The organism is Sediminimonas qiaohouensis DSM 21189 (assembly GCF_000423645.1).
GTDB lineage: Bacteria > Pseudomonadota > Alphaproteobacteria > Rhodobacterales > Rhodobacteraceae > Sediminimonas > Sediminimonas qiaohouensis.
Window position 1 is genome coordinate 2671 of the sequence record NZ_KE384068.1, and the last position, 41180, is coordinate 43850.

Annotated in this window: 32 protein-coding genes; 12 read left to right on the plus strand and 20 right to left on the minus strand. The window is 59.1% G+C overall.

What is annotated here, in order from left to right; all coding sequences use genetic code 11:
- Positions 1-48 precede the first annotated feature (48 nt).
- The 5 genes from cas2 to G568_RS0117740 form a co-directional block, all read right to left on the minus strand.
- Positions 49-393 carry a CRISPR-associated endonuclease Cas2 gene (gene cas2 / locus G568_RS0117720; protein WP_051203159.1) on the minus strand — a complete coding sequence of 115 codons (345 nt, stop codon included), beginning with the start codon at positions 391-393 and terminating at the stop codon, positions 49-51.
- Positions 390-1301 carry a type II CRISPR-associated endonuclease Cas1 gene (gene cas1 / locus G568_RS0117725; protein ID WP_026759189.1) on the minus strand — a complete coding sequence of 304 codons (912 nt, stop codon included), beginning with the start codon at positions 1299-1301 and terminating at the stop codon, positions 390-392. Before cas1 ends, cas2 begins: the two co-directional genes overlap by 4 nt.
- A gap of 63 nt (positions 1302-1364) precedes the next feature.
- Entirely contained in the window at positions 1365-4613 is a 3249-nt protein-coding gene (cas9, locus tag G568_RS0117730) for a type II CRISPR RNA-guided endonuclease Cas9 (protein WP_245582983.1), read from the minus strand.
- Positions 4614-5315: 702 nt separating this feature from the next.
- Positions 5316-5714 (minus strand): hypothetical protein, encoded by a 399-nt coding sequence (locus tag G568_RS0117735; protein WP_026759191.1) that lies wholly within the window; start codon positions 5712-5714, stop codon positions 5316-5318.
- Positions 5711-7477 (minus strand): DUF262 domain-containing protein, encoded by a 1767-nt coding sequence (locus G568_RS0117740; protein ID WP_026759192.1) that lies wholly within the window; start codon positions 7475-7477, stop codon positions 5711-5713. Before G568_RS0117740 ends, G568_RS0117735 begins: the two co-directional genes overlap by 4 nt.
- A gap of 227 nt (positions 7478-7704) precedes the next feature.
- On the opposite strand from G568_RS0117740, the gene G568_RS19505 reads away from it, so the two are divergent.
- From G568_RS19505 to G568_RS19520, 4 genes are all read left to right on the plus strand, one after another.
- Entirely contained in the window at positions 7705-7995 is a 291-nt protein-coding gene (locus G568_RS19505) for a helix-turn-helix domain-containing protein (protein ID WP_051203160.1), read from the plus strand.
- Positions 7996-8408: 413 nt separating this feature from the next.
- Positions 8409-8933: a BLUF domain-containing protein gene (locus G568_RS19835; RefSeq protein ID WP_051203161.1), complete on the plus strand. Its 525-nt coding sequence runs from the start codon at positions 8409-8411 to the stop codon at positions 8931-8933.
- A gap of 267 nt (positions 8934-9200) precedes the next feature.
- The gene (locus G568_RS19515) at positions 9201-10154 is read left to right on the plus strand and encodes a DMT family transporter (RefSeq protein ID WP_051203162.1); all 954 of its coding nucleotides are present in this window, start codon (positions 9201-9203) and stop codon (positions 10152-10154) included.
- 234 nt (positions 10155-10388) lie between these two features.
- The gene (locus G568_RS19520) at positions 10389-12410 is read left to right on the plus strand and encodes a hypothetical protein (protein ID WP_037374552.1); all 2022 of its coding nucleotides are present in this window, start codon (positions 10389-10391) and stop codon (positions 12408-12410) included.
- A 627-nt stretch (positions 12411-13037) separates the two neighbouring features.
- On the opposite strand, the gene G568_RS20130 is transcribed toward G568_RS19520, so the two are convergent.
- The 3 genes from G568_RS20130 to G568_RS0117785 form a co-directional block, all read right to left on the minus strand.
- Positions 13038-13382: a GFA family protein gene (locus G568_RS20130; protein ID WP_084627493.1), complete on the minus strand. Its 345-nt coding sequence runs from the start codon at positions 13380-13382 to the stop codon at positions 13038-13040.
- A gap of 237 nt (positions 13383-13619) precedes the next feature.
- Positions 13620-14276, minus strand: a complete 657-nt coding sequence (locus G568_RS0117780) for a hypothetical protein (RefSeq protein WP_026759193.1) — start codon at positions 14274-14276, stop codon at positions 13620-13622.
- 554 nt (positions 14277-14830) lie between these two features.
- Positions 14831-15616 carry a recombinase family protein gene (locus tag G568_RS0117785; RefSeq protein WP_169576981.1) on the minus strand — a complete coding sequence of 262 codons (786 nt, stop codon included), beginning with the start codon at positions 15614-15616 and terminating at the stop codon, positions 14831-14833.
- Positions 15617-16019: 403 nt separating this feature from the next.
- Between G568_RS0117785 and G568_RS0117790 the strand changes: the two genes are divergently transcribed.
- On the plus strand, positions 16020-16931 hold the full coding sequence (locus G568_RS0117790) for a DMT family transporter (protein ID WP_245582984.1): 912 nt from the start codon (positions 16020-16022) through the stop codon (positions 16929-16931).
- A gap of 243 nt (positions 16932-17174) precedes the next feature.
- Here the strand turns inward: G568_RS0117790 and G568_RS19840 are convergent, their stop codons facing one another.
- Positions 17175-19601, minus strand: a complete 2427-nt coding sequence (locus G568_RS19840; protein WP_084627495.1) for an ATP-binding protein — start codon at positions 19599-19601, stop codon at positions 17175-17177.
- A gap of 1271 nt (positions 19602-20872) precedes the next feature.
- On the opposite strand from G568_RS19840, the gene G568_RS19845 reads away from it, so the two are divergent.
- Positions 20873-21460, plus strand: a complete 588-nt coding sequence (locus tag G568_RS19845) for a BLUF domain-containing protein (protein WP_084627497.1) — start codon at positions 20873-20875, stop codon at positions 21458-21460.
- A gap of 242 nt (positions 21461-21702) precedes the next feature.
- On the opposite strand, the gene G568_RS0117805 is transcribed toward G568_RS19845, so the two are convergent.
- The 3 genes from G568_RS0117805 to G568_RS0117820 all read right to left on the minus strand — a co-directional run bounded on the left by G568_RS0117805 (position 21703) and on the right by G568_RS0117820 (position 25583).
- Positions 21703-22872, minus strand: coding sequence for a YbfB/YjiJ family MFS transporter (locus G568_RS0117805; protein ID WP_026759196.1), 1170 nt, complete (start codon positions 22870-22872; stop codon positions 21703-21705).
- Between the two features lie 316 nt (positions 22873-23188).
- Positions 23189-24544, minus strand: coding sequence for an SUMF1/EgtB/PvdO family nonheme iron enzyme (locus tag G568_RS19850; RefSeq protein WP_051203165.1), 1356 nt, complete (start codon positions 24542-24544; stop codon positions 23189-23191).
- 172 nt (positions 24545-24716) lie between these two features.
- The gene (locus G568_RS0117820; RefSeq protein WP_026759197.1) at positions 24717-25583 is read right to left on the minus strand and encodes an IS5 family transposase; all 867 of its coding nucleotides are present in this window, start codon (positions 25581-25583) and stop codon (positions 24717-24719) included.
- 527 nt (positions 25584-26110) lie between these two features.
- Here G568_RS0117820 and G568_RS19855 point away from each other — a divergent pair.
- Positions 26111-28525, plus strand: a complete 2415-nt coding sequence (locus tag G568_RS19855) for a sensor histidine kinase (RefSeq protein WP_245582987.1) — start codon at positions 26111-26113, stop codon at positions 28523-28525.
- A 399-nt stretch (positions 28526-28924) separates the two neighbouring features.
- Here the strand turns inward: G568_RS19855 and G568_RS0117830 are convergent, their stop codons facing one another.
- On the minus strand, positions 28925-29326 hold the full coding sequence (locus G568_RS0117830; RefSeq protein WP_026759199.1) for a helix-turn-helix domain-containing protein: 402 nt from the start codon (positions 29324-29326) through the stop codon (positions 28925-28927).
- A gap of 733 nt (positions 29327-30059) precedes the next feature.
- On the minus strand, positions 30060-31061 hold the full coding sequence (locus tag G568_RS0117835) for a GlxA family transcriptional regulator (protein ID WP_026759200.1): 1002 nt from the start codon (positions 31059-31061) through the stop codon (positions 30060-30062).
- Positions 31062-31212: 151 nt separating this feature from the next.
- Here G568_RS0117835 and G568_RS0117840 point away from each other — a divergent pair, with 151 nt between their 5' ends.
- A complete protein-coding gene (locus G568_RS0117840; protein ID WP_026759201.1) occupies positions 31213-31509 on the plus strand; it encodes a nickel-binding protein in 297 nt (98 codons plus the stop codon).
- 148 nt (positions 31510-31657) lie between these two features.
- Here the strand turns inward: G568_RS0117840 and G568_RS20445 are convergent, their stop codons facing one another.
- From G568_RS20445 to G568_RS19555, 5 genes are all read right to left on the minus strand, one after another.
- Positions 31658-31840: a hypothetical protein gene (locus G568_RS20445; RefSeq protein WP_157084472.1), complete on the minus strand. Its 183-nt coding sequence runs from the start codon at positions 31838-31840 to the stop codon at positions 31658-31660.
- A gap of 1170 nt (positions 31841-33010) precedes the next feature.
- Complete coding sequence (locus G568_RS20780) at positions 33011-33433, minus strand: hypothetical protein (RefSeq protein WP_245582985.1); 423 nt, start codon at positions 33431-33433, stop codon at positions 33011-33013.
- 32 nt (positions 33434-33465) lie between these two features.
- On the minus strand, positions 33466-34692 hold the full coding sequence (locus G568_RS19550; protein ID WP_245582986.1) for a recombinase family protein: 1227 nt from the start codon (positions 34690-34692) through the stop codon (positions 33466-33468).
- Entirely contained in the window at positions 34692-35096 is a 405-nt protein-coding gene (locus G568_RS0117850) for a DUF2924 domain-containing protein (protein WP_026759202.1), read from the minus strand. Before G568_RS0117850 ends, G568_RS19550 begins: the two co-directional genes overlap by 1 nt.
- On the minus strand, positions 35096-35395 hold the full coding sequence (locus tag G568_RS19555; protein ID WP_211222287.1) for a DUF3489 domain-containing protein: 300 nt from the start codon (positions 35393-35395) through the stop codon (positions 35096-35098). The genes G568_RS0117850 and G568_RS19555 overlap by 1 nt, the downstream gene beginning before the upstream one ends.
- A 440-nt stretch (positions 35396-35835) precedes the next feature.
- Between G568_RS19555 and G568_RS19560 the strand changes: the two genes are divergently transcribed.
- Genes G568_RS19560 through terL form a run of 3 tightly spaced genes read left to right on the plus strand, consistent with a single transcriptional unit; the run spans position 35836 to position 39114 of the window.
- On the plus strand, positions 35836-37215 hold the full coding sequence (locus G568_RS19560; protein ID WP_084627501.1) for a site-specific DNA-methyltransferase: 1380 nt from the start codon (positions 35836-35838) through the stop codon (positions 37213-37215).
- Positions 37202-37639, plus strand: a complete 438-nt coding sequence (locus G568_RS19860) for a DUF5681 domain-containing protein (RefSeq protein ID WP_051203167.1) — start codon at positions 37202-37204, stop codon at positions 37637-37639. Before G568_RS19560 ends, G568_RS19860 begins: the two co-directional genes overlap by 14 nt.
- On the plus strand, positions 37636-39114 hold the full coding sequence (terL, locus tag G568_RS19570) for a phage terminase large subunit (RefSeq protein ID WP_037374553.1): 1479 nt from the start codon (positions 37636-37638) through the stop codon (positions 39112-39114). Before G568_RS19860 ends, terL begins: the two co-directional genes overlap by 4 nt.
- A gap of 37 nt (positions 39115-39151) precedes the next feature.
- On the opposite strand, the gene G568_RS0117875 is transcribed toward terL, so the two are convergent.
- Positions 39152-40813 (minus strand): recombinase family protein, encoded by a 1662-nt coding sequence (locus G568_RS0117875; RefSeq protein ID WP_026759203.1) that lies wholly within the window; start codon positions 40811-40813, stop codon positions 39152-39154.
- A gap of 117 nt (positions 40814-40930) precedes the next feature.
- On the opposite strand from G568_RS0117875, the gene G568_RS0117880 reads away from it, so the two are divergent.
- On the plus strand, positions 40931-41180 hold a 250-nt coding region (locus G568_RS0117880; RefSeq protein ID WP_026758692.1), incomplete at its 3' end, for an IS5/IS1182 family transposase.

Here is a 41180-nt window from a genome sequence, read left to right on the forward strand (position 1 = left end):
TGCAGAGATATTCCCGGCTATCGGGTGCGTATAACAAGCACGAATCGCTCAAAACATCACCAGTTGCTGCGGATTCTTGCGGGCCTCACGGCGACCCTGATCAGAGAAATGCACAATATCACGATACTGCCGGTCAGTGAAGTTAAGGATCTGGATGTCCCCGGACTCGGGTAACTTCCTTTCGATTCGGGCCACTCGCGCCTGAAAGGCCTCTTTGCCATTTACGAACCGGGCATAGACGGAAAACTGGCTGCGTTCGAAGCCTTCGTCGAGCAGGAAACTTCGGAAACGCGTTGCCGCCTTGCGCTGAGGTTTGGTGTCGGTCGGAAGATCGAACATTACAAGTATCCACATGAGACGGTATCCTGAAAGCATTTCCGGGTGCTGTGTCATCGGCCGAGTCCCCTGAATATCAGGCCGTCAGGCGGGCGCGGCAATGCGAGGGCAAGTTTGCCAGACTCGAAGCTCTGCCCCAGTGACGTTGCCAGTTTGGTGAGAGAAACGGAAACAGGCGTAAGGCCATCGCCCAGAGGCAAATCCGCGGCGATTAGCCTGGCAAGCGCCTGTTTCGCGGCGAGATCGACTTGAGGACTGTTATAGGTGACAAGGTGGCGCGCGGCACAATCTACAAGGGCGCGGTAAGGCTCCATCAGATCGTCAGCCAGGGCGAAGGCGTTGCCGCGGTTGGAGTGATGCAAGCCTATTGAAGGGTGCAGCCCGGAAGCGACCACAGCACGGGCAGTGGCCGCGCGCAGGACAGTGTAGCCATAGTTCAGCAGAGAATTGACACCTTCGGCGTCTGTGTCTCTGCGAAATCCCTCGCCCATCATGCGAGGCCAATAATAACGCGCGGCCTGGGCCTCGATATTGGTGCCGTCACCGGAGGTGATCCGGCGAAGCATCATGCGCAGGGGCGCATCGGATTCGCCCATTGCAGCGAGGGCTGACGCCTGCATCGCAACCTTTGTGCGAATGACCTGTTTCCATGCCTGTTTGATCAGTGGCTGTTTAGCCTGCCATTGAGCGCGCAGGCGACCACCTTGCGCATGATGGCCTTCGAGAGGCAAGAGCACGGAACGCGGCGCGTGATTGGCACCACAGAGAACAACTGCCGCGCCACGCTCAGCCAATTCGACCAGAAGCGAGGAGGACCAGGTGGTGCCATGAGCGTGGACAATGACGCCGGCGATCTGATCGAGCGGCGTGCGACCGATTTCCGTTCCGTTCTCGGAAACCTTCAGAAAGCCCCGATCCCGCGATAGATGCCGACCTTCGGTGGCGATGTCAATGATCTGATCCACGCGCCGCTCTCCCAAACCCTTGGGAGACTGACACATTTTTCCGATTCGTGCGAATCCTGAGGTTCAGGCGACGGGACCGGGATCGCGTAGACGACCCATTTCATCGACGTAGACGCGGCGGATATGGGCTTTCACAAGTGTGTTGATGGACATTCTGAATAGCGAAAACGGATCACCTGCTGTTCGGTCGCGCGCGTCGCCGTTGCTTTCTGTGTGAGGTGCGAGAAACAAGATTCCGGCTTGGTTGAACTTCTGCACGTAGCAAATCACGGTCTCACCCTCGCGCTCGATTGCCACCATGTCGCGCTTGAACAAGCGCAGAAGGCGTTTGGCGGCCGGGTGGGGGCGGCGAGCGCTGCCGGCATGGGCCTCAAAGGTTGTGGTGACCTGCGCCTTGGTCTTTCCGTCCGGCAGGCGCCAGATTTCGTAACAATGGTTGCTATCGCCCTTGTAGGCCTTCATCGGCTTGCCGTTCGGACCATCAATCTCGACCCGGGCCGAGGATTGGAGGCTTTCGATCAGGCGCACGTGACGTATGCCTCGGTATTTGTCGTCACTGGCGGCGAAATTGCGTAAGGCTTCCTCGAAGGCCTTGCCATCTTTGCCCTTGGTGACAAGCGCGAGTTTGCTCTGGAGATAGGAATCGCGGATATTCTTTCCCTTGGTCGTAATCTCTATATCGCCGGGTTTGAGCGCAAGAAGAGGTGAGCGGCTGACGACAGTTTGCTCATCAACGATGCCATAGGCGGTGTCGTTGTGAAGCTGGCCCGTGGTGGTGTCACGGCCCTGCCTGCGGGATGCCGGATCAATGCAGCCATGATCGGCGCGGTGGGAGACTATGATTCTTTCAAGTTGCCCACTAATATCATTTCGGAAATCCTCCCACGGATGAGGAATGGAGCGGGCAATATCTTCGGCGGATTTTCCGTCTTGTTCGTCGTGCTTGGCAGAGTCGGCGATCTGTTTGATCAGACTGCGACTTGTGGCCGCCACTACGGCGGCGTCGATGGCGTGGTGGCGGTGATCAGTGCGGTTCTTGGCTTTACTTGCGCCCTCCTTGTCAGAAAGGAGAGAGTTGAGACCCCAGTGACGGCGCAGCATTTCGGTAAGCCGACCAGGAACAACCCAGACATGCCCGCCCCTAGTATAAAGCGCATCGAGATATGTGCGCGCGAGGCGCGACAAGTATTTCGTATCGACTAAGGCGCGATCGAGAAAACTGTTTTCTCCCTCAAACCGTTCCATCGCGTCAGGGGCAAAACGCCATTTCTTGTTGCCGGGAAGGCTGTTGAGGTTCGCACTGATCGCCTCCCATTGTGGCGTGTCACCCCATGCTTCCCATGGTGTCTTGTTCCCCTTCTCGCGATTGGCTTCGCGCAGGCAGATCGTGCGGTTGGCGAAGCTGTCGTCAAGCGTGCGGGAATAGGGAAGAATATGGTCGACGTCGCATTCGCCATTGAGAACCATGGTGGCTGTGATCGGCTTACCGGTATATGGGCACTTGCGTGGGCCGATAGCGGGGCCGAGGTCTTCATAGAGGCGCAGGAGCATCCGGTTGGCGCCAGTATCAGGCTTGCCACATTCTGCTAGCTGGGCGCTACGCCGCATGGCGGCGGCACGGTTTTCGCGGTTCTTGCGGTTGATCTCTGCCTTCTGTTGTTCGGACTGTTTCAATTCGCGCGCCAGTTCAACGACAATTTGGTCTGGCTTGCCATATACGGTGATGATCAGGTTCACTAGGCGCCGCAGCTGGTTCAGCCCTATATGCACCGTGGGATTGGTTATACGGCCATAATATTCGGCGGCTTGCTTCACGGGGTCGTGCCTTGAATGGTCGAACGAGCCCGGGATTACGTGACGTTCAAGGATTTCGCCGTAGTAGGGCAGTTGTTCCAACACTTCCCCCGTGCGGTGGTCGGAATGATGCCAGCCGCAGGCTGTGACTGCCTCGCTGTAGGTCAGGACATCAGATTCGAGAGCATCAAGGATGCGGCGCGTAGCAGTTTCGCCAATGCGTCCGTATCCTTCGGGTAGTGGAGCGTTGGCGGTGGCCACGGCGTGATCTCGGTCTAGCCCGTAGGTCTGCATCAGCCAATCGATCAGCTCTGCGAAGTCTGCATCGCTTTGGACCGCGCGAATGCGAGAAATCACTTGCCACTGAGCTTGCGCATCGAGGATTGACCAAGTCGGACCAAAGCGGTCGTCGTGGCGCAGACTAGAGCGGACAGGATCACAAGCGATTGAGTCTCGGTTGGCAGTTTCCAACGTGAATTTTTCCCCCGGTGCAAGTTTGATGACTTTTCCGATCGCATCAAGGGAGAGCCTCATTGAGGCCAGTGTTTTCGTGGCCTTCTTGTTGTCTAGCGCATGGATGATGGCGTCGCGCTCCTCCAGCACCAGAGGACGGCTTTGCCGGCCATCGGCCGTAATGCGTAGGCTGTTAACCGTCTCGTAAAGCACTCGGCGCTGAGCGAGCGGATGGGCCTTGGGGAGGCGCCGTTCATCCGAAGAAACATCTCCATACCCCGAAAAAAGACAAAGGCCGACCTCTGGTTCCTTTAAAGGGCGCTGGTAGAAGATCGTCTCGTAGAGTGCGGCGCGCAAGTCGTCTGTGAGCACATCGGGATGGTGGTGGCGCTGGACCTCCCAGATCTGCGTGAATTCGTCTTCAAGATGGCGGCGATCAGGATAGAAATCATAGCCAGCCTCCTCCTTGGCATCCGGCCCGCCACGCTGGGCCACGGTGAGCCGAGTGCGAACTGATGGCTCCCGCCGCGGATCGGGGGCGGTCATACGGCGCATGTGAAGGAACTCACCGTAGCTCCGGGCACCCTTTAGCGCCATTTCTAAGTCAAGTCTTTGGGTCGCATCCTTGATTGTGCCACTTTCGTTGTCACCCCGATCAGCCTTTCGGTTGGATTTAAAGCCACGCCGCTGGTTCACGTGAAAGAGAGCGCGGCCGAGTTGATGCAGGGGTAAGGCATCGTCGAGAGCTGTCGCGCGAAGAGCATATGGGTCAAGCAACTCCAAGGCCTTGGCTTGAGCGGGGTCGGCAGGCATCAAGCCGGAATCAGCGAGCTTTCGCATTAGCGACGCGCGGCGGCGCACATAGCGATCACGCCTCCGACGCATTGCACGGGCTGCGCGACGTTCGACGGCAAGCGAAGCTTTGGATTTGGGATCACGCCCGTCCGAAAAGATGCGCACGCCGCCGTCAATTACTTCGGTGATGTTCTCGCCATCAGTCGCATAGAGCCACCAGCCAATGGAGTTTGTGCCTATATCGAGACCTAAACGCATGAACTCTCCCATCAGCCCGCGAACAATGCGGCAACGATGTGTCATCCTCTACGCAACCGCAAGATGATAATTGCAGACGCGTTCCAATCATGATACACAGTTGTCATTCAGAATTCGTGGTCGAGCCGTTAACAAGCACTCGATTGCACCAAATCGAAAGGCGGGCTACGGCCCGCCTTTCCTTTTATTGCTCTATCAGACCGGAACTGTTGTATTGATTGGGTCCTGAATTCGCACCATCCATGAACAACCAAACGAAGAGACAATGATGAAATAGTTGCTCCTTCTTGGCTGATGCTTTTCCATGAACTCAATCCGCGCGTAGGGCCGCCGGAACAGGTTGTTGAGACTACCCTGGCTATAAACTCCTGGTGGTTCCGTTCGCAGGCTTTGCTTGGCGCCGACCATCTGGCCACGAATATGGGAGCTTCCGATCGCAGTAGCTGTGCGGCGCCAGAACGCATCCCCATCACAGATACTCGCCCCTTCTAGGACATCGCACCGTGCCATGGGATTCGGCGATCAAGCAGTATACCGGTTTGCAGCCATTCCTCGCCCGGCGCAGGCGAAGCCACAAAACTAATGGCAAATCCGCGACGTCACCGTGTTGTCGATCTACGCCATACGACATCGTCGTCCATCAAGCATTGCCAATGGCTCGTCCAACCAATCGTCACGGCACGAGAGGATGGAAGAAATCGACTCCTGCGGACTTTATCTTGCCAGGGCTTCAAGGATCCGATCCAGCTCGCCGAGCGTTTTGATCCGGAAACAGATCAAATCCGCATGTGCGAGCTGTTTCATGGGCTTGAGCGCTGAATGACGACCGTAGCGCGGTGTTCCGTTCGATGCCCTTGAAGCAAACAGCGTCGATGCCGGGGAATGCCGAAACTCCAGCCCCGGCTGTTCGAGCAAATCGGCGACGCGCTGCTCCAAGACCCACAGGTTCGGCGGCGAACCAGGCCCCTTTTCGAACATCAGTTCCGCGGCGTTTCCCGTCTTGGAACGCATGACATATCGCGCCACCTTGTTACCCTGATGCCCCAACGGATGCTCCATCGCGCATTCGTCCAGTCGCATCAGGCAGGCGCGTCTCAGCTCTTCACGGGTCATGCCGCCAGCGCGCTCGTCGCCAGTTTTGCCAAGCGTTCGCGAATAAGTCGTTCCCTATCCGCGACGAACTCAGGCAACTGCCGCGCAGTCCAGAGATCCGGCTTGTAACTGATCATGTGCCGCTCCCTATAGGTATCACTGCGACTGGTAATCCAAGCGTCAAATGGAATATCTCCTTTCTCCAGATTCTCATGGCCAGGAAGCAATTGAAGGTTGCCCAAGCGATCCTTGACTGCTGTGATCTCCTGAATTCGATGCTCAGGCAAGTTCATTCCCATAAGGACGCGGCGGGTGGCTTGCGCCTGAGGAATGATATGGTCAATGTGATAGGCCGTGCCGCCCCAGTCGAGATCGTCATAGAGAAGCGACAGGGCGAGAAATGTCTTTGCTTTTCCATACTTGAGCTCAAGCAGTTCTTCGATTGCTCTCTCGTCGAGACGTGTCTGCCGTCCACCGATGGCCAGGGCATGGTAGAGTTGCCTCTCGGGAAAGTCCCGGCCATGTTGTTGCGCTTCTTTCAGAGTGACGCGTGCAACCGAGATCGTGCGATCAGACGTGCCGGCGAAGACCCCCATGAGAAGGCTGTTCAACAGCCAGCGCTGAATCGCCCTTGCGTTGTGGCGGTCGAAGATCGAGGATCCACGCAACGTCACCCCCGGCGCTTGGAACATATACCAGGCAATCGGCAGAACGGCGTTAAGCGAAGTCAGGTTCTCCTGCGATATACCCAGTCCATTTAGGAAGCGGAAGGTGCGCTCGATCGCATCCTTTATCGCTGGCCAGTTGCGCTCGATATCCGCGACCGCCTCCGACGTAAAATTCGACACGTTGTATTTGACGTCGAAATCGCACAGCACCAAGCACGATTTCAGGACAAAATCCTTGTTGATCGCGTTGTGTTGGCCAAGCCCCTTGTTGATGTGATCCACAAAGCCGAACACCTCATCGCGGGCCGAACCGCTCTCCCATTTCGAGGTAATCATGGACATCATGAGATCGGATTTGGACAGCTTGACCCCACCGTCATTGGCGCGCACGAAAATATCCAGCACCCGATCAACCGAAGAGCTGGTTTCGGTGTAATAGTTTATCGCCTCCTCGACCCATATGACCTGGTGAAGGCGGCGTAGCGTCCGAGCTGCGAGATCGCGCTGATAGGGCGTAACTCCGTGATGCAGCCCCGAGAGGGTCTCTTCGATCAGCATTTCCAGGTCCGACTGCGTCTCGTAGTTGAGGATGTTGCCCAGCCGGAACCAGTAATGCCGGTAGTCATTGCGCGGGGGACGTGCGTGAAACCGAAGACCATAGCTTATCCCCAGATCGCCCTCTTCATGCTCGTCACGCGAGGCCGGGTCATTCAAGAGATCAAGGTAGAGCGTCTTCTGGGTCCAGGCATCCGGGTTCGAGCGCCGCTTGTATTTTACCTTTTCCGCGAAGGTGCCACGCAGCGCCACCTGCAGCGATGTCATGCGTTGCTGCCCATCAAGCACCAGCGTGATATCGCGGCCATCGGCGGAGGCAGGCGGATTCTGCATTCCCGGCTGCCAGTTGTCGATGAACTTGTAGATTTTCAACTCGTGCTTGATCTGCTCGTCGACGGACCAGAACATGAACGAGCTGATCGGATACCCCTTCATGAGCGAGTCGATCAGCATGACCACCTGGTCCGAATTCCAGACATATGGGCGTTGGATCGCTGGCAGGAAGTAGCGTCGGTTCACGTCGGAGAGAAGGGTTCCTATCGTCACGGTTGAATAGCTCATTGGTCACCTGGGTCGATTTCGCGCGCCCTTCCCGGCACATGTGCCAGGCTTGGTCGACGCCGTTGTCTGGAAATGTGTTTTGTCTCGGAGGGAAGGAGCAGCAGGGCTGGAACATCCCCGTCGCTGCCATCATTTCCGATTATCTGCTCGTCTTGGTTGATGTGTTTATCTCATTCATGCACCGCAACTAGAACAACTGTTCGTGGTGGCTTGTCAACCCATGCGGGATGGCTATCCGCATGGAGCGACGGAACGAACATTTGGTGGCCGCCTTTGCCACAACGCTGTCAACGGAACGTGAGCGTGCGGGCTTGACACAGGAAGAGCTCGCCGCCCGTGCTGACGTCTCAGCGCGCTTCGTCTCACTGCTCGAGACAGCGCGGCGACAACCTTCACTGACTGCGATGCATGCCCTCAGCATCGGGCTTGGGATGCAGTTGCGAGATCTGGCTGCCGAGTTGGAGGGGCATTATGAGGCAGTGATAGCCAGTAAATCCGACGAAGTGGAAGACGGTTAAGCTCTCCGACTGAGCCAGAAGACGAGTCATAGGTCATCGGCGCGTCCGTGACCCAGGAAAAACGAACGTATTGCGAATGGCTGGATTTGCCGGGACCAGGCGCACGCATAGAGATGCACTCATGGGACTTCGCACTGCGCCAAGGGATCCGCCGATCAGGCTCAATATATACCGGTTTGCAGCCATTCCTCGCGCCGGAGACTGAATCGTTGGCTCACCATGTCTATCACAAGATCGACGCGACAACAGAAAGCCCCGCAAAACATTCTGCCCGCGCCACGACACTTTCGCATGGTCGAGTTCGCTGGAAGGCGGAAGCGTGGCATGCTACTCGCAGATCGTAATCAGCGATGGCGGCCGCCCCGCCGACACACCGTGACGTGACGGTCACTCACTTGGGAGAGGTGTTCAGAATGACAGAAATCGTTGCACTCGCCTATTGCTCCCGTCCGGTTGATTTTTCCTTTGAACAGACCGAGCAGATACTCACGGCCTCGCGGCGCAACAATGCGAAGGCCGGACTCACGGGGGCGCTGATCTACGACAACCACACGTTCCTGCAGTGGATCGAAGGCGAAGCAACGGAAATCAGGGAGGTATTCGAGCGTATCTCTAACGATCCGCGGCACACCGATATCAAGCTCATGTTGGTGCGCAAGCTCGACGACCGCTGGTTTCCCGATTGGTCGATGACGGCCGCAGTAACGCAAGATCAGACCCTGCGTAGCCTCAAGCTGGTGCCGCATCTGTCACTGAGCCGGTTCGACCCCTATGGCTGGTCCGAAGCGGATGCGATCTCGTTCATGGACGCGCTCAGCGATTACCTAAACCGCCGTCCGACGCCGAAGTCCAAAGGGGCGGAGGAACCCGTGACCCCGCGTGCGGTGGAAAGCAACCCGATGACCCGCCTTGATCGGCACTTGGACAAGTTGCTCTGAATAGCCGTTCAGGCAGGTCAGCATTCCCTCGAAGGTCAGTCTACAGGCATTCATCCTGCTTGCTGAAAGCGGTAGCCCGGAGGCCCTTTGCAGACGTGGTCCGGCAGAACACGTTGACAGACGCAGCCGGCTCCACTAACCCGCCCTTGTTGCCCATGTGATGGCGTCACGTCGGCACCAACCTCTTCATTTCCTGATCCCCGTCCTGAACGCCCGGACGTGCCCCCCTGTATCGCACTGCAGGGGCCAACGTTGTGAGGTGACGTCATGACCCACGCTCTGACTGTGAACCGTGTTGCTGCACCCGCCGGGCTGACGGCGCATATCGGCATGATCTCCATGGTCGCCGCCATGCTGCTTCTCCCGGTCAGCGACACCTTCGCCAAGGTTCTGACTGGCGTCCTCGGTCCCGTCGAAGTGACCATGTGGCGTTTGCTTGCGCAGGGGCTTTGCCTCGCGCCGGTCGTGTTCCTGATGCGCCGGCGTCTGCACGGGGCGATGTTCTCGCCGATCATCGCTCTGTCCGGCATGCTTATCATGATCACACTGTCCTGCCTCGTGACGGCGTTCGCGGTGATGCCGATCGCGACCGCCATCGCGATCTTCTTTGTCGAGCCGCTGATCTTGACATTGCTGGCCGGCCCTCTGCTCGGCGAGGTCGCAGGACCACGTCGCTACGCGGCCGTGGCGATCGGCCTCGTCGGGGCGCTGATCGTGATCCGGCCCGGCTTTTCCGAGTTCGGCCTGGCGACACTGCTTCCGCTGGTGGCGGCGACGGCCTACGCGCTCAACATGATCATCCTGCGCCGCGCCTGCAGGACACGCTCGGGGCTGACGGTGCAATGTGGCGCGACCATCTATGCCGCACTCGGGCTGAGTGCCGTCGTGGGCGTTCTGGGCGCGACCGAGATCATCGACGTGGCGCCACTCGATCGTCCCGCCTGGATCTGGGGGACGATCCTTGGTAGCGGCGCCTTCGCGGCCGCCAGCTTCGTGTTGATCGCCGAGGCGTTCCGCAATGCCGAGGTGACGACACTGGCACCGTTCCAGTATCTCGAAATCGTCGGCGCAACAGCGGCCGGATTCCTGGTCTTTTCCGAGTTCCCGGATGGTCTCACCTGGCTGGGCATCGCGATCATCCTCGGATCGGGCGCCTACATCTTCCAGCGCGAAAATCGGCGCGGTGCGCGTGTCCCACGCCGCCGCCGTGCTGGGCGCTAAGACGTTGTCGTCGAGTAGCCGCGGGCAGCCCGTTCCGCATGTTGCCTGCAGGCCGCCTCCGTGCATGATGACCAACGACTTCGAACCGATCCGGTCACCTAAGCGATTCCTCCAAGATCACTGCTTTCCCGCCCAACCCCCCATTGACCTCTCCGCGTGAGGCCTTATCCGCTGTGCGCAACCAGAAGAGCAAAGGCAGCGCGATCACACAGCGCACGAGGACGGGAGGGGCATGTGGCATCTGCGAAACGGACACGCGCGCAAATCGCGCGGGAAGATACCGCTCGGAAACTCGCCGCCGCATCAGCCCTGTTCGAGCACGGCGAAATCACCGGGGAGATGACGGATCAAAGCTTCATCCTGCGCCTCAATACGTTGGTGCACGCGAGGCGGCACAAAGGGGCGCATAAAGTGCCCAAGGATCTTGCGGATGCCATCCAGTCTGACAAGAAAGCGAAGCCGGAAGCCGAGTTGGTTCTGTTCGGTCACTGGCTGCTCCGCGACGGCCGCCCCGGGATGGGAAAGTCACCCGGGCAACCGCCGGACTATCGCGAGATCATGAAATGTGTCGCCGCGTGCCTGGTGGAGATCCCGAAACGTGAGGATCGCAAAAAGCACCCGCTGAAGGCCAGGCGCACCCCACGCAAAAGCCGCAAGGCTGATATCACCAAGCACGATCTGTCTGACTGTTGGCCGGATATCTTCAACGAAGCGAGACCGCCTCGGTTATTCGATTCCCGGCTGAAGTCGGTGCGGCGCCTGTTACCCGCCTACCTGGCCCACCTGAAAACGCGCAAGGTGATGCACGGCGGCAAGGCCGTCACGAAATCCCCGGAGATACAGGCCGTGCTCGAGGCCATCACCGGCAAGCCCGAAGCGCATCCGTCACAACCGCAGGCCACAGCACCGGTCACATCCACCCCCGCGACACCAGCCCCCTTCACGATCCCGCTTGGTTACTTCTCATCCGCGCAGAAAAGCGAACATCGTGGACCGGCCGGGCACAACATGCCGCTATCAACCCTGAGATACGCGTGCGTTTCCCCATCCTCCACATCCTCGAGCGGCAAGATTCACCCGGGCCGGGACGGCAAGATCGTGCTGGCGCCAGACGTCACCATTCGCGGCACCTACAAGGTCGATGCCCTGATCGACCGGATCGCGATCCTGTTCAGCACGGTCCGCAAGATAGATGACACCACGCTCAACAAGCAGATCAAAAAGGAGACCGGCAGGTCTTACCTGGTCCGGGATCTGACAAAGCAGAGGGACGAGAATGCCTGGGGCAAACCGCTGCGCGAGCCTGACCCCGGCAAGCGCACCGGGTTTCACTTCGCACTCCTGATACAGGATCCCGCGCCGGAGATGTTATCTGCGATCCTGGACGTGATCCGGGATGGTCCTGGCATTGATGGCGCCGTCACAGTTCACATGATCGAGGTATCCGTCGACTTCTATCCGACAACCGGTGATCCGCAGGAGGCCATTCAGCAACGCGAACAGATGGTCGGCCTGCTACAGCGGCATCACTGGGCGCCGCAATCTTGCTTTCTCGATCCCGACATCCGCACACCACGCCACATCGATGCCCGGCAGATCTACGACGATCCCAACCGGCCTGCAGGGAAACAGAAGAGAACCCGATACCTGTTCGCCGACACGTCCAATACATGGGCCGCGGATGGCACGCTCGACTTACCCGAGATCCGGGATCGCATTCTGACACAGAGAGCCGGCGAAGATCTGTATCTGAACGCCACGTTCGCAAAAGGTGGCAAGCACGCCGCCCATCATGTCACGATCCAGCACAAGATCGCCGACCAGCGTAACCCGGATAATGACACCATGACGGTGCTACCGGATCATGACCGCAGAGCACGCGTGGAAGTGACGATATCCGGCAGTGCCTCGTTGCAAGAGCGCGGCCTTAACACCATCGACGATCTGGGAAAGAAATCGTTCAGACGGCTCACCAGGCCATACCTGACGTTCAAGCTGGGCACCACAGAGCCATGGCAGCATCTACTGGAGGACGCACAGGCGCAGATGCGCACACGCGGCGTCTACGGCCTGGCACTCAGACACCGGGCACGCGCACTGGAAGAACGGGAGCAACTGCGCGCATCAGGTCAGAAGCTGCCGCGCAACCAGGACCGGGAAGGGCTTGGGCTGAAAGCCTGGGAGGAGATGAACGTCGTGACCGGCAAGGCGCTGGACGAGCTGACGCGGCGCTGGCGCGGCTTCTCCTGGAGCTAACTGGTGCCGGTTCGGCCTGAGCATGGGGAGGTATGGGGGTCTGAGGCGGCGGCGTCGCGCTGGCCGGAGGCTTTTCCCGGTCCCTGAGGCTATCAGGTGTTCTCCTGAGTGTGGGAGGGAGAGGGGAGAGGTGGTGTAGGAGGGAGTATGGTGTATGTATAGAGGGTTCCCCAGTGAATAGGCCGCGCCACCGCCTGACCCACGCGGATCGCCGGGGAATAGGCACTTAGTCAGCGCTTACTGACCATCCGGCACACGCAGTTCACGACTTCCGGGTCCGCCTCGACCGCTTGAGCCGACAAATTGGTGTAGCGATATACGACATAGGAGCTAATTGAATCCGCCGCTCCGGATATCGCAGGATCGACGCGCCGACATCCTGTTCTCGCGACACTCGTCCGCCCATTCACCGACGCCATCTCGCCGGAACCGCTCTAGATCCCCCGCCCTGTCGACCGCTGATAGCCGCCAGAGTCGATGAGAGACTCACAGGATTCGACGAGCACGTTTCGCGGCCCTGACCAGCGCGCAGACCATGTCGCGATTCCTGAGCGCTCTCAGCGACTCTGGCTCTCGTCTCGACACATGACAACGCCGCCCGGGGGCACCAGGCTGCCGGCCCTCCAATCAGTCGTGGTCCGGATGCTGGCGGCTGGCGAGCGAAACGTCGATCCGCGCCGATCCCACGTAGCGAAAGTGAAGCGACGTGCCGCACGCAGCGCAGAAGCCACGCTCAACAGCTTCCGAGGACCGGAACCACGATGGCTCTCCCCGGGTCCAGGCGAAGTTCTCGAGGCCGACTTCCCCCAATGCCAGGAAGGCGGAACCAGAGGCTTTCTGGCACATGCGGCAATGGCAGACATGCGGCATCGTGAGAGGCGCGGAGATCCGAAAGCGGATCGCACCACACTGACAACCGCCCCTCAGCGGCTCACGCTCGAAATCTCGCTCACCCGGGTTTCGTGTGGTCATCTGTCGTTCTCCTCTTGCCACACATCCTCCGCGGACCGGATCGTTATGCTATCAGGCGGCCGGTTCCCAGACTGAAATCGCTGCCTGGCGTCACCGACTTCGCAGACGAGACCGTCGGATGTGCCTGGGGCTGGCTGGGGTGCGCACAGGATTCGATGAGCGCGATTTCTGATCCCATGTGCGCGCAGATCAAGTCGTGCGCCCTGGGCGCTCTCAGCCGCTCTGGTGCACGCCTCATCACTTCAGCATGCGACCCACGTTTTGCGGGGTCCACTCCTTTCCACGCGAGGTCCGCATGCCGCGCGCGTTGGCACCATCAGCGATCATCTGCAGAGTCACGCGGCTTTCGGTGCCTTTGAGTTCTTCTTCCACTTGCCTGAGCAGGTGCGCATTCTTCTTTGAAGTCTCGGCCCGTGATTTCGCAGATGACAACCGCGCGCTCGTCGTGTCACGGCTGCGATCTTGCCTTGCGAGACGCTTCGATTTCTCGGGGAAAAGGATCAGATTACGGATTTCATCAGATGAGAATTCCGAAAGCCTCTTTTGATGCCCTATCGAGAATATATACTTTCCAAATTCTTGTAGTTCTTCAATCAAGTTCTGCCGTTGCTGCAAGTTCGTGATCCGGAACACGCGCGAAAGGTCGTCGATGCAAATTGAGGGCCCATCTATGTCACTCAGCGCTACGAGCATACGCTGAAGCTTCGGCAACGACCCGAGGCCTTCGATACGTCGCGCGTAGTCGACAACGAACTTGGCCTTTACTTGCGGGAAACGCTCAAGAGACTTCTGGAACAATCCTATCTGTGCCTTGGCAGCCGGATGCGTGCGGATCGAACCGGAGGGATTCGCGCCGTATGTGATCAGGACGTAACAGATGACTTTGCCGGACATATCCACCTTGCATACTTCACATTTGTGTAGGCCTACACTAATGTGAAGAAACGCCTACTTCAACCCAAAATGCAAACTGACTGAGACAGTGGCACCGCTGCAGACGACACCTGGTCACGGGATGTTACCTTTTCCGGCAGCTACAAGTTTTCCGGATGCGCACAGCGCCAAGATCTGTCGAAGCATACTCGCGACCCACATCGACATCTGCGCATTCGTAGCGCTGCTGCTTCGAACAGCATGACACTCTGCTGCCGATCGTGCCCATGTAACCATGCATATCACCAGGCTGGCTGGGGCGCTCACTGGCAGCAATCGCCATCAGATCTAAGGCGTGTGCAGCAATCACAAAGAGATTCGCACCCTGAGCGTTTACAGTGCGTCGCTCGCAAGTTCTTGCAGCCCAGCCGGAAAGGGGAGGTTCCAGTGGCCCGGACAAGGTGGCGCCAGAAGGCATCCCCAATCGAGATCACGCAGATACCCTAGGACTTCACTTACCCTGCGAGCAGCTGACCTGCCACCGTGCCGGCAAGTCACACATACCTTGCAGCAGATCAGAACAACCCGTAGTCGGGACGAGACTGCAGCGCATCCTCCTCCTCCTTTCTGAGAAGTTCACGGGCTTTCGTCACCGGCTTGCGCGCCCGGGAGGCTGTCCATTTCCTTCCCTGCAACGTCCGGCTGCCCCTGTCATTCAGGATTTCCGCAACCTGTGCATACGTGCCCCCATAAGGATCGTCCAACTCACGCAGCACATCCGCGATCGCGCGCACACGGTGATCGGCTGCATGGGACCAGGTAGCGGTGCCCAAAGGCTGGACATCCGTGCGTATAGCGGGGTTCCCGAATACGACGCCCTCGGCACGCATCTTGTCCATGCTCTTTTTCGTGGTCCGGGAAATTTCCGCCGCAACCTTCTCAGCGTGAACAAAGGTGGCCGCACGTGATGCGTCGCGCAGCTTGGTGCCCTCTCTAACGCAGATGACCTGGTTGTCATCCTTGAGAGCCCGCCTGATCTGTTTCTCGAAACCGGCATGGCGTGACAAGCGATCCCAGTCCCACACCAGCAGATCTGCATTGCTACGAGACGCAAGATCGAGTGCTGACGTCAGACCCGGACGCTTGTCAAAGCTCTTCGCGCCCACCCCGGATGAGACATCTTCAAAGACCTGGATCAACTTGTAGCCTGCTGCCTCGGCGAATTCCTCGATCACATGCCGCTGCGCATCCAGACTGATACCACTGTCGCCCTGGCCGGCGGTGGAGACACGGGCATAGCCGACCGCCAGTCGCTTAAGATCCTGCATCCTGCCGTCGCCGCCGGCCTTGCTCCTGCTCATCTCTGTTCTCATCCTTCTGTAGCTCTGTGCGTGTATTGCTGCATACCTATATAGATATGAAGCTGAGTCGGGACTGTTGTTTCCTATCCGATGCCCCCAAGGAAGCGCGAACTATCCGGCACTGAGTCATTTCCTAGGAACCGTTCACAGTCGATGACACGCCATCCAGGCAGATATGGGTCCAAGACAGCGATGCGGTGGCAGCCCGTCGGGGGCTCACCCTATCGACCAAGGCAGTGCCTGGGGCTGGCTGGGGTGCGCACAGGATTCGATGAGCACGCTTCGCAGCACCTGACAGCGGTCAGAGCAAGTCGCGCGCCACGGACGCTCTCAGCGGCTCTGGCGGTCACCGGCACACAAGCCTGCATGACGCCTGCCCGAGACCTTTGACAGCGCGCGACAGATGGACGAAGACATGGAGCGCGCCGCAAGAAGGTGCGATTATGCTGGAACCGATAAATTGAGCATCACTGTCTTTTTTGCCGTTCTTCTCGCTGCGCTGCTTCACGCGACTTGGAATGCACTCGTCAAAGGGGGCGGGGATAAGCATGCCTCCATGGCCGTCGTGGTGATCGGTCACCTACCGATCGCGCTTGTGGTGCTCCCCTTCGTGCCGATGCCGGATGCCGCGGCGCTGCGATGGCTCTTTGCTGGCATTGCGTTGCACCTTGGCTACCAGTTGTTCCTGATTTCAGGCTACCGAGTGGGCGACCTGACACAAGTCTACCCCATCGCACGCGGCTCAGCGCCACTGATCGTGGCGGCAGTCTCCATGGGTTTGCTCGGCATCACCCTGACACGGCTCGAGCTGTTGGCCATCGGCCTGATCGCGGCGGGCATCCTATCGCTCGCGCTGGTGCGCCGCGCGGATGGCACGCGCAACTCCCGAGCGGTGGCGGTGGCGCTCGGAACCGGTGGCTTCATAGCCGCATACTCGCTCGTGGACGGAATCGGCGCCCGTGAAGCCGGCACGGCGCTCGGATACTGGACCTGGTCCGTAATCGGCAATGCGATACTGTTCTGTGTCTGGACCGCCGCAGCCAAACCCGGCTTGCTGCGCCGGCTTCCGGGCGACATGCGTCTGGTTCGCACCGGGTTGATCGGCGGCACGGCGTCATATGTCGCCTACGGGGTCGTCATATGGGCTTTCACGCTCGCCCCCATAGCACTCGTTACCGCGCTGCGCGAAACCTCCATCGTGTTCGCCCTGCTGATCGGTGTGGGGGTCATGGGTGAGCGGTTGGATCTGGCGAAGGTCGCCTCCACGATGATTACAATCGTCGGGGCCGGGCTGCTACGCTTCGCCCGGGGCTGACCGCGTTACCAGGGTCGAGTAGCGCGCCTTCGTCCTGGGGCATCCCTTCCCTATCTCCCCGGATGCCCGCCAGAGTCGCTGAGAGACTCACAGGATTCGACGAGCACGTTTTGCAACGCCTGACAGCGGCCAGATCAAGTCGCGCGCCAGGGACGCTCTCAGCGGCTCTGGCGCACCCCGGCACCAACGCGAGGAAGGCATCTCTGACAGGGATCAGACTAGCTTCACGGGATTGGCTGCAGCCTACTGCCTGGCATCTCGCGGCGCGACCTCCAGCATGACCGACAGGATCTGCGCCAGATCCTCGCGGCTGAAGGGCTTGCTCAGGTGACTGTCGAAGCCGGCGACGACATATTCCGCGATCTGATGCGCCATCACATTCGCCGTCACCGCGACAATGGGCACCTGCTCGCCGCTGTTTGCCGCATTTTCCTCCGCCCGGATCTCGGCAAGCGCGGTCATGCCATCCTTACGCGGCATCGAGATATCCATCAAGATCAGGTCGAACTTGCCGTCGCGCGCGGCCTGCACCGCCTCAACACCGTCATTCACCAACTTGAAGTCGGCCCCCATCGACTGAAGCATCGCTGCCATCAAATCTCGGTTGGTTTGATTGTCGTCGGCAACCAGAACACGGCACCCCTCAAAGGTCTGCGGCGCGCTCACCGCCTGCTCGGTCTCGCTGATCTTTTTCGCACCAATCGGTAGTGGCAGCGTCACCGTGATGGTCGTGCCCAGGCCAAACGTGCTGCTGACATCGATCTGTCCATCCATCATGGTCACCATCTTGTGCACGATCGGCATGCCCAAGCCGGTGCCCCCGAACCGCCGCGAGATCGAGCTGTCGGCCTGCACGAAATCATCGAACACCTGCGCGATCTGCTCGGGCGTCATACCGATGCCGGTGTCCTCGATCGTTATCGTCACCGGTTGATCCTTGCGCGCCAGAACGGTCAGGTTGACCGCCCCCTCTTCAGTAAACTTGATCGCGTTGCTCAGAAGGTTGTGCAGAACCTGTTGCACACGGTGACCATCGCCCATGCGTGGCTGTTCGCAGCCTGACCCGAGCATCACCTCGAAGGACAGGCCCTTTTCCTCGGCCCTGAGTTGGTGGACGTCTTCCAGGCGCCGCAGGATCTCGTCGATGCGGAATGGCGCGTTTTCCAGCTCCATACGCCCCGCTTCGATCTTCGACATGTCCAGAAGGTCGTTGATGATGTTCAACAGGTTCTCGCCCGAGGTGCGGATCGTCTGGATCATCCGAAGCAATTCCGGATCATCGATACGGGATTCAACCAACTCTGCCATGCCCAGCACCCCGTTAAGCGGTGTGCGGATTTCATGGCTCATATTGGCCAGGAACTGTGACTTGCTGCGACTGGCGGCCTTTGCGTGCTCTATTGCCTCGACGAGTTCGGTCACATCGGCGCCAATGCCTCGATACCCGGCGAACTGTCCCTCGCGGTCATAGAATGGCGCGCCCGAGGTTCTGGACCAAACGTCCGGTTGCCCGTCGCCGCCGGGCAACAGGTAGGTGAAATCGCGAAAGGGCTCATGTGCGGCGATCTTGCGCGCCAACTCGTCCCAATCGGCGGCGTCCCGGGCGGCCATGTTGTCGCCCAGCAACTCGGTGCGCGTCTTGCCGAGCAGCTTCTCCGGGGTCAGGTTCGAGACCTGCCCAAGGTTGTCGGAGACATAGGTGAAGCGCTGATCGGCGTCCTGCTCCCAATACCAGATGTTGGAGACGTTGGTGACATCGAAAAACCGCTGCTCTGCATCGTCGCGTTCGGCGGTCGTGTCCTCCAGCCGCTTCATCGCCACGCGAAGGGCCTCTTCACGCGCTTTCTGTTCGCTGATATCCAGATGTATCCCCGAGATCAGAAGCGGAGTGCCATCCTGGTCCCGCCGCGTGACGCGCCCACGGCTGAAAATCCACACGTAATGCCCGTTCTTGTGGCGCATCCGCATGTCCCGCTCGAACACCTCCACGCCGCTTTCGAACGCGGCAACCTGTTCGTCGAAAGTGGCGCGGTCATCAGGGTGCAGCATCTCCCGAAAGTCTTCGATGTAGAGCGGTTCGAGTTCAGCGCGCTGGTAGCCCAACATTTCTGCCCAGCGATCATTGATGTGATCCACGCGGGTTTCGACATCTATCTCGAAAGTGCCCAGTAGCGCCGCGTCTATGATGTCGGCCAGCCGTCCTTGCGCCTCCTGCATCTCCGCCCAGTAGTCGGCTTTTTTCTCACCGTTATCACGGAGATCGCACACGAAGCACCACAAAAACTGCCGCCCATGGGCATCCGGCCAAACCCTACCGCGCACATCAACTGGAACGGGCGCGCCCAGAGAGTCTAGAAACGTCATTTCAAATGGTCCGAAGACTTGTTCCGGTATGATGTTTGATATCATGCCATCAAATGACATTCCCTCTGCGCTCGCATCCACAAGATCGTCAAACCGCATGGCAAGCAGATCGGGCAGTGCGTAGCCGCTGAGCTCCTGCATTGCCGCGTTGGCATGCGTGATCCTCCCGCTGTCGAATGCGACTTGAAAAACACCGATTGGCGCGAGATCGAACGTGTCGCGGAATGCGTTTTCGTGATCGTGGCTTCGACGGGAAACCATTTCGTCGCTTTGGTTGCCGCCACTCCTACTAGTCATTCTAGTCATTGGCAGCCTTTCTTGCACAAGCTGATGAGCCTGCCGCACAGATAATAAGTATTAGATATACATCAATTCATCAATCCCATCGCTCCACCCGGTTAAGCAAGAATTGGCCGACGGTTGGACCACCATTTGCGGCAGATGCACCCGATGTGGAAACAATTGAACCGCTGCAGGCACAATGTTTCGATGCTCTCGCGCCTGCCGGCCTACAGCTTCGATGGTATCGCCGACACGAGGACCAAGCGTGCCTGTGACGCGAAACCCGGCTGGGGTCTCTGAGCATGGCGCACCGCACGCGGCAGCGCGGCACTTAGGTTGGCCCACTCCGGTCGCATGCCAGGGCCCCGCCTATCTCGATCATGATGTGAGGATCACCAGGCTTTGGGACGATTCACTCTTGGCACGCAGAACAAGATCAGCGGCGCCGCGCGACCAATCCTCCTTTGCCGACCTCAGCCTCGACGCCTCTCACACCAACCAGGCTTCCCTGATCCAATCGACCACGCCTGGCGCTCATCACGCCGCGCCATCTGGCACGCGCTTTCGGTGTGGCATTGGATTTGCGATCATCATGGCGCCTATCACGCACTTGCGCTGCGCATACGCCATCCCTCGCACGACCGCGCTCCGGCTCCTTCCAGTCGCCCTTCCCTCTGCAAGACGAGAGCATCTCACGAGCCTACTCCGGGGCCTGGATCGCAATCGTTACAGGTAAAAACGCCGATTTCGGCATTCCATGTAAACCAAATCGAGCGCAAATCCCATATTTTACTGACTCGACGAGTTTACATAGGGAAACAGATCCGTCTGGATTTTCCACTGATGTAAACCAAAAACCGGGGTTTCCGTGGCACTTTTCACCGCCATGTAAACCAAAAGGGAAACAAAATCCGGCCGAATGTAAACCAGATGTAAACCACCACGACCGCGTTCGGCGAGGTCGCAAACCCCACATGAGATCGCCCGGGCATCGTGCAATATGGGAGGGTTCGGCCCGTGGGGTGCTGGTGGCGCCAGAAGGCATCCCCATGTCGTGATCTCGATTTTCCTAGGACTTCGCGTATTCCATGGGACCCGGCGGTGTGTTTGTGGAGGTCACTCGAGCCATCCCTAACCTGCCCGAACGGTAGCAAGCTCAGGTTATGGTTCTCTCAAGATCAACGCCATGACAAAAAAGCATCGATAAATCTATCTGCTGCGCGACGACACTTTCGCATGGTCGAGTTCGCTGGAAGGCGGAAGCGTGGCATGCTACTCGCAGATCGTAATCAGCGATGGCGGCCGCCCCGCCGACACACCGTGACGTGACGGTCACTCACTTGGGAGAGGTGTTCAGAATGACAGAAATCGTTGCACTCGCCTATTGCTCCCGTCCGGTTGATTTTTCTTTTGAACAGACCGAGCAGATACTCACGGCCTCGCGGCGCAACAATGCGAAGGCCGGACTCACGGGGGCGCTGATCTACGACAACCACACGTTCCTGCAGTGGATCGAAGGCGAAGAAACGGAAATCAGGGCGGTATTCGAGCGTATCTCGAGCGATCATCGGCACAGCGATATCAAGCTGTTGCTGGTGCGCAAGCTGGACGGTCGCTGGTTTCCCGATTGGTCAATGACCGCCGCGGTAACGCAGGATCAGACCTTGCGCAGCCTCAAGCTGGTGTCGCACCTGTCGCTGAGCCAGTTCGACCCCTTTGGCTGGTCCGAGGCGAATGCACTTTCGTTCATGGATACGCTGAGTGATTACCTCACCCACCGCGCAACGCCGAAGTCCAAAGCGGCGGAGGAACCCGTGACCCCGCGCGCGGTGGGAAGCAACCCGATGGCCCGGCTCGATAGGCATCTGAACAAATTGCTCTGAATGGTCGCTCAACGAACGGTCGCTTCCCGCACCTGTGTCGGTTGCGGCGTTCGCGAAGGACGCGCCAACAACTGTTCACAAAGGTCCGAGACCGATCATGCGCAGAGGGTGACTTGAATGGCGTCCCTTGCCGAAGGCGCCTCGGCCAAACATGCATGGAACAGGAACACGCATTGAAACCTCCGGTCGACGCACCCGCCTTGAGACGGTCATTCAGCGCCGCTGTTCACTTGCCAGGCCCCTCAAAGCGGCTTTTGCAGCAAGGCAAAGACCGCACCTACCAGCAACAAGCCGGCGGCGGCGACAAGACTGACACCAATATTGCCGAACAGATCCCCGACCAACCCCGCCCCATAGGGACCCAACGTCTGCGCGACGGCAAAGACCACGGTAAACAGACCGATCGCGCGCCCCCAGCTTTCAGGGGGAAGGTTCTGACGGGTAAAGCTTGTGATCGCCCCCGGCGCCATGAACACCGACAGACCGAACACAACCGCAGAAGCCAGCAGCGCAGCGTTGTTGGGCAATACCACGGGCAAGGCTGATCCGATGGCGATGCTGGCCAGGATCAGCGCCAGCGGAACACCCGACGCGTGGCGCGCCAGGATCGGGCGCCAAACCAGCGGCGAGATACAGATGCACAGACCCAGGATCACCCAGACCAGCGCAACAAACCCCGCGCTCGCGGCCTGTTCTGTCATCCAGGCCGACAGGAACGTGAGGTAGACGATATAACCCAGCCCGAATCCAGCATAGCCTACGATTTCCGGCAGCATGCGGCGCAGCGGCAACCCGATGGCAGCGGGCTGCAATTGCGTGGGCGGACGCAGTTGCACGGCGGACCAAAGGCCCAGTGGCAGAAACATGGCGCTGACGATGCCAATCGCGACCCAGCCGAGCGGCCACGCACCAGGCCCATGCGCGTCCAGCATCAGCGGCAGCGCCGCGCCCGCCAGCACGATTCCCAGTCCCCCGCCAGAGCCGAACAAGATAGCGATCGCCAGCGCGTTGCGGCGCAGATCGTCCCGAAACAACCCGGCAGTCAGCGCGCCGGCGGTGGAAAACGACATCGCGCCAAAGATGCCAGCCAGAATGCGCCACACCGTCTGCCACCACAGCGCAGCATTCAGCCCCGTGGCCAGCAGCGCCAGCGTGGTGGTGATTAGCCCGAAGGCAAACAGGCGGGAGGGCGGAACGCGCCGGATCAGCAGTATGGTCAGGACCGCACCGGCGATGTAACCAAGCGCGTTGGCTGTGTTCAGCCACCCGGCTTGCGCGAAATTCCACCCCATCTCCGATCTCATCGCAGGCAGCAACAGACCATATGCAAACCGTGCGAACCCGTTCGTCACGGTCACCCCCAGAGCCAGCCCCGCCAGCACCAGCCACGGACGAGCCGGGGTGGCGCTCATTGGTGGCTATCCGGAAATGCGGGCGGCAGGGGCATGCGGGCCTCGTGATGTCCGACATTCTCTAAACAGAATGCCAATCCGGACAAGCTGCCAACCGCGCTCCCAGCAATCAAGCCATTTTCGCCCAGTAGGTGCTGTCAGACGAATTGGAACTCGTCATCACCGCCAGGCGGATTAAATCGGAGCTGGTCTTGAAGTATTTGAAAGGGTCGCTTTTTTCATCTGGGCAGGATATGAAGGCGTTCGTCCCGCTTCAACCCGAATTACTCTGACAATGCCCTGCATTATAGTCGAAAAGACAGGGAAATCTTTTCCCTCAGCGGTCCTGGACTAATCGAAACCCGACATGACTGTTGCTGAACGACATTTTAAACCGGTGACGCGCATCAGAGCGTATGTTGACTGCAGCATCGCTCCAAGAGCCGCCGCGGATCACGCGCTCTTTGCATTTACCGCTCAACCAAGCCTGACCATTGCCGGGCGCACCCTCGTAAGTGTCATTCCAGCAATCCTGCACCCTTTCCGATACATTGCCATGCATATCATACAGACCCCAGGCATTGGGGGCATAGGATTTCACAGGCATGGTCTTGCCGTGTGCCTTTTCATAATTGGCTTTTGAGGTGCTTGCGCTATTACCCCAATGGTAATTTGTGGCTTCACCGGCACGAGCTGCGTATTCCCACTCTGCTTCTGAGGGCAAGCGGAATGTCCCCACGCCTTGTGTATTCAGCCATTCAATATACTTCTGGATATCATTCCAAGTAATCTCGATAACCGGTCGATCACCTTCACCCCAACCACGGTCTCCGCCCCAGGGACTAGAGCATTCACCTGCATCAACACAGAGCTGATACTGGTCCCACGTCACCTCATGTGCCTGCATTTTGAAGGCCTCAAGAGTGACACGGTGGACGGGCTTATCGTTGCGAAACCGGCTACACCCTCTCGCTCCGACATCACCGAGACCGTGGCATCCCATCTTAAAGCTGCCTGCCGGGATAGCCACCAAATCACCTGTCAATTTGGTCTCTTTCGAACTGCCGGTCGCTTCGCTCGTTTTAGCGTTCTCTTCTTTTCGTGCCGCGGAAATGAGCTTGCGGATATTGTCCAGAAGGTCAGGGGAAACGTTCTCGGATTCGGCTATGGCAAGAAGGTCGCGCGCCCTCTCGATATCTCTCGGAATAACCTCGCCTTTCGAATACGCGTGCGCAAGATGCACAGCCGCCTTGCCAAAGCCGGCTTCAATGGCTCTCTCGAGCAAGGCCACGCCGGTTGACGTATCGCGTTCAACGCCGCGATCTCCGTAAATCAAACGCACCCCGTAATTATCCATGGCGACCGGGTATCCCAGGAGTGCGGATTTCATCTGATAGCCTATCACCTCATCGCTAGACAAATCCGAAAAAGGCTTGCAATTAGTCTTAAGCCAGGCCGCATTGTTCATCATGGCCGGGTCACTATCGCCCAACCGGATGAACACCTCGGATATGTAATGGTCATGACCGTTGCACGCCCTGTCCGATATCTCGATGGATTCTTCACGTTGTGATTGCCATGGCTCGGGCAGCTGATCGGCTTGCACCGGGGCCGCAATGGTGAACGCCAAGACCAGGTAGGAAATGATGCGGGGAAATCGTTCCTTGGAATCTTTATCCGTAAAAATCAGCATTAACGCACTCACCAAGCAAGTATATTCGTTTGATACGACATTTCCCAAATGGCATGCCGTTCGACGGCAGCATTGCCTGACGAGGCTCCTGGATCAAGTATTTTTGGCCCCCGAGCGGGCATTGATGCAGAACGTCGCGCTTGAGACGTGACTACCCCTTTCCCCAACTAGGTCATTCCAAGCGGACGACCTCGGCGGTGCCGAGGATCGAGAAGCGGTTCATGAGGGCGATGCGGATGTGGATTGCGGCGGTCTGACAGTTCGGGCATGGTATTCCGGTCCGGCGTTTCCAGAACGCTCGACCATAATGCCGTGTGGCACACAGGGTCTCGTTTCTGGCGCATGCCACCGGGCAGTCCTCTTTCCAGAGGCGTCCGTTCTGTCGGATCGGAATGATCGGAATTGCGTCGCGCTCGATGATAGCCTTGTGGTGGCGGCGCGTGTCGTAGGCACCATCGGCGGTCACCGTGCCGATCGGCTCATCCTCGGCGATCTGGCCGAGCAGGTCCGGCAGGACGGAACTGTCGCCGTCGCGGCCGGTTGTGAACTCTACGGCGCGGATGTCGGTGGTCGTCGGGTCCATAGTCAGCTGGACCTTGCGCCACTGGCGCCGCCACTGTGTCCCATGCTTGCGGGCCTGCCATTCGCCATCGCCGAGTAACTTGATCCCGGTGCTATCCACCAGCAGAGTGAGCGCACCGTCGGCTCGGCGATACGGGTTCTTGACCGCCAGCGTCTTCTGTCGCCGGCACAGAGTAGAGAAATCAGGAACTGGCCAGTCCAGCCCAGCCAGCCGCAGCAGGCTCGCCACCATCCCGGCGGTCTGGCGCAGAGGGCGCTTGAACAGAACCTTGAACGACAGGCAGAACTGGATTGCCGCATCGGAAAACACCGGCGGGCGCTCCGGGCACCCTTCACGCGGCGCGCGCCAGGTCATGTCCTTGTCGACCCAGATCAGCAGAGACCCCCGTTTGCGCAGCGACGCGTTGTAGTTGGACCAGTTCGTAGTGCGATAGCGGGCGGGAGGTGACTTGCTCATGCAGCCCGTGTAACCGCATGGATTCGCAAAGTGAATCCGCTGTCGTCAGAGATGTGCAACAACGCCCCAACGGTGCGAACACCTCAACGCATACACGGGCGATCTCAGCAAGAGTGCCGTGCTCATCACAGAGCCATGTTGGAAGAGAAGGTTCCGGCGCTTGGGGTGCTGGTGGCGCCAGAAGGCATCCCCATGTCGCGATTTCGATTTTCCTAGGGCTTCGCGTATTCCATGGGATCCGGCGATGTGCCTGTGAGGAGAACACGAGCCATTCCTGATCCCCGGGCACAGAATCATCGACTCGTCATGGTCCTCTCAAGATCAGCAACGACTCGACACCCCGAATACAAGTTTCGATTGAACACAACACAATGCCCGCTAAGCTCCGGTCTAGATCATAGGACCATGGGAGGGTGTGATCATGAGCGGTCGCAGGAAGAAATGAGGGTATGAGCGATCGCCGGTCATAGAGAGGTGAAGCACCTGTTTTGAACAAGAGGAGCATTCTCGCGGGCCTCTTCGCCTTGGTGGCACTTGGGTTTCTCGTTTTTGCGCTGGAGACCGCCCGATACAAGAGCTTTGTGAATACCGAACGGCGCGAGGCGGAACGGTTCGCCGAGGCGTTGCGGCGGAATCTCGAACTCGCCCTGCATGACTTCAAGCTAAGGGCGCGCGGCCTGACCACCGCGATCGAGCTGAGCGGCGATATCGGACAGGAGCGCTTTTCCCTCTTGGCCGAGCGGTTCATGAAACAAGACGCGTCGATCCTCAACCTCGCCGTTGTCGAGGGCGCAACCATTGAGCTTGTTCATCCATTCGAAGCAAACAACCACCTTGTGGGGCGCAACCTGCGCGATGACACAACGCAATGGCAGGTTCTGGAACGCGTTCAGCGGACAGGTGAGATTGCCTTGCAAGGGCCGGTCGAACTGTTACAGGGCAAGCGCGGACTGTTGATCCGGATGCCGGTGACCACGGCCGACCCTGACGCTGGGGAGGTAGCAACGACAAAGGTCGTGTCGGTCGTGATCGACGGGGGCGCGGTGTTCGAAGATGCGCTCGAGGAGAGCAAGGCCCCCGACGACTCGGCCCGCGCCTTCCAGGCTGCGCTGACCAGCGCGGAAAACGGCGGCAAAATCGTGGGCGAGGCCGAGGTGTTTGCCAAGGAGCCTGCTACCGTGTCCTTCGCCCTGACGGGAACGCGCCTGAAGGTTGCCGTGGCCCCTGTCGCGTATTGGGGCGCCGACTATACCATTGCCTGGCTGACCAACCTCGGGATTATATTGATCCTCTCAGCGACGGGCTATGTGCTGCACCTCCTGCGCCGCCAGCGAATGGAACGCGACAAGGTGCAGCTTCAGCTCAACACGGCGATCGAAGCGATGCCCGACGGATTCGTCTTCTTTGACGCCGATGATCGGCTGGTCCTTTGCAACGAGCGATACAGGGAAATCTACAAAGAGAGCGCTCCGGCCATGGTGCCTGGTGCGCGCTTCGAGGACATCCTGCGCTTCGGCTTGGAGCGCGGACAATATGCCGAAGCTATCGGGCGCGAGGAGAAATGGCTGGCAGAGCGGCTGACCGCACATGCCTCCACGGATTCGACGGTCGAGCAGAAACTACAGGACGGCAGATGGCTGCGCATCTTCGAGCGCAAGATGCCCGATGGAGGTCGGGTCGGCGTGCGGGTCGATATTACCGAGCTGAAACAACACCAGGTCGATCTCGAAGCCTCGAACGCCAGTCTGCGCGAGGCCCTCGCGCAGCGTGACAGAGCCGAAAAGCGGTTCTTGGATGTCGCCGAACTCAGCCGGGACTGGATCTGGGAAATGGACAAGGAATTTCGCTTCACCTTCCTTTCGGACAGTGGCCCCCGCGGTGATGTTTCCTTCCTGCTCGGCAAGACGCGGCGAGAAGCTTACAAGGATTTCCCGGAGATTTTCGAACGTGCCGACTGGGCGTGGCTTGAGGAAAAAGAGCGTGCCCATGAACCGTTCCGGGACTTCATATACCAGGCCTATGGAGTAACCGAGGGCGATCAGTGGATTCGTATCAGCGGGCTTCCGATATTTGATGGGAATGGTGACTTCGCAGGTTATCGCGGCGTCGGGTCGGATATTTCCGACGTTTACAACGCGTATCGAGAGGCCGAAGCGGCAAGTGCAGCCAAGACGGAATTCCTCAACGTGATGAGCCATGAACTGCGCACACCGCTCACCGTCGTTCTGGGGTATAACGCATTGCTGGCAAAGCCCGAATTCCTGCCATCCGTCAAGACGCTTGATGACCATATCAAGCGGGGTGAATTGATCACGGAAGGCACCATTGAACGCATCGAGGCGGTCAAAACTGAAATCGGGGGATATGCCGGCAGAATGCAGGTGGCCGGCAAGCATCTCCTGACCCTGATCAACGATGTTCTCGATCTCGCAAAGATCGAAGCCGGAGAGTTGAAGGTCGAGCCGAAGGATGTCTCCCTCGACACCGTGATTGCGTCTCTGGCGGATCAACTCTCAGAACAGGCGCGGGTAAAGTCACTGAGCCTGAAGACCGAGACACATGGCGAAGTCGTCGTCGCGGACGAGGTGCGCTTGTGGCAGATTCTGATGAACCTAGCCGGAAATGCCTTGAAGTTCACCGATCACGGCCATGTGACGATCCGATCCGAACCGCGGGGAGAAATCATTGCTATACATGTCGAGGACAGTGGGTGCGGCATTCCGGATGAAAAGTTAGAGGCAATCTTCGATATATTCAGTCAAATAGATCCGTCTTTCACACGAGGATATGGGGGGACCGGGCTGGGTTTGTCGGTCTCGAAGCAACTGGTAGAATTGCAGGCAGGGCAATTGACTGTGGAAAGCGAAGTGGGTGTGGGGAGCATCTTCACCTTCACTTTACCCGCCGCAAAATCCGATGCTTCGGGAAGCGCAAGCGCATAACATCGCGGATATTCAATGAGACACTTGACGTAGCGGCCTGCCCAAGTTTGCTCCATGTTCTTTTGAAAATGTATAGAACGGATGCGTTCATGGACCTGTCACTTTGGATCCGCACCTTCCCAATCTCCTTTCCAACCCCCGCCATTCGCACCCATAGGCCAAGCGCGCGACAAATGCCCCTCACCTGCCGCGCGCTGTGATATCACGATTTCCCGCATGCCCGCCTGAGCAGTTGCACACGGCGAAGCGTGGGGCGCAGATCGCGACCGTTCCCGATCATCCGCAGGAACTCCACCCATGCGATCTCGTTGTCCGTCAGCTCACCCGGACCGAAGGTAAGCCGGTGGGTGGTAGTGAAGCGCTTACCCGGTGGCGCTCTGTTCGCTATTGTCATCGCCACTACTTCCCGAAGATCGCGCGAATGGCAGCACGGCTGCGCGCCGTCATACGCGGATCACCGTGGTCGGACGCCTCGCGGATTTCCTGCAGCCAGCCCGTCTCGTTGCGCGTCACCGGCGTGCCCATGATCTCGACGATCGCATTCGCGGCGGTGTCGCCGGCCACCTGCTCGAGCGTCAGGCGCAGCAAGTAGGCCGGGTCGCACTCCAGAGCCCGCGCAAGGCTGGGCACCCGGTCGAGCGGCAGCTTGGTGGTGCCGTTCTTGATCATCGCCGCCATGTTCGGGTTAACGAAGCCCGCTTCCGTCGCTATCTCGATCTGGGATTTCCTCGGGCGCAGCTCCATGACCCGCTTCTGGATGAACTTGGCGAGCCGCGTGTCGGCATGGGGTTTCTTCGGCATTTTCGTTCCCTTTTTCAATAAGTTACTTCGCAGCGCGTCTGCTGCATGCGTTCTGTATAGCGACAACTTGATGGGGAACGGCCGGGGGAGCACGATACCTTGCAGATCATCAGCCGGGTCTGGTGCCGCGCTGGAATTGCTTGGTAATGGGCGCGCATGGGGCGGCTCAATCGACTGCAATACGCACCGACCATAATGTATCGGACTGCTTGAAGCGCTCGGACGATGGCCCTTTGGGCGGTTGTGCTTTTCTTAGCCGTTGTTGGCTGGAGATCATGCAATGACCGCTGTCAGCCCCAGAGCGGACCCTCATGCAGGGTGCAGGATATGTCGGACCACCGACAAGGAGGCGGTCAAGTGGTCGCTCGCTGCACTTGCGATAAAGGACCGTTCAGGGCCGTTCGCGTGGCTCCAATCTGGCGGACGGTCTCCCAGTGTTCTCAGCGGATGCGAAAAAACCGGTTCCGACTTGACAGCGGAATGTGAGTGAACCGCTTGGGCCCATTCTCGGCCGGTGCTGCGTCGCATCGCCTCGCAGGCAGGGTTCGGGACATTCCCGGTGAATTCGTCACGATCAAGGGAACAGTCCCGTCACGATGATCTGCAGAGGGCGTTCGGCCCTCGATCATGCTGCTCTCTCTTGCGGAAGTTAGTTACCTGTTCGTGGTGATGCCGCCGAAGGTCTTCAAACGACGGCCATACCTGTCCGGGCGAGGCACTGGCAGCGACGGGTTCACACTCGACGATGGCTAAAGCGGTCGCGATAGGCGGACGGCGTGATGCCGCAATGGCGCTTGAAGACGCGGCGGAAGAAGGCGACATCTTCATATCCGACTGAAAGCCCGACCTGCTCGATCGATGGCGCGCCGTCCTCGAGCATCTTTCGCGCCGCGGCGACGCGCAGCATCTGCTGGTAGACCCCCGGCATGTGGCCCGTGGCCTCCTTGAACCGGCGCACAAGGTTGCGTCGGCTCATGCTGGCGACATCCGCTAGTTCCTCGACAGTAACGTCGCGGGCGAAATGCCCGGAGAGGTGATGCTCGGCATCCCGGACCTTGTCGTCACCGTGCGGCCGCGCCAGCGGAAGCAGGGCATAGCCGGACTGGCTGGGTCGCGGCATGTCGAGAAGCAGCGCCTTTGAGCACTCAATCGCCACGTCGCGACTGCAGAGACGCTCGACGAGGTGCAGACTCAAATCGCTCGCGGCGTTGACACCACCTCCGCAGTAGAGACCCGCATCCTCGGTGATGAGCAGGTCGGTCTGCCAGTTGACATCGGGGTATCTCTTCCGAAATCCATGTGCGACGCCCCAATGCGTCGTGGCCCTGCGACCTGCAAGCAGTCCTGCCTCGGCCAGGAACGCGACGCCGGAACAAACCCCCGCGATCCGCGTGCCGCCTCGATACCGAGCCGCAAGCCAGGGCGGGATGGCGGCGTGTCGCGCCATCCATTCGTCCGGCACAGGGCCGGAGGCCGAGACCATGATCAGGTCGACCAGTCCCAGATCCGTGATCGCACAATCGGGCGCGATGTTCAGTCCATAGGCACTTCGCACCGGCGCGCCGTCGATTGACGCCGTTGTAACCCGGAACTTCGGTTCAGGGCGATCACCGCACATCTCGTTCCACATCGTTCCCGCGGCCGAGAAAACCTCGATCGGGCCGATCGCCGTCGAAGCGTAGCCGTCGTTGACGAGAACGACCGCGACGTCCAGCTTGTCGTTGCTCCCTGTCATTCCTGCGATATTGCCATTTCCGCGTATGTATTTCACCCGTAGCACGCGCATTTGGCACGATAGCCCCCGCTTTCCGTCAGCATCACCCGGTGTCATTTCGCCCGATCCGGGGCCATTCTCTGGTCATTAACGAAACCGAAAGGAGGCAAAGATGGATCTCTACATCATCCGCCGTCGCGGCATCTGGTCGAACGAGGACGAACTCGCGGCAACCAACGAGAAATCTCTCCAGGTCGGCGAGGAAATGAAAGACCGGCTGCGCTGGATCCGCAGTTATGCGGTGACCGAGGAGGATGGTCGCATCGGGTCGGTCTGCATCTACGAAGCCAACGACCGCGAGGCCATTCGAGAACACGGCCGGCGCATCGGCGCCCCCAGCGAGGATATCCGCTTGGCCCGCGGCACCGCGATCAAGCGGGACGATCCCGAGCCGGTGTCGGTTGTGTGAGGAATATTCCCTCGCGCATCTCCGCGAGGGAATTCGAACCTTGTTTTCCCGCGATATCACCAGGCCGTGCGTGTTGCCGCAGAACATCGGGCAGGCGACTTGACTCTTTGATCCCGCACACATGTTGCAGGCGCAGGAGAAAATTTCCCTACTTTGCTGTAAGCTGACGGGAAAGACCGCATTGGTGAAACTGCGCTGTGGCAAAGGTTTGTTCCACGAACGGCAGCTCGGGGCCGGGCGTGTCTTGAAGGGCGACCATGATTTGCAGTTTTGCTGGGTCGGCTCCCTGCTCATTGCTGCCGCTCGAGCTAGTTTCAGCATTCGTCAGCATAGGTTCTCTGCCGTCATCCTAAGTTTTCGCTGGCGATACTGGCGACATGTCCTAAACCCTGCTTTCACACGGGTATTCTGTGTCAGGTGCTGATCGCTAGGATCGCTCATGATGTGTTGGACCACTTGAACCGAAGCGAATCCATCAGCCCACTGGCGTCAAGAGCTGATCGCACGGTCCGACTGGTCCGACCCTGTCGGGGGACGCGGGGAGGCTGACACGCCCCCGACGGCGTCTCTCGGCATCTGCAAATCCCAAGACTTAGCACAGACAGCCCTGTGACAATTGTTGGTGCCATCTTTGGCAGACGAGCACGCGCTCTTGGCGACTCAAAACCTCAAGTCGATCGGACTGAAGCCCACGGCGCTCAACGCAGCGATCTGCGCTATGATAGAAAGTGAATGCCTGCATTCATGGCCGCCAGTCCACCAGGACACCGCGACCCGAGCTTTCAATTGGGAATCCACTGTCGTGTTGCTGCCAGACCCGTCGACAACTTAACTCGGCACGGTGACTGGGATGTCTGCTTCGTGGGTATGAGACAATTCTATCAGATCTCCGTTCGACCACTTCGCCGGACGGAAGATGGTGGTTGCGAGGCAAACACAGATACGCAAACTTGATCAACCAACGACACATTCAAGCCGCTTGACGATCAGGTCGGTATCGGCTTTGAGTGTTGCACATCTATCTGGAAATGAGCGTTATTTTGCTATACATCTTGCTATACATATTGCTTTACCGTTGAAAAATTCTTCCTTATAGTTCAAGGAGTTGAATATTCATACCTATCATTGTGCCGGACACCTCCTCCGCCACACACACCGATCTCACCTTTCCCGTACGGTTTTCGCCAATTTTCCCGTGTGTTTTCAGAGGGTTGCTGATGGCGAGTTCTTAGTGAGACGCTCCGTATCAGCGTGTTTTTCCAACAATGCCCCCGAAGTCTCAGTAGGCTACTTCAGGCGGTTCGGTTTTCGTGAGATTTCCCTGATAACAGCCGATTTACAGGGAATTGCTGCGGTGACGGCAATTCTGCCGCTCTCGAAGTTATTGTAAAACAATAGCTTAGGCCCCGATTTCCCTGCAGAAAGAACAGGGAATTTTTTCATGCGAGCAGGGAAATCTCGGGGGACGATCAGGGAATGTGAAATGCGTTTCTGGGAATGCCTACTTGGCGGCGAATCCCAGCAGGCGCGCCTGGTCGCTCCAGTCGAGCGGCAACTGCATGCGGACCAGCTTTTCCAACGTCAGATCGGCCGGCTGGTCGCCATCGAGAATCGCAGTCTGAATCGACGGCGCCAAGTATGCGAGGTGTGCCCGGGTCCGGATATAGGCCTCGGTGACTTTTTCGCGGCGGGCGATTTGCGAAATCGGCGTGCCGCCCTGGAGATCCGCCGCCCATCTGTGCCCCTTTGCCAATCCACGGAGAAGCGTGCGGTCCGGTCCAGACATCATGTCGCCGATTACGATTCGGCTCTCAACACCTCGCCGCCGCATCGTGAAAGGGGCCGCAATCGACAGGGCCGTCTCGGCAACGTCTTCGGGAACGATCTCCAGAGCGGCCGCGATTTCATTCCGGTCAAGCTGCATCGTGAGGCGGTTCTTTCCAAGATGTCCCTTCCTCACGAGCTTATTGATTTGATGAGCGTCACCATTTCGAAGACATTGAACAAGATCGGCCACCTTGCGCTTGATCTCGTCGGCCGCATCCAGGTCGGGAGACGCGAGCAGCGTATGCCTGCGCGTGGATTGTTCAAGATGATCTGCCACTGTTTTGACCACTGACGCCTCAAACTGGGAGCGGGCAACCGCCAGCCGCAAGCCTTGTCGCCCCCGGATAGCAGGCGGTTCGAAACGTAGTAGCGGATACGTCGACCACTCTTGCTGGTATGCGACGGCGTCAGACGGTCGCCAGCCTGATCGCGGAACTTGCCAGTCAATGGCGCTGAACTGCACGCGTCACCGCCCGAGTTCGATCTCTTGGCGCGCGACCTCGGTCTGGCACTCGCCTCTTGGAGCTTGGCCTGCACCCGGTCCCACAACTCGTCATCAATGATGGCCGCGTGCTGTCCGTCGAACACCTTTTCCTTGTGGCGGATCCGACCGATGTAGATCGTGTTGCAGAGAATATGGTGGATCTGCCCCCGGGACAGGAGCCCGCCGCCCTGTACCCGGCCTGTCGAGAAGACATGCCGCTTGGAGCGGAACCCGCGGCGATCCGCCTCCTGTTCGACTGCCCGTAGACAACCGAGATTCTCATAAAGCGCAAAAAGCGTCACGACCGTCTCGCGTTCGGCCTCGTTGATCACCAGGCTGCGGATGTTGGGATCGGGATGTGCGTCATATCCCAAAGGCGGCACGCCGCCCATCCAGAGCCCGCGCTTTTTCGAGGCGGCGATCTTGTCTCGGATTCGCTCGGCTGTCACTTCCCGCTCGAACTGCGCAAAGCTCAGGAGCATGTTGAGCGTCAGTCGACCCATCGACGACGAGGTGTTGAAGGCCTGTGTAACCGAAACGAAGGAACAGCCTGCCGCCTCAAACCGGTCTACCAGTTTCGCAAAGTCCGAGAGCGCTCGCGTTAGCCGGTCGATCTTGTAGACCACCACCATGTCGACGCGGCCCGCATCCACGTCCTCCATCAGGCGGCGCAGGGCCGGACGCTCCAGAGTCCCGCCCGAGACGCCGCCATCATCGTAGCGGGTCGACGAGAGCGTCCAGCCTTCGCCCCGCTGGCTCGCGATATAGGCAGCGCAGGCCTCATGTTGTGCGTCGAGCGAATTGAATTCCTGCTCGAGCCCATCGTCGGTGGATTTGCGGGTATAAATGGCGCAGCGGATCTTCTGGCTCATCAGCCTGTCCTCCCGTTGATGCCAAAGAAGCGCGGACCCGACCAATGGGTCCCGGTGATCTCACGCGCGATGGCCGAGAGTGAGCGCCAGGTCTGGTTGCGCCAGCGATACCCCTGCTCGGTGACATCAACGACATGCGTGACGCCGTTCCACTCGCGCAAGAGCCGGCCGCCCGATTGGAGGGCCGGGCTGCGCCTCGGCGCATCCGAACCTGTTGCGCGTTCCAGCTTTGCCGCAAAGCCCTTGGGCAATCCGCCCCGACCACGCGACTGGACTTCGAAAGCCAGAGCGCGGCGCAGGAACTGCCGGCTCAGGCTCTTTGGCGGCGGACCGCCAAAGAGGTCCTGCCAGAGCGCGATGAGCCGAGGGCGGTCCATTGTCTCGATTTCTGCCACCGCAGCCATCATTGCGCCTCGGGGTTTGCGGTGATCCGGTAGACCGACACACCAAACTCGTCCTGTTCGCGGTTGATCACGTGGCCTGTCTTGCGCAGCCCGCTGAGCGTAGCTCGAACGGTGTGCGCCTGCCACCCGGTTGCCTTGCAAAGATCACTAAGGCTCGCGCCGCCCGAGCGCTCGAGCATTTCAAGCACCATCGCGGTCTTTGTCTTGCGAGGAGGTTTGGTAGCCGGTTTGGCCGTCCGCCCTGCGGGCATCTTTGCAGGGTTCTTGGCCTTGGCAGGGTTCGTCTTCGATTGAGTCATGGGTTTCTCCTCGTTTGCGGGCCAGCCCTATGCCGGCCCTGCTACCGAGAGGAGCCCGATGCATGTGTCGGGCGTAGCGACAGCAACGCTTGCCGAGGCGGGGAAGTCCAGCGAGATTTCGGAGAAATCAAAACCCGATCCCGGCTGCCGCTGACCGGGTTGCATTCCCTTAATTCTTTGTCAACAAACGACTTTTTATAAAACGCCTCTTGCGATGTTGAGATCAAATTGCTACTTTAACGCTACTGCTGCGCCACATTGCGCACGCGATTGTTTTTAGTTTGGCAGCACGCCTTGGCCCGTTACGGGCCGATAGGGAGCAGCCTCAACCAGGGTCCGGATCGAAAGATCCGGGGCGATGTTGGGGTGTTCCCTTCTCGTCTCCGAATCCTGGTTTGACGCAAATGCCCCTCGGGGCCGTAACCAATAAGGAGACATCCATGTCTGCCCGCAAACCCAACCAAAAACCGGCCGAGGCACCGGCAATTGTCCCGCTGCCTCTCGACCGGCTCAAGCCTTATGCGCGCAATGCCCGCCAGCACAGCGACAAGCAGATTGATCTCATTGCACGCTCGATCCGCGAGTTCGGGTTCAACAACCCGGTACTTATTGATCGCGATAGCGCTATCGTTGCCGGTCATGGACGGTATGAGGCTGCCAAGCGCCTCAAGCTCAAGACCGTTCCGACCGTCTTGCTCGAGCATCTGACCGAGGCCCAGGTCAAGGCCTACCGCATCGCCGACAACCGCATTGCCGAGCTGTCGGACTGGGACGACGAGGTGTTGCGCCTCGAGATCGTGGATCTCAACGATCTGGACGTTGCCGGTGACCTTGATTTCGAGATCTCGCTCACCGGGTTCAATACGCCTGAACTGGATATCATTATCGATGGCAACAGTGGTGACGCGGCCGAAAATCCCTCCGAGACCGTTGAAGAGTCCCATGGACAGGCCATTCCGGTCGCCCGTCTCGGCGAGGTCTGGATGTTGGGACGGCACCGGCTGCTTTGTGGCAATGCCTTGGACAATGCTGCCTATACCAAACGCATGGGCGACGAGCCTGCCCGCATGGTCTTCACTGACCCGCCTTACAACGTACCGATCAACGGTCACGTACGTATGGGCGAGACCAGCGGTCACCGCGATTTTGCCATGGGCGTAGGCGAGATGACCGACGGTCAGTTCCAGGATTTTCTGCGCGGTTTCATCCGGGAAAGCGCAGCCATGGTCATGGATGGTGGCGTTTGCATGATCTGCATGGATTGGCGGCACGTGGCAGACCTTGTCTTCGCCGGAAAGGCGGAAGGTCTGTCGCTCCTTAACCTGTGCGTCTGGAACAAGACCAATGGCGGCATGGGCAGCCTCTACCGTTCCAAGCACGAGATGGTCTGCGTCTTCAAGAAGGGTGACGCCAGCCACGTCAACAATGTCGAGCTTGGTCGCCATGGGCGCTATCGCACCAATGTCTGGGACTATGCCGGCGTCAACACGTTCCGCAAGGGCCGCAACGCGGACCTGCTGGATCATCCGACGGTCAAGCCAACGACGCTGGTGGCTGACGCAGTTCGTGACGTCAGCCATCGCGGCGATATCGTGCTCGACCCGTTTTGCGGCTCTGGTGCCACGCTGCTCGCCGCGGAGAAATCGGGCCGTTGCGCTCGTGCGATCGAGCTCGACCCGCTCTACGTTGATGTCGCCATCCGCCGGTGGCAGCAGCAGACCGGAGAGCAGGCCGTGCTCGCCGGGTCCGATGAGACTTTCGCCGACCGCGAACTGGTCGTGTCCCCCAAGGACGAGGAGGCGCGCCATGACGACCAGTGATGACAATCGCGACTACGAGGTGGGCTACGGCAAACCACCGAAGCACACCCGGTTCAAAAAGGGTCAGTCCGGCAACCCCAAGGGGCGGCCCAAGGAAACCAGGAACGTTACGACCATTCTTCGGGAACGGTTTTTCAGTCCGGTGACGATCACCGAGAACGGGCGCCGCAAACAGATCCCGATCTTTGATGCCCTGATCCGCACCTTGTTCAAAGATGGTCTGGAGGGCGATCCCCGGGCGCAGGACCGCCTGATCAAGCTCATCCACATGGTCGAGGCCGACAGCCCGGCAAGCGATGAGGCGCCGGATACGCCGGAGATTGATGGGACGGATGAGGCTATCTTGCGCCATTTCATTGAGATGGGTGGTGCCGAGCTGCTCGACACCGTCGGACCGGATACGGCTGAGGATGAAACATCATGACTCAATTTGATCCCGAACTTGTCCGTAAGGTACGCGGCGCAGTTGTCCGGCAAGACCTGTTCTCTTTTGTCTGGAAAACCTTCGCCACGCTACACCCGGGGCAAGAAGATAGTTTCGTGCCGGCCTGGCATGTTGAAGCCATGTGCTTTGAGCTCATGAATCTTCTCTCGGGCGAGAACACACGGCTGGTGGTCAACGTGCCACCTCGTCATCTGAAGTCGATTACCGTCGCGGTGGCCTTTGTCGCCTATGTGCTGGGCCATCGCCCAGAGGCCAAAATCATCGTGGCAAGCTACGGGCTCGATCTGGCGCGCAAGCATTCCGAGGATTGTCGCCGTGTGATGGAAGCCGACTGGTACAAACAGGCGTTCCCCAAGACACGGCTGTCCCGGCGAGGCAACACCGTCGATGAGTTCCATACAACGCAAGGAGGCGGTCGCAAGGCCGTCTCCCTCGGTGGCGCCGTGACTGGCCACGGGGCCGACTACATCATCATCGATGATCTTCTGAAAGCCCAGGATGCGGCTTCAGAGGCCGAGATACAGCGCGCCCAGGACTTTATCGAAGGCACGCTTCTGTCGCGCTTCAACAAGCCAGCAGAAGGCCGGGTCGTGACGATTGCCCAGCGCTTGCACGAACTCGATCCCCCTGGATACCTGCTCGACAAGGGCACCTATCGCCATCTCAACCTGCCGGCCATTGCTGAAGAGGATCAAACGATCCCGATCGGTCACGGCAAATTTCACCATCGCAAGACAGGCGAAGCCCTGTTCCCTGAGAACATGAATATCGAAACCCTCGAGCGCCTGCGCAAGGAGATGGGGCCTGCCGCGTTTAATTCCCAGTACCAGCAAAACCCCGTTGCTCCGGACGGATCTCCCTTGCGTTGGGATAGTTTCCAAACCTGCGATGCGCCAGGCAACCGCTCGGACTACCAGCTCATCGTCCAAAGCTGGGACACCGGCACGTCGTCGGACCCACGGTCGGACTTCTCCGTTTGCACTACCTGGGGGTTTAAAGATCGGTGCTGGCATCTTCTTGACGTGTTCCGCGATCGGCTCGACTTTCCCGAGCTCAAGCGCAAAGCCTTCGAGCTTTGCGACACTTGGGCGGCGGACCGGGTGCTCATAGAGGACGCAGCCACCGGCAGGCCCCTGCTTCAAGAGTTCCAGAGAAACGAGTACCGGCAGTGCTATCCGATCAAGCCAAATGAAGACAAGGAAATCCGCTTCAACGCGGCCTGCGCTCCCGTTGAAGAGGGGCGCATCTACCTCCCCCGCGAGGCAGCTTGGCTTTCGGCATTCAAACGTGAGTTGCAGAGCTTCCCGCGTGGGCGATACGATGATCAGGTCGACAGTTTCAGCCAGTTCTTGAACTGGACGAAAAGCCAGGGCTTCTACCGAGCCCTGGGGCGCAATCATCCGATCAATGTCGAGCGGCAGCAACGCAGTCGTAGGAGGCCTGTGAGGAGATAGCGGCTTCCCGAACTGGACGAGACGTGAAGGAGTAGGCTCATAACCTGAAGGTCGTAGGTTCAAATCCTACCCCCGCAACCAGCTTAATTTGCATGAGGTCGTCCGGCGAAAGCCCGGCGGCCTTTTTGCTTGTCTGGCAGAGGCTTAGGATACCTGCTAAATCGCCCTCGATATCCATGACGAAGCCGCTCTCCTCCTCGGAAGAGGGATGCAGCACGATCCGGTCGATCAGACTGCGCAGAATCTCTACCGCTTCATGCTGAGCTGACTGATCAGAAAGCGTCGTGCGCAACTCGGCAACCGCCTTACGGTACCGTGCGCCCATGGACGGATGCAGCAGCGGCTTTTCCTCCTTGGGTTCCGCCTTCAGCCGCTCTTCGACTTCGGCTCGTTCGGCTTCCAGTGAAATCATGCGATCCTTCACACGCTCGGCAGGCACGCCGTCGCAGATGGCATCGATCATCCGGTCGAGCTCACGGATGATCTTGGCAAGCCGCGCTTCATCCTTCGCGCGGTTGCCGCTCTCGGCCATGCGCAGCGCATTCAGATGACGCGTGTATTCTTCGCAAAACACAGTCAACAGCTCTTCATCCATCAGATGATGTTGAAGACCATTGAGCACAGAAGCTTCGAGGACATCGCGGCGGATTGTCCGCTTGTTCTCACAGGTGCCCTTGTTGCGGGCGCTCGCGCAACCGAAATGTTGCTGGCTGATCTTTACGAACGTGCTGCCGCAGCAACCGCATTTGATCAGGCCGGAAAGCAGGAAGCGCGGGCGGCGACGGTCCCAGAAACCTTCTGCTTTTAATTTGTCATGTTTACCGAGCGCCGTGGCGTCCTGCCGCGCTTTCACCTTCTGCCAAAGATCATCTTCGATGATCCGCAAATGCGGCACATCCTGCACGATCCACTGATCGGCTGGATTCAGGCGCGACAGGCGCTTGCCCGTCTCGGGGTCCTTGACGTAGCGCAGGCGGTTCCAGACCAGCCGCCCGATGTAGAGCTCGTTGTTCAGGATGCCGGTGCCGCGATCCTTGTTGCCATGGATCGTGGACGGCCCCCATGTCTTGCCGGTCGGCCCTGGCACGTGCTCGGCATTCAGTGTCTTCGCGATTACGCGCGGGGACGTGCCCGAAGCATACTCGTTGAAGATGCGGCGCACGATAGCAGCCTGACCTTCGTTGATCTTGCGATCCCCACGTTCAGGCTCGCCCGCAGCGTTGACCTTTCGGACGACATCATACCCATACGAATTGCCACCACCGGACTTGCCTGCCTCGACACGGCCCCGCAGGCCACGCCGCGTCTTGTCTGACAAATCTTTGAGGAAGAGCGCATTCATCGTGCCCTTCAGGCCGATATGCAGCTCGCTGACCGCCCCTTCACTGAGTGTGATGATCTGCACGCCTGCAAAGCTTAGCCGCTTGAAGACGGCGGCGATGTCTTCCTGATCGCGGGATATCCGGTCGAGCGCTTCGGCGAAAACCACCTGAAACTTTCCAGCCATGGCATCTTGTAAGAGCTGCTGGATACCGGGCCGCATCAGGCTCGCGCCGGAGATGCCGTGATCTGCATAGTGCTGCGTCACCGCCATGCCCTCGCGGGCAGCGCGCTCAGCGCACAGCCTGATCTGATCCTCGACCGAGGAGGCCGATTGCATATCGGTCGAATAGCGGGCGTATATGACGGCTGGAATCATCGTAGCGCTCATGAGGATGAGCCTTTCGGAAGATGCGATATTTGGGCTTTGCTCGGCTCTGTTGCACAAAGCGCGTGAGGGATTCATGTCGCGAATCCAGTGTGGTAGCTGGGCGACATGAGCAGACCCACACCCCCAACCTACAAGACCAGGAACTGGCCGGCCTATAACGAAGCGCTCAAGCGCCGTGGCTCGCTGACAGTCTGGTTTGACCCGGAGATGATCTGGGAGGCTGCGCCGACCGGTAAGCGCGGTCGGCAGCAGACCTACAGCGACACCGCTATCCAGACATGCTTGACGATGAAAGTGTTGTTCGGCATGGCGCTACGCCAGACCACAGGCTTCGTCGAGAGCCTGCTGCATTTGG

Bases quoted from the DNA above. Each gene is read 5' to 3' on its own strand.
- terL (WP_037374553.1), top strand. From the start codon at position 37,636: ATGACTCAATTTGATCCCGAACTTGTCCGTAAGGTACGCGGCGCAGTT.
- G568_RS19555 (WP_211222287.1), bottom strand. From the start codon at position 35,395: ATGACTCAATCGAAGACGAACCCTGCCAAGGCCAAGAACCCTGCAAAG.
- G568_RS19850 (WP_051203165.1), bottom strand. From the start codon at position 24,544: ATGCTGATTTTTACGGATAAAGATTCCAAGGAACGATTTCCCCGCATC.
- G568_RS19860 (WP_051203167.1), top strand. From the start codon at position 37,202: ATGACGACCAGTGATGACAATCGCGACTACGAGGTGGGCTACGGCAAA.
- G568_RS19560 (WP_084627501.1), top strand. From the start codon at position 35,836: ATGTCTGCCCGCAAACCCAACCAAAAACCGGCCGAGGCACCGGCAATT.
- G568_RS20780 (WP_245582985.1), bottom strand. From the start codon at position 33,433: ATGCAGCTTGACCGGAATGAAATCGCGGCCGCTCTGGAGATCGTTCCC.
- G568_RS19840 (WP_084627495.1), bottom strand. From the start codon at position 19,601: ATGACTAGAATGACTAGTAGGAGTGGCGGCAACCAAAGCGACGAAATG.
- cas2 (WP_051203159.1), bottom strand. From the start codon at position 393: ATGACACAGCACCCGGAAATGCTTTCAGGATACCGTCTCATGTGGATA.
- G568_RS0117785 (WP_169576981.1), bottom strand. From the start codon at position 15,616: ATGAGCAGGAGCAAGGCCGGCGGCGACGGCAGGATGCAGGATCTTAAG.
- G568_RS19515 (WP_051203162.1), top strand. From the start codon at position 9,201: ATGACCCACGCTCTGACTGTGAACCGTGTTGCTGCACCCGCCGGGCTG.
- G568_RS19835 (WP_051203161.1), top strand. From the start codon at position 8,409: ATGACAGAAATCGTTGCACTCGCCTATTGCTCCCGTCCGGTTGATTTT.
- cas9 (WP_245582983.1), bottom strand. From the start codon at position 4,613: ATGGGAGAGTTCATGCGTTTAGGTCTCGATATAGGCACAAACTCCATT.
- G568_RS19550 (WP_245582986.1), bottom strand. From the start codon at position 34,692: ATGAGCCAGAAGATCCGCTGCGCCATTTATACCCGCAAATCCACCGAC.
- G568_RS0117735 (WP_026759191.1), bottom strand. From the start codon at position 5,714: ATGACCCGTGAAGAGCTGAGACGCGCCTGCCTGATGCGACTGGACGAA.
- G568_RS20130 (WP_084627493.1), bottom strand. From the start codon at position 13,382: ATGACCACACGAAACCCGGGTGAGCGAGATTTCGAGCGTGAGCCGCTG.
- G568_RS0117875 (WP_026759203.1), bottom strand. From the start codon at position 40,813: ATGATTCCAGCCGTCATATACGCCCGCTATTCGACCGATATGCAATCG.
- G568_RS0117740 (WP_026759192.1), bottom strand. From the start codon at position 7,477: ATGAGCTATTCAACCGTGACGATAGGAACCCTTCTCTCCGACGTGAAC.
- G568_RS0117805 (WP_026759196.1), bottom strand. From the start codon at position 22,872: ATGAGCGCCACCCCGGCTCGTCCGTGGCTGGTGCTGGCGGGGCTGGCT.
- G568_RS0117790 (WP_245582984.1), top strand. From the start codon at position 16,020: ATGGACGAAGACATGGAGCGCGCCGCAAGAAGGTGCGATTATGCTGGA.
- G568_RS0117830 (WP_026759199.1), bottom strand. From the start codon at position 29,326: ATGCCGAAGAAACCCCATGCCGACACGCGGCTCGCCAAGTTCATCCAG.
- G568_RS19505 (WP_051203160.1), top strand. From the start codon at position 7,705: ATGGCTATCCGCATGGAGCGACGGAACGAACATTTGGTGGCCGCCTTT.
- G568_RS0117780 (WP_026759193.1), bottom strand. From the start codon at position 14,276: ATGTCCGGCAAAGTCATCTGTTACGTCCTGATCACATACGGCGCGAAT.
- G568_RS0117835 (WP_026759200.1), bottom strand. From the start codon at position 31,061: ATGACAGGGAGCAACGACAAGCTGGACGTCGCGGTCGTTCTCGTCAAC.
- G568_RS20445 (WP_157084472.1), bottom strand. From the start codon at position 31,840: ATGCTGACGAATGCTGAAACTAGCTCGAGCGGCAGCAATGAGCAGGGA.
- G568_RS0117850 (WP_026759202.1), bottom strand. From the start codon at position 35,096: ATGGCTGCGGTGGCAGAAATCGAGACAATGGACCGCCCTCGGCTCATC.
- G568_RS0117840 (WP_026759201.1), top strand. From the start codon at position 31,213: ATGGATCTCTACATCATCCGCCGTCGCGGCATCTGGTCGAACGAGGAC.
- G568_RS0117820 (WP_026759197.1), bottom strand. From the start codon at position 25,583: ATGAGCAAGTCACCTCCCGCCCGCTATCGCACTACGAACTGGTCCAAC.
- G568_RS19845 (WP_084627497.1), top strand. From the start codon at position 20,873: ATGGCGGCCGCCCCGCCGACACACCGTGACGTGACGGTCACTCACTTG.